The organism is Paraburkholderia sp. BR10923 (assembly GCF_040948765.1).
GTDB lineage: Bacteria > Pseudomonadota > Gammaproteobacteria > Burkholderiales > Burkholderiaceae > Paraburkholderia > Paraburkholderia youngii.
This window is the reverse complement of record NZ_JBFPKO010000025.1, coordinates 57,457-115,127: the sequence shown is the minus strand read 5'-3', so window position 1 is coordinate 115,127 and position 57,671 is coordinate 57,457. Positions and strand designations below refer to the sequence as shown.

At 63.2% G+C, this 57,671-nt stretch carries 48 protein-coding genes and 2 pseudogenes (2 of these 50 only partly in view); 37 read left to right on the top strand and 13 right to left on the bottom strand.

Annotation, left to right across the window (positions count from 1 at the left end; genetic code table 11):
• The 5 genes in view from AB3X94_RS33400 to AB3X94_RS33380 are tightly spaced (at most 38 nt apart) and all read left to right on the top strand, a layout consistent with a single transcriptional unit that may run on beyond the window.
• A protein-coding gene (locus AB3X94_RS33400; RefSeq protein WP_368613743.1) for an Ig-like domain-containing protein crosses the window boundary here: on the top strand, positions 1 to 7,729 show its 3' portion. The gene continues 416 nt to the left of window position 1, outside the view; only the last 7,729 of its 8,145 coding nucleotides appear in the window; its start codon lies beyond the left edge, outside the window; its stop codon occupies positions 7,727 to 7,729.
• Entirely contained in the window at positions 7,726 to 8,229 is a 504-nt protein-coding gene (locus AB3X94_RS33395) for a hypothetical protein (RefSeq protein WP_176119755.1), read from the top strand. The genes AB3X94_RS33400 and AB3X94_RS33395 overlap by 4 nt, the downstream gene beginning before the upstream one ends.
• 38 nt (positions 8,230 to 8,267) lie before the next feature.
• Positions 8,268 to 9,050, top strand: coding sequence for an outer membrane lipoprotein-sorting protein (locus tag AB3X94_RS33390; protein WP_368613742.1), 783 nt, complete (start codon positions 8,268 to 8,270; stop codon positions 9,048 to 9,050).
• A gap of 26 nt (positions 9,051 to 9,076) precedes the next feature.
• On the top strand, positions 9,077 to 9,919 hold the full coding sequence (locus AB3X94_RS33385; protein WP_368613741.1) for a hypothetical protein: 843 nt from the start codon (positions 9,077 to 9,079) through the stop codon (positions 9,917 to 9,919).
• A 2-nt stretch (positions 9,920 to 9,921) separates the two neighbouring features.
• A complete protein-coding gene (locus AB3X94_RS33380; protein WP_368613740.1) occupies positions 9,922 to 11,556 on the top strand; it encodes a cytochrome c in 1,635 nt (544 codons plus the stop codon).
• A gap of 39 nt (positions 11,557 to 11,595) precedes the next feature.
• Here AB3X94_RS33380 and AB3X94_RS33375 read toward each other — a convergent pair whose 3' ends face one another.
• A complete protein-coding gene (locus AB3X94_RS33375) occupies positions 11,596 to 12,141 on the bottom strand; it encodes a lytic transglycosylase domain-containing protein (RefSeq protein ID WP_312883582.1) in 546 nt (181 codons plus the stop codon).
• A gap of 651 nt (positions 12,142 to 12,792) precedes the next feature.
• Between AB3X94_RS33375 and AB3X94_RS33370 the strand changes: the two genes are divergently transcribed.
• The gene (locus AB3X94_RS33370; RefSeq protein WP_176108491.1) at positions 12,793 to 13,581 is read left to right on the top strand and encodes a response regulator transcription factor; all 789 of its coding nucleotides are present in this window, start codon (positions 12,793 to 12,795) and stop codon (positions 13,579 to 13,581) included.
• Between the two features lie 33 nt (positions 13,582 to 13,614).
• On the opposite strand, the gene AB3X94_RS33365 is transcribed toward AB3X94_RS33370, so the two are convergent.
• Positions 13,615 to 14,766 (bottom strand): histidine kinase, encoded by a 1,152-nt coding sequence (locus AB3X94_RS33365; protein ID WP_368613739.1) that lies wholly within the window; start codon positions 14,764 to 14,766, stop codon positions 13,615 to 13,617.
• A 284-nt stretch (positions 14,767 to 15,050) separates the two neighbouring features.
• Here AB3X94_RS33365 and AB3X94_RS33360 point away from each other — a divergent pair, with 284 nt between their 5' ends.
• From AB3X94_RS33360 to AB3X94_RS33290, 15 genes are all read left to right on the top strand, one after another.
• Positions 15,051 to 15,773 carry an SCO family protein gene (locus tag AB3X94_RS33360; protein ID WP_176108493.1) on the top strand — a complete coding sequence of 241 codons (723 nt, stop codon included), beginning with the start codon at positions 15,051 to 15,053 and terminating at the stop codon, positions 15,771 to 15,773.
• Positions 15,774 to 15,801: 28 nt separating this feature from the next.
• Complete coding sequence (locus AB3X94_RS33355; RefSeq protein ID WP_368613738.1) at positions 15,802 to 16,491, top strand: response regulator; 690 nt, start codon at positions 15,802 to 15,804, stop codon at positions 16,489 to 16,491.
• A 169-nt stretch (positions 16,492 to 16,660) separates the two neighbouring features.
• Positions 16,661 to 17,110 carry a type II secretion system major pseudopilin GspG gene (gene gspG, locus AB3X94_RS33350; protein WP_176110581.1) on the top strand — a complete coding sequence of 150 codons (450 nt, stop codon included), beginning with the start codon at positions 16,661 to 16,663 and terminating at the stop codon, positions 17,108 to 17,110.
• Between the two features lie 26 nt (positions 17,111 to 17,136).
• Complete coding sequence (locus tag AB3X94_RS33345; RefSeq protein WP_368613737.1) at positions 17,137 to 18,336, top strand: type II secretion system F family protein; 1,200 nt, start codon at positions 17,137 to 17,139, stop codon at positions 18,334 to 18,336.
• Positions 18,337 to 18,356: 20 nt separating this feature from the next.
• The gene (locus tag AB3X94_RS33340) at positions 18,357 to 20,069 is read left to right on the top strand and encodes a GspE/PulE family protein (RefSeq protein WP_368613736.1); all 1,713 of its coding nucleotides are present in this window, start codon (positions 18,357 to 18,359) and stop codon (positions 20,067 to 20,069) included.
• A gap of 37 nt (positions 20,070 to 20,106) precedes the next feature.
• Positions 20,107 to 20,922, top strand: a complete 816-nt coding sequence (locus AB3X94_RS33335; RefSeq protein WP_217709928.1) for a hypothetical protein — start codon at positions 20,107 to 20,109, stop codon at positions 20,920 to 20,922.
• Positions 20,919 to 21,449 (top strand): PilN domain-containing protein, encoded by a 531-nt coding sequence (locus AB3X94_RS33330; protein ID WP_176108498.1) that lies wholly within the window; start codon positions 20,919 to 20,921, stop codon positions 21,447 to 21,449. Before AB3X94_RS33335 ends, AB3X94_RS33330 begins: the two co-directional genes overlap by 4 nt.
• Positions 21,446 to 22,018 carry a hypothetical protein gene (locus AB3X94_RS33325; protein WP_176108499.1) on the top strand — a complete coding sequence of 191 codons (573 nt, stop codon included), beginning with the start codon at positions 21,446 to 21,448 and terminating at the stop codon, positions 22,016 to 22,018. The genes AB3X94_RS33330 and AB3X94_RS33325 overlap by 4 nt, the downstream gene beginning before the upstream one ends.
• Complete coding sequence (locus tag AB3X94_RS33320) at positions 22,015 to 22,749, top strand: hypothetical protein (RefSeq protein WP_368613735.1); 735 nt, start codon at positions 22,015 to 22,017, stop codon at positions 22,747 to 22,749. The genes AB3X94_RS33325 and AB3X94_RS33320 overlap by 4 nt, the downstream gene beginning before the upstream one ends.
• Positions 22,746 to 25,022, top strand: coding sequence for a secretin N-terminal domain-containing protein (locus AB3X94_RS33315; RefSeq protein WP_368613734.1), 2,277 nt, complete (start codon positions 22,746 to 22,748; stop codon positions 25,020 to 25,022). The genes AB3X94_RS33320 and AB3X94_RS33315 overlap by 4 nt, the downstream gene beginning before the upstream one ends.
• 3 nt (positions 25,023 to 25,025) lie before the next feature.
• Positions 25,026 to 25,583 carry a type II secretion system protein gene (locus AB3X94_RS33310; RefSeq protein WP_176108502.1) on the top strand — a complete coding sequence of 186 codons (558 nt, stop codon included), beginning with the start codon at positions 25,026 to 25,028 and terminating at the stop codon, positions 25,581 to 25,583.
• A gap of 8 nt (positions 25,584 to 25,591) precedes the next feature.
• Complete coding sequence (locus tag AB3X94_RS33305; protein ID WP_368613733.1) at positions 25,592 to 25,981, top strand: type IV pilin protein; 390 nt, start codon at positions 25,592 to 25,594, stop codon at positions 25,979 to 25,981.
• A 53-nt stretch (positions 25,982 to 26,034) separates the two neighbouring features.
• The gene (locus AB3X94_RS33300) at positions 26,035 to 26,571 is read left to right on the top strand and encodes a type II secretion system protein (protein WP_246392041.1); all 537 of its coding nucleotides are present in this window, start codon (positions 26,035 to 26,037) and stop codon (positions 26,569 to 26,571) included.
• Between the two features lie 371 nt (positions 26,572 to 26,942).
• Positions 26,943 to 28,820, top strand: coding sequence for a sulfatase-like hydrolase/transferase (locus AB3X94_RS33295; RefSeq protein WP_368613732.1), 1,878 nt, complete (start codon positions 26,943 to 26,945; stop codon positions 28,818 to 28,820).
• A gap of 287 nt (positions 28,821 to 29,107) precedes the next feature.
• Positions 29,108 to 30,400, top strand: coding sequence for an acyl-CoA dehydrogenase family protein (locus AB3X94_RS33290; RefSeq protein WP_368613731.1), 1,293 nt, complete (start codon positions 29,108 to 29,110; stop codon positions 30,398 to 30,400).
• Between the two features lie 63 nt (positions 30,401 to 30,463).
• Here AB3X94_RS33290 and AB3X94_RS33285 read toward each other — a convergent pair whose 3' ends face one another.
• Positions 30,464 to 31,591, bottom strand: a complete 1,128-nt coding sequence (locus AB3X94_RS33285) for a sigma-54 interaction domain-containing protein (protein ID WP_368613730.1) — start codon at positions 31,589 to 31,591, stop codon at positions 30,464 to 30,466.
• Positions 31,588 to 32,829 carry an acyl-CoA dehydrogenase family protein gene (locus AB3X94_RS33280; RefSeq protein WP_368613729.1) on the bottom strand — a complete coding sequence of 414 codons (1,242 nt, stop codon included), beginning with the start codon at positions 32,827 to 32,829 and terminating at the stop codon, positions 31,588 to 31,590. Before AB3X94_RS33280 ends, AB3X94_RS33285 begins: the two co-directional genes overlap by 4 nt.
• Before the next feature lie 280 nt (positions 32,830 to 33,109).
• On the opposite strand from AB3X94_RS33280, the pseudogene AB3X94_RS33275 reads away from it, so the two are divergent.
• The 12 genes and pseudogenes from AB3X94_RS33275 to AB3X94_RS33220 all read left to right on the top strand — a co-directional run.
• A pseudogene (locus AB3X94_RS33275) lies at positions 33,110 to 33,238 on the top strand (monooxygenase); the annotation flags it as partial.
• A gap of 268 nt (positions 33,239 to 33,506) precedes the next feature.
• Positions 33,507 to 34,091 carry an FMN reductase gene (gene msuE, locus AB3X94_RS33270; RefSeq protein ID WP_368613747.1) on the top strand — a complete coding sequence of 195 codons (585 nt, stop codon included), beginning with the start codon at positions 33,507 to 33,509 and terminating at the stop codon, positions 34,089 to 34,091.
• A 45-nt stretch (positions 34,092 to 34,136) separates the two neighbouring features.
• On the top strand, positions 34,137 to 35,243 hold the full coding sequence (sfnG, locus tag AB3X94_RS33265; protein WP_368613728.1) for a dimethylsulfone monooxygenase SfnG: 1,107 nt from the start codon (positions 34,137 to 34,139) through the stop codon (positions 35,241 to 35,243).
• A complete protein-coding gene (locus AB3X94_RS33260) occupies positions 35,240 to 36,052 on the top strand; it encodes an ABC transporter ATP-binding protein (RefSeq protein WP_176108510.1) in 813 nt (270 codons plus the stop codon). Before sfnG ends, AB3X94_RS33260 begins: the two co-directional genes overlap by 4 nt.
• A gap of 11 nt (positions 36,053 to 36,063) precedes the next feature.
• Positions 36,064 to 36,945: a branched-chain amino acid ABC transporter permease gene (locus tag AB3X94_RS33255; protein WP_176108511.1), complete on the top strand. Its 882-nt coding sequence runs from the start codon at positions 36,064 to 36,066 to the stop codon at positions 36,943 to 36,945.
• Between the two features lie 10 nt (positions 36,946 to 36,955).
• Complete coding sequence (locus tag AB3X94_RS33250) at positions 36,956 to 37,999, top strand: branched-chain amino acid ABC transporter permease (RefSeq protein WP_176108512.1); 1,044 nt, start codon at positions 36,956 to 36,958, stop codon at positions 37,997 to 37,999.
• Between the two features lie 59 nt (positions 38,000 to 38,058).
• On the top strand, positions 38,059 to 39,423 hold the full coding sequence (locus AB3X94_RS33245; protein WP_176108513.1) for an ABC transporter substrate-binding protein: 1,365 nt from the start codon (positions 38,059 to 38,061) through the stop codon (positions 39,421 to 39,423).
• Between the two features lie 3 nt (positions 39,424 to 39,426).
• Positions 39,427 to 40,215, top strand: coding sequence for an ABC transporter ATP-binding protein (locus tag AB3X94_RS33240; RefSeq protein WP_368613727.1), 789 nt, complete (start codon positions 39,427 to 39,429; stop codon positions 40,213 to 40,215).
• 23 nt (positions 40,216 to 40,238) lie between these two features.
• Positions 40,239 to 40,629: pseudogene (locus AB3X94_RS33235) on the top strand (LLM class flavin-dependent oxidoreductase); the annotation flags it as partial.
• Between the two features lie 196 nt (positions 40,630 to 40,825).
• On the top strand, positions 40,826 to 41,896 hold the full coding sequence (locus tag AB3X94_RS33230; RefSeq protein ID WP_368613726.1) for a DNA-binding protein: 1,071 nt from the start codon (positions 40,826 to 40,828) through the stop codon (positions 41,894 to 41,896).
• 116 nt (positions 41,897 to 42,012) lie between these two features.
• The gene (locus AB3X94_RS33225) at positions 42,013 to 42,696 is read left to right on the top strand and encodes an FMN-dependent NADH-azoreductase (RefSeq protein ID WP_176108516.1); all 684 of its coding nucleotides are present in this window, start codon (positions 42,013 to 42,015) and stop codon (positions 42,694 to 42,696) included.
• Positions 42,697 to 42,700: 4 nt separating this feature from the next.
• The gene (locus AB3X94_RS33220; RefSeq protein WP_176108517.1) at positions 42,701 to 43,147 is read left to right on the top strand and encodes a cupin domain-containing protein; all 447 of its coding nucleotides are present in this window, start codon (positions 42,701 to 42,703) and stop codon (positions 43,145 to 43,147) included.
• Positions 43,148 to 43,219: 72 nt separating this feature from the next.
• Here the strand turns inward: AB3X94_RS33220 and AB3X94_RS33215 are convergent, their stop codons facing one another.
• Positions 43,220 to 43,627, bottom strand: a complete 408-nt coding sequence (locus AB3X94_RS33215) for a hypothetical protein (RefSeq protein ID WP_176108518.1) — start codon at positions 43,625 to 43,627, stop codon at positions 43,220 to 43,222.
• 295 nt (positions 43,628 to 43,922) lie between these two features.
• Between AB3X94_RS33215 and AB3X94_RS33210 the strand changes: the two genes are divergently transcribed.
• Positions 43,923 to 45,275, top strand: coding sequence for an MFS transporter (locus tag AB3X94_RS33210; protein ID WP_176108519.1), 1,353 nt, complete (start codon positions 43,923 to 43,925; stop codon positions 45,273 to 45,275).
• A 53-nt stretch (positions 45,276 to 45,328) separates the two neighbouring features.
• On the opposite strand, the gene AB3X94_RS33205 is transcribed toward AB3X94_RS33210, so the two are convergent.
• Positions 45,329 to 47,848 carry a penicillin-binding protein 1A gene (locus tag AB3X94_RS33205; RefSeq protein WP_368613725.1) on the bottom strand — a complete coding sequence of 840 codons (2,520 nt, stop codon included), beginning with the start codon at positions 47,846 to 47,848 and terminating at the stop codon, positions 45,329 to 45,331.
• A 134-nt stretch (positions 47,849 to 47,982) separates the two neighbouring features.
• On the opposite strand from AB3X94_RS33205, the gene fabV reads away from it, so the two are divergent.
• Positions 47,983 to 49,179 carry an enoyl-ACP reductase FabV gene (gene fabV / locus AB3X94_RS33200; protein ID WP_368613724.1) on the top strand — a complete coding sequence of 399 codons (1,197 nt, stop codon included), beginning with the start codon at positions 47,983 to 47,985 and terminating at the stop codon, positions 49,177 to 49,179.
• 86 nt (positions 49,180 to 49,265) lie between these two features.
• Here fabV and AB3X94_RS33195 read toward each other — a convergent pair whose 3' ends face one another.
• The 3 genes from AB3X94_RS33195 to AB3X94_RS33185 form a co-directional block, all read right to left on the bottom strand.
• Positions 49,266 to 49,544: a hypothetical protein gene (locus tag AB3X94_RS33195; RefSeq protein ID WP_368613723.1), complete on the bottom strand. Its 279-nt coding sequence runs from the start codon at positions 49,542 to 49,544 to the stop codon at positions 49,266 to 49,268.
• A 225-nt stretch (positions 49,545 to 49,769) separates the two neighbouring features.
• On the bottom strand, positions 49,770 to 50,393 hold the full coding sequence (locus tag AB3X94_RS33190) for a glutathione S-transferase family protein (protein ID WP_368613722.1): 624 nt from the start codon (positions 50,391 to 50,393) through the stop codon (positions 49,770 to 49,772).
• A gap of 84 nt (positions 50,394 to 50,477) precedes the next feature.
• The gene (locus AB3X94_RS33185; protein ID WP_368613721.1) at positions 50,478 to 51,377 is read right to left on the bottom strand and encodes a LysR substrate-binding domain-containing protein; all 900 of its coding nucleotides are present in this window, start codon (positions 51,375 to 51,377) and stop codon (positions 50,478 to 50,480) included.
• A gap of 93 nt (positions 51,378 to 51,470) precedes the next feature.
• Between AB3X94_RS33185 and tam the strand changes: the two genes are divergently transcribed.
• Together tam and AB3X94_RS33175 are read left to right on the top strand one after the other, a co-directional pair.
• Positions 51,471 to 52,268, top strand: a complete 798-nt coding sequence (tam, locus tag AB3X94_RS33180; RefSeq protein WP_368613720.1) for a trans-aconitate 2-methyltransferase — start codon at positions 51,471 to 51,473, stop codon at positions 52,266 to 52,268.
• A gap of 250 nt (positions 52,269 to 52,518) precedes the next feature.
• A complete protein-coding gene (locus AB3X94_RS33175) occupies positions 52,519 to 52,884 on the top strand; it encodes a hypothetical protein (RefSeq protein WP_368613719.1) in 366 nt (121 codons plus the stop codon).
• Positions 52,885 to 53,062: 178 nt separating this feature from the next.
• Here the strand turns inward: AB3X94_RS33175 and AB3X94_RS33170 are convergent, their stop codons facing one another.
• The 4 genes from AB3X94_RS33170 to AB3X94_RS33155 all read right to left on the bottom strand — a co-directional run.
• On the bottom strand, positions 53,063 to 53,428 hold the full coding sequence (locus AB3X94_RS33170) for a helix-turn-helix transcriptional regulator (RefSeq protein WP_176367277.1): 366 nt from the start codon (positions 53,426 to 53,428) through the stop codon (positions 53,063 to 53,065).
• Positions 53,412 to 53,873 (bottom strand): SRPBCC family protein, encoded by a 462-nt coding sequence (locus AB3X94_RS33165; RefSeq protein WP_368613718.1) that lies wholly within the window; start codon positions 53,871 to 53,873, stop codon positions 53,412 to 53,414. Before AB3X94_RS33165 ends, AB3X94_RS33170 begins: the two co-directional genes overlap by 17 nt.
• Before the next feature lie 79 nt (positions 53,874 to 53,952).
• Positions 53,953 to 55,320, bottom strand: a complete 1,368-nt coding sequence (locus tag AB3X94_RS33160) for an MFS transporter (RefSeq protein WP_368597470.1) — start codon at positions 55,318 to 55,320, stop codon at positions 53,953 to 53,955.
• Between the two features lie 170 nt (positions 55,321 to 55,490).
• Positions 55,491 to 57,671: the 3' portion of a molybdopterin-dependent oxidoreductase gene (locus tag AB3X94_RS33155; protein WP_368613717.1), read on the bottom strand. It continues 2,001 nt past the right edge of the window; the window shows 2,181 of its 4,182 coding nt (coding positions 2,002-4,182); its start codon lies beyond the right edge, outside the window; its stop codon occupies positions 55,491 to 55,493.

Below are 57,671 nucleotides of genomic sequence, written 5' to 3'. Positions count from 1 at the left end.
GATCGCCAGCAGTGCGAGCGGCGCGAGTTTCACGCCGCCCGCCCAGCCGCCGCGTGTGCAGTCGTTCGCGAACGAAGTGACGAATGGCCAGACGACCACCCTTGCCTGGAACAATCTCAACCCCGGCACTTACCTGATCGAGTCGGGCACGCATCCGTCCATTCAGGGGCCCATGGGCCTGTATGGCGTGCTGGTGGTCACAACGCCGGCCAACGGCACCACGCGCGCGCTGGCCTATCCGGGCGTCAGCTATGACGCGGACGTACCGCTCGTGCTGAGCGAAATCGACCCGGTGCAGAATGCCGCAGTGGCCTCGGCGGTGACGACATCCGGCTTCAGCGAAACCAGAGTCTGGTCCGGTCAGCCGGGCGGTTGCGGCAATCCGTCGTCGTCTACGTACGGCACCTGCTATCCGCCGGCGGTGAACTACGACCCGCGCTATTACCTGATCAACGGCATCGCGTTCGACCGCAACAACGCGGCCGGTTCGACCTTTGCGGCTGCCGCGCCGGCCTCGACGGGGCTCGTGCTGCTGCGCTTCGTCAATGCCGGGCTGCGCATGCACGTACCGTCCGTCGTGGGCGCGCAAACCGGCAATCCGCCGGTGTCCGGATTCTCGCTGCTGGCGGAAGACGGCAACGTTTTGCCGGGCAATCAGCGGGTTCAGTCGGAGGTGTTCCTCGCTGCCGGCAAAACCTATGACGTGCTGATGAATGCGCCTGCAACGGGCGCACTCGCGTTGCCTGTGTTCGATCGCGAGCTGAGCCTGTCCACCAATAATCAACGCGATGGCGGCATGCAGGGGTATATCAGCGTGAACGGTGGCGCAACGCCGGTGTCGACGGCTGCCAACACCGGCGCCGTAGCCAACCCGGACAAGTATTTCCTCGTGCCCGGCAACACGTTGAGCGTGATGGATCCCGCCCGCGGCGTGATCGCCAACGATGTGGGCGTCTCCGGCGTGCAGGTCAAGACCCCGCCGAAAGGCGGCGTGCTCACGCTGAATCAGAACGGCACCTTCACGTATGTGCCGAACAGCGGCACGACGTCGGACAGCTTCGTCTATCAGGCGAACGGCAATCCCGCGCTGACGGCCACTGTGACGCTGGCGCCATGCACGGCGAGTGCTCATTGCCTGTCCGGCGCACCCACCGCCCTAAACGACACGTACACCAGCAATGTCGCTTCGCTCCTGCACATCGGCGCTCCGGGCGTGCTCGCCAACGACACGGACCCGTCTGGCCTGCCGCTCACCGCGGTCCTGACGAGCACAGACCCGGGCGGCACCGTCACGCTGAACGCCGATGGTTCGTTCAACGCCGTCCCGTCGACGCCGCCGGTGGGCAACGCGACGGCCAAGGTCACGTTCCACTACAAGGCGGTCAATTCACAGAACACGGCTAGCGCAGCCGCAACGGTCACCGTGACGTTCAACGGCGGCAGCGGCCTCGCCGTGGCGGTGAAGGACGCGCCGACCGGCACTGCGATCAAGGACTATCGCTGGATTATCGAGGAGGACCGCACGTTCCAGATCGACCCCGCCTGTCAGGTGAACGGCGCCGGGCGCCCGAGTACCTGCCCGCCGCTGCCTGTGCCGAGTCTCGGCACCAGTTTCCATACCAGCTATATGCCGGTCATCGCGTCGGGCTGCATGGGAACCATATCGTGCGAGTCGGGGCAGACGGTGTTCGATCCGGCCACCAACTCGCACGTGCCGGCCGTGTGCGACGTCGGCGACGGAGCATGCCGCACGACCGCCGCGCAACAGACTCCGGTCGATCCGTCGCAAGTGGCGCTTGATCCAACGAAGCACTATTACATTTCGATCCTGCCGGGCGACGCGGGCAACACGTTCGCGCAAGGCTCCGGCGCGCCGGTAACTGGATCGAACGGCAAGCAACGGCAATTCGACATCTCGAAGGACTGCCCGTCCGGCCCGAGCGGCGCGGACTTCACGCCCGGTACCGGCAAGTGTGGTCACGCGATGGGCGGCGCGCCGATCGCACCGGCGCAAACGGCGGTGAACGTGCTGTTGCAACAGACCCCGTTGCAGACCGCGAAAATTTCCGTGTTCGTGTTTGAAGACGACGCGCCGGTCAACGGTGAAGTAGACGTGAGCGGCGGTACGGACGCTTTCGGCACGGCGCGCGAACCGGGCCTCGGCGGCTTCGAAATCAAGCTCTTCGACGACGCGGGCGGCACGGGCGACGCGACCGGGCAGATGAGCTACGACATGTTCAACATGCCGCTGTCCAACTCGCTGGCGGGAATGAAGGACCCGGCCACCGGTCTCGACGCTTGCCCGATCTCGAAGACGACCCATGACGGCATCGTCGGCATGATCCCGACTTGCCCGAAATTCGAGTCCGACGGCAAGACGCTGTCGCCGCTGGTGGGCCAGGCGATCATCGCCAATCTGATGCCGGGGCGCTACGGTGTGGCCGCGTACCCCGCGGCCGACCGCATCGGACGCGGCGAAGAGTGGCTGCAGACCAACACGCTCGACGGCCAGAAAGCGCACGATGCGTTCATCAAGGTCGGCGGTCCGGCGTACTTCCAGGAATTCGGGCCGGCGGGTTTTCACGTGACGATCGGCTTTGCAAATCCGAAGATCATCAATGCGCGACTGCCTGCTCTTTGCAAAGGCGTGACCTGCAACAACGGCATCAAAGGCAAGATTACCAACCTGCACTACAGCCGGCCGCCTAACGAAAACCTCTATGGCGCCGGCTCGCGCGACTCGCTCAGTTTCACGCAGTGTTATGTGAGCGTCGGCGATCCGGACGGCGAGGATGTTGCGTTCACCAAGTGCGCGGCCGATGGCACGTTCAGCATAAGCGGCTTGCCCGACGGCACGTACAGAATCACGGTGTTCGATCAGTGGAACGATCAGATCGTCGACGGACTGGCGACGGCCGCAGCGGTGAAGGGCGGACAGACGGCGAACGTCGGCGAGCTGTCGGTGCTTCAATGGCACACCAATCTGTACACGCGAACCTACCTCGATACCACTGGCAATGGCGTGTCGGATGCCAGCAAGCCCGGTATCGCGCTCGTGCCAACCACGATCCGGTTCCGTGACGGCAGCTATTCGAACTTCAATACCACCGACCTGAACGGCTATGCGTCGTTCAACGAAGTATTCCCGCTGTTCAACTGGTACATCGCGGAGACCGATACGACGCGCTACAAGCAGACCGGCGTCCATGCGGTCTACGATGCGGGCGGTCCGCCGGATGGCACGCCCGGCGGCGGGACCTCGACCATTGCGGCTCACTACGCCAACACGAAGGAATCCGCGACGGCGCACCTGCCAACCAACCTGCGCTTTCCGGGATCGGTGTATTGCAACGACGCGGACTGCAGCGATCGCTCAGGCACCAATCCATCGACGGGACGGATCGATCCGCCGTGGGTGACGACCATGGGCTGGCAAGGCTTCTCCGGTCAGAGCTCGTTTCTCGAATTCGGCAAGACGCCGTTCGGCGCGACCGAAAACGGCGGCATTCGTGGCGAGGTGGTCTATGCGTCGACACGACCGTTCGACGACCCGGCCCAGCTCGTTCACACGAGCTGGACGCCGAACGTGCCGAACGTCACGGTGAACCTCTATCAGGAGACCATTGCCGCGGACGGCACCCAGAGCCTCGCGCTCGTGGATACGACGAAGACCAGCAGTTGGGACGACTGGGCGCAGGGCTTCCGCTCGGACGGCGTGCCGAACATGAACTGTCCGGGCCAGGAAACCACGGACCCGTTCTTCTTCACGCTGCAAAACTCGAAGCAATGGCTCGATCCCCAGCAGCGCGCGTTGCCGGCGAGTTCGCAATTCAAGTGCTATGACGGCATGCACGCGTTCAACCAGTTGCAGCCCGCGCCGTATGACGGGATGTACCAGTTCCCGAGCGTGAAGGGCCGCCACCCGACCACCGGCAAGCCGACCGGCACGAACTGCACGATCTGCGTGGCGAATCCGTCCGGCGACGGCACGACGATGCTGCCCGCGGGCAAGTACGTGGTCGAAGTCATCGTGCCGCCGGGTTATGAACTCGTGAAGGAGGAGGACAAGAACATCCTGATCGGCGATAACTACATCGCGCCGGTGACGCAACAGTTCGGCAGTCTCGGCAACATCTTCATCCTGCCCGACCAGGCGGCGGTGAATTCGAGCTACAACGCGAACAATGCGCAGAACCCGACCACGGATCTCGGTATGACGACTCGCAACGAAGAGGTCACGGGCATCATTCAACCGTCCTGGCCGTGCGTCGGTGCGCTGCGGATCGTGCCGGACTTCATCAGCCTGTTCCCCGGTTCGCAGGAAGTCGCACCGTTCGCGGGCGCGTCGCGGCACCTGTGCGACCGCAAGGAAGTCACGCTGACCAACCAGATGTCGGCGGTCGCGAAGTTCTGGATATTCAGCTCCACGCACGTCGCCGCTCACTTCACGGGCTTCATGCTGGATGACTTCTCGTCGGAGTTCGACCCGTACTCGCCGCAGTTCGGTGAAAAGTTCGCGGTGCCGAACGTACCGGTTTCGCTGAAGGACTTCGCTGGCAATGAAGTGTCCCGTGTGTATGCGGATCAGTGGGGCATCTTCAACGGGCTGCAATATTCGACGTGGGAAGTGAATCCGCCGAACCCGACGGGTTACGCGCCGAACATGATGGTGGCCTGCATGAACGATCCCGACAAGCCCGATCCGGCGCACCCCGGCCAGACGATCCACGACTCGCTCTATAACCCGGCGTACAGCCAGTTCTGCTACGAGATTCCGTTCATGCCCGGCCAGACGCAGTACATGGATACCCCGGTCGTGCCGGTCCAGGCCTTCGCGGACGGCTACAACCAGCCTGACTGCGCGTATCCCGACGGAACTCCGGCCGTCTCGACGGTGACCGGCGACACGATCGGCGGCAGTGGGGCAGGTCCGTGGGTCAGTGCGGCCGGCCATACGCTGACGATAAAAGCGCTCGGCGATCAGACCGTAGTCAACCATGCCTATAGCGGGCCGGCTCAGACCAAGGCGCCGTTCAACCAGAAGTTCGTCACGCGTCACTATGGCTTCGGGGCCGCGCAGGGCACTGGCACGGTCACGATCGGCGGTGCCGCCGCGACGGTGACCTCGTGGAGCGACATGCAGATCACAGTGACGGTGCCTACGCTGAGCAAGACGCAGTCGAGCTGCACGATCCAGCAGATGGGCGTAACCACGGCGACGAGCTGCGGTGAACTGGTGATCACGGCCGGCAACGGCAAGAAGTCGATCGATACCGTCACTGTCACGATCGGCGGCAAGGCACCTACCTATGTGGCTGGCGAGAACGGCACGAGCAACGCCATCCAGACCGCCATCGACAAAGCAACCCCGGGCGACATGATCATCGTCGGCCCCGGCGTCTACAAGGAGATGCTGTTGATGTGGAAGCCGGTTCGTTTGCAAGGCGTCGGCGCGAGCTCCGTGACGGTCAACGCGAATCCCCACCCGTCCGGCAAGATGGACCCGTGGCGCAGGCAGGTCGACTGCCTGTTCGGCGTGGCGCTCAACGGTGGCCTGATCAGCTCCACTAACTCGTACGACCCGACCGGCACGTACTCGTGCAGCAGCGCGATGCAACGGCAAGTGGATGCGATTCCGCTGGAACCGACGATAGGCTGGGACAACACACTCAACGGCAATCTCGGTGAACTGCTGATCGAACCCACGCTGATGGGTGCCTACGAAGGCGCCGCCATCACGGTGCTCGCCAAGGGCGTGGCCGACGTGAACGGGCAGGCAGACGCGAACTGCACGGCGAACGGCATCTGCACCCCGCTGACCAGCAGTAAAAAGGATTGCGCCCAGTACCCCAGCAACTTCCTGTGCAATCCGTCGCGGGTGGACGGCATGACCTTCACGAATAGTTCGCAAGGCGGCGGCGGGATCTTCCTGCACGGCTGGAACCACTACACGGAGGTGTCGAACAACCGCGTGTCGAGCAACGCCGGTACGCTCACGGGCGGCATCACGGTCGGCCAGGTCGAAGTGCCGGACGGCACGATCTCGGCGAACGGCGTCACGGAGCTGCCGTTCGGGTACAACACATTCGTGAACGTGCACCACAACGCGGTGACCTCGAACGCGTCGTATGGCGATGAAATCAACTCGACGACGCCTTCGTCCGCGGCCGGCGTGACGTTCTGCTCGGGCGCCGACAACTATCACTTCAACTACAACTTTGTGTGCGGCAATATCAGCAGCGGCGACGGCGGCGGCATCGCTCACTTCGGGTTCAGCTACAACGGCGACATCTCGCACAACTGGGTGATCTTCAACCAGAGCAACAACCCGACGTTGCCGACGTACGGCGGCGGCATCATCGCCCAGGGCGTGCCGCCGGACGGCACCTTCTGTGAAAACTCGGCGGTCGACATCGACTGTGCGCCGCAGCTTTCCGACGGCGTCGGCCCGGGTCTCGTGATCGACGGCAACCTGATTGTCGGCAATACCGCGGAAAGCGGTAAAGGCGGCGGTCTGCGCTTGCAGAACATCAACGGCACGGACGTGCAGCGCGATCCGAAACACTCCGACACGTGGTACGCCGTTAGCGTGATCAACAACATCATCGCGAACAACGTGGCGGGCTGGGCGGGTGGCGGCGTGTCGCTGCAGGACGCGGTGCGGGTGAGCTTCGTCAATAACACGGTGATCTCGAACGATTCGACCTCGTCGGCCGGCGTGCTGTTCAACACGGCGCTGGCTGCGCAGGCGAACGTCGGGCCGCCGAACTGCACGACGGTGGGCGCCGAAACGACCTGCAGCCCGATCACGACGTCCGTATTCCAACCGTCTGGTCTCGAGGTCGCGCGGCATACGTCGAACTTCATCACTGCGTTCACGAGCCCGAACGTGAAGTGTCCTGCGAACCTGCCGAACTGCACGACGTTCTCCAACCCGGTGTTGACGAACAACGTGTTCTGGCAAAACCGCTCGTTCTATATCACCGTGTCTGGACTCAATCCGAACATTCCGGGCCTGCAGAACACGGTCACACTGAACCCAACGCTGAACCAGAAGGGCCAGAAGACCGGATATTGCGATCCGCATGCGATGTATTGGGACATCGGCGCGTATGGCGATGTGAAGCCGTCGAGTCATGAATCGGGGGTGACGCTGGCCCCGCAGTATTCGATCCTGACCGATGCGGTCGATTACCCGAATGCGCACAACAGCGGCGCGAACCCAGCCGTGGTCAGCCAATACTGCAACGGCTCGCGTGTGCCGCCTGAAGGTGGCGGGAACGGCTTTGCGGTGCCGCCGGGGATTGCCGACACGGTGCTGCCGAATCCGCTCTTCAGCCTGCTGCCCTCGGCCACGCCGGATGAAGGCAACAACTGGATCAACATGTCGTACGGGCCGCTGTCGCTGTTCAACGCGACGATCCCGTCGGGCACCGCCGGCTACGGCGTGCCGCTCGGCAACTATGCGATCCAGTCGAATTCGCCGGCGGTCAACGCAGCCACGGCGATTGGTGCGCCGAACCACGACTTCTTCGGCACGGCGCGCCCGCAAAACGGGGGGGTCGATATCGGCGCGGTCGAGTTGCCGCGCACGGGTGGACTTGCCGGTCTCGCCGGGCTGGTGACAGGAAGCAATCTGTCGTTCGGCCCCGCAGGGCTCGACCAGTTGCTGAACGTCATCAGCGACGCGCTTCAGGTGCAAAGTACCCTGACGGGAGCCTTGCCATGAAACACGCATTGTCGTCGGCGTGGCGCGGAGCATCGCTGCTATCGGGTGTCTGTCTGGCCGCGGCCATGCTGGATGCAGCCGCGGCGCAGCAGAACCCGGCGGCGGCAGCGACTTCGCCAAAGGCGTCGCCGTATATGCCGGTGAAAGTGCCGCAGCACGCGCAGCAGCTGTATCAAATGATGCATGGCGTCGACAACCTGAGCGTGCGGCGCACCGCCTCCGGCAATCTGCTGCGCTTCAGCTATCGCGTCACCGACCCGGCGGTCGCGCAGTTGCTTGGCGACAAGAACTCGACGCCGTATCTGTATGGCGAGAGAAGTCATGCATTGCTCGAAGTGCCGGTGATGGACACGATCGGCCAGCTTCGGCAGACCGGTCCGCAGGAGGTCGGCCAGCAATACTGGGTGGTGTTCTCCAACAAAGGCAATCTGATCAGGGCAGGCGATCGCGTCAACGTGCTGATCGGCACGTTTCATATCGATGGACTGGTGGTCGAATGATCGCGCCAGCGATCCGCGAACAAAGGGAGGGGTGAGCCATGAAGCGGTTGTTTTCGACGACGGTTCCGATGGCGGCCTTACTGGCCGCGGCCCTGATGCCGGCCGCGGCGTCGGCGGCCGACCTGAGCGCGGCGCAGATCGTGGAGCGCAACGTCGCTGCGCGCGGCGGTCTGAAGGCGTGGCACGCCGTCAACACGATAACGATGACAGGACAGATCGACGTGGGCGGCACCAAACCAGTCAAGCTGCCGTTCACGATGACGATGAAGCGGCCGCACAAGAGCCGCTTTGAACTTCGTTTCGACAATCAGACCGCGTATCAGGTCTACGACGGTTCGCAAGGCTGGAAAGTCCAGCCGTTCCTCGGACGCAATGACGCCGAGCCTTATACCTCTGCCGAGGCGAAATCGGCCGCGAACACCGCCGATCTCGACGGCCCGCTGATCGACTACGCGAGCAAGGGCAGCCAGGTCGCAGTGCAGGGCATGGATACCGTGGAGGGCCACCGCGCCTACAGGCTCTTGCTGACGACGAAAGATCACACCGAGCGTCATGTGTGGATCGACGCGACGAACTTTCTCGAGCTGAAAATGGATGGCGACCCGCGCAAGCTCGACGGGCGCATGCACAACGTCGCCGTCTACTTCCGCGATTACCACGCGGAAAACGGCCTGGTCGTGCCGCATACGCTCGAGACAATAGTCGCGGGCGTGAAGCAGACCCATCAGATGACGATTCAGCACGTGACGGTGAATCAAGCCGCCGACGATTCGCTGTTCGCCAAGCCGCAACTCGCCATGGTCAAGGTGCCGGCTCGCTAGCGACGGCAGCACACCTGGAGAAGGTCATGAAACGGATTGCCTGGTGGTGGGTGCTTGTGGCGATCGCCGCCGCGTTCGTGCTGGCGCAAATGCCGGCCGCGAGGTCGGACGACCGCCTTGGCACGGAGGAAATCGTCGCGAGGAACGCCGAGGCTCGCGGCGGCGCGGATGCCTGGCGCAAGATCATGTCGATGGAGTGGGTCGGGCACGTGGACAGTCCGAATGCACCCGCGTCGAATCTGCCGTTCATGCTCACGTTGAAACGTCCCGACCTTACTCGCTTCGAGGTCACGGCGGCCAATCAGATGATCGTGCACGTATTCGACGGCAAGGAAGGCTGGAAAGTGCGCCCGTCGGGAAGCGCCGGTCCGGATGTGCGCCCCTATACGAGCGATGAAGTGAAGTTCGCGCGCGACGCGCAGGTCATCGACGGCCCGTTGCTCGATCACGCCGCGAAGGGCATCGACGTCGCACTCGAAGGCACCGACAAGATCGAAGGACGCGATACCTATCGTCTGTCGCTGCGCTTGCCCTCCGGTGCGACGCGCCACGTGTGGGTCGACGCGCAGAATTTCCTCGATGTGAAGTCCGACCGCGAGGCGCGCGGTCCTTCGGGCCAGCCCGCGATCGTCGAGGTGATGTATCGCGACTTCAGGGACGTGGATGGCGTGCGGATTCCGTTCGTCATCGAAAGCGGCCCGGTCGGGACGGATAGGAAAGACCGGCTGGTGATCGAGAAGGTCACGCTCAATCCGCCCCTCGACAGATTGACGTTCGCCAAACCTGTTTGGCAGGGGCGGCACGCTTCCGTCACCATCGGCGCCGATACCTCGCCGGCGAGCGGCTCGCCGGTCCGGCCGGTTCCTTAGTCATGCGCCGCGCCGGGTTCTTTGGGGTAGCGGCCGCGCTTGCCGCGCTGCTGCTGGCCGGCGTGCAACAAGCGCGCGGCGCGCCTCCCATCGATGCCGGCGAGTCGATCTACCAGCGCGGCATTGCCGGCTCCGGTGAAGCGGTTCAAGCGAGCCACGATGGCGGCGTGCGCATGCAAGGCGCCGCCGTCGCATGCATGAATTGCCACCGGCGCAGCGGGCTCGGCGCGCGCGAAGGCAACAGCACCATTCCACCGATCAGCGGGCAGTATCTGTTCCACCCGCGGGTTCAGAATCCCGAGGAGCTGGAGATACCCTACGTCGACGGCATGCGGGCCAATCGCGAGCCGTACACGGACGCGACGATCGCCCGTGCGATCCGCGAAGGCGTCGACTCCGAGGGCAAGCCACTCAGCAATCTGATGCCGCAGTTCGCGCTGAACGACGCGGACATGGCGGCGTTGATCGGCTATCTGAAGCGGCTCGACCGGCGCAGGGCGCCGGGCGTCACGGATACCGTGCTGCACTTCGCGACGATCATCACACCGGACGCGGATCCGGTGAAACGGCGCGGCATGCTCGACGTGCTGGAACACTATTTCGCCGACAAGAACGCTTCGCCGCTCGGCGCAACGCCGCCGCTGCGCACCTCGCGCAAGATGATGTTCATGGTCAACCGACGCTGGGAGTTGCATGTGTGGGAACTGCACGGCCCACCCGAGACCTGGCACGAGCAGTTGAAGGCGTATCTGACGCAGCAACCCGTACTTGCGGTGTTGTCGGGAATCGGCGGCAAGAACTGGGCGCCCGTTCACGACTTCTGCGAGCAGGAAGCGGTGCCGTGCCTCTTTCCCAACGTCGACGTGCCAGTCGAGACCGACCAGGACTTTTACTCGATGTATTTCTCGAAGGGCGTTCTGCTCGAGGCCGGGCTGATCGCGAAGCGTATTCTCGACGCGAATAGCGGCTCACCGGCTGGCATGGTGAAGACCGTACGCCAGGTTTATCGCGCGGGCGACAGTGGCGAGGCGGCGGCGCTTGCGCTCGCGAGCGCACTGAAGGACCACGGCGTGAGCGTATCGAGCCACAGGCTCGCGCCGGGCGATAGCGTTGCCGAAGCGCTTCGCGGTGCGCGTGGAACAGATGCGCTGGTGCTGTGGCTGCGGCCACCTGATATCGCGGCGGTCGCGGGCAAGCCGCCCGCTTCGACTCAGGTCTTCGTGTCGGGACTGATGGGTGGCCTGGACCGCATACCCTTGCCGCAAAGGTGGCGTGACGCCGCGCGTATCGCCTATCCGGTCGACCTGCCCGAGGGACGACGTGTGCGTGTCGATTACGCGTTCGGCTGGTTCGCGATCAGGCATATTCAGGTCGTCGACGAGCGCGTTCAGGCGGATACCTATCTCGCGTGCGGGCTGCTCGCCGAGACCCTCAGTCACATGGTCGATGCGTTCGTCAGAGACTACCTGGTAGAACGCGTCGATGACATGCTCGACCATCGGATCCTGACGGGCTACTATCCGCGCCTGACGCTCGCGCCGGGTCAGCGCTTTGCCTCGAAGGGCGGTTATCTCGTTCGCTTTGCGCAACCCGAGGACACGCGTGTCGTTGCCGATAGCGCGTGGATCGTGCCGTAGCAGCCGGGCAGGGCGGCATGACAGCGCCGCCGGCGCGCATCAGCCGCTGACCGTCAGCAGACGCCGGTAGCGGTCCAGCACGCGCGGCACGTACTGACGCGTCTCGGGGATCGAAGGGATGCGATAGCCGGCCCGAATCACGGCGTTCTCGCCCGCGTTGTACGCGGCCAGCGCAAGTTCCATGTCGTCCTGGAAGAGATCGAGCAGGAAGCGTAGATAGCGCGCGCCTGCCAGCACGTTGTCGCGCGGATTGAACATGTTGCCGCCCGAAAAGCGCCGCGCGGTGTCGGGCATCAACTGCATGAGACCTTGTGCACCTTTGTCCGATACGGCATTCGGGTTGTAGCGCGACTCAACGTCGATCACCGCGCGCAGCAGTTCGGGCGCCACGCGAAAGGTGCGGCTTGCTTCTTCGATCACGGCGCTGAATGTGCTGTTTGTACGTTTCGCACTTCGCTCGGGCGGCGGGTCTCCCGCGACGATCACGCGCAGTCCCGCCGTGCCCGGTGTGTTGGTCAGGACGATCGCACCTTGGCTGTCGACCGCGCCAAAGATGTCCGCATGCGCGAGCCCAGTTGATGTCATGCCGAGGGTCATCATGACCGCCCGAAGCGTACTCGCCGACAGCAAAGAAGAGCGCTTGCGCATGTTCGACATCCCTCCGCGTCGTCATTGTGAGTCGCGCAAAAGGACCTGAGCAATGGGGCACCCTCCTACTTTTGGAGGTGCGCCGAGTAGGGTATTTTCTGATTTGCAGAAATGTTACGTTTGTAACGAATCGTGAGATCCGCCTGGTTTGGCTACTGTTCGTCATTCGCTTCAAGGAAGGAAAATAGTTCCGATAGGGGCGGATGACGTAGTTTGTACTGCCTCGCATTCGCGAAACACAGGAAGGACGCACTTTATTCCCATTTTTACCAAAATCAGTTTTTCCGTCGAACGTATCAGTTTTGAAACGTTTTTCGCCGATTTAATTAATCAAACTAAAAGTCACGTCGTGCTTCCCGAATCTGGAAAAGGTCCTGGACCAGATGGCGCGAACCTTGCACAGCAAGGCCGAGCGGGCAATCGGATGTGGTCAAAAAAATATGTTAAGTCAAAGTAAGGATAGGTTAATTTATTAGAAAGAAATATCCAATCAATTAGAAAGAAATATTTGAAAGAAGAAAATCGTCCTGCCACAGGCGCTTACGGTTGATCAATCAACCGTCCATGCTCTAACGAGGAGTGGGGATCGTGAATACCAAATATCGCGTCCTGGTCAGCGAGGATCATGATCTGCTGCGAAAAGGATTGTGCTCGATGCTGTCAGCACAAGGCGAATTTCCTGTTGTCGGAGAGGCGACGGACGGCAAGCAAGCCTGCCAGTTCGCCATGGCGCTCAATCCTGATCTGATCCTGATGGATCTGTCGATGCGCGGCATGAACGGCATCGACGCGAGCGCGGCGATCAAGCGCCGTTCGCCTCACGTGCGTATCCTGGCGCTCACCGTGCATCAAAACGAAGAGTACGTGCGTGAAGCGCTGCGTGCGGGCGTCGACGGTTATGTGCTGAAAGATGTTTCGTTCGACGAACTGATTGTTGCGATGCGCGCGGTGATGCAGGGAAAAAAGCATCTGAGCGCCGATGTGTACGGCTACATGGTCGACTCTTTCATTACCGGCCGCGAAGCAGTGGCGCCGAAGAACGCGTGGGACATTCTCACGGCGCGCGAGCGCAGTGTGCTGAAGCTGATTGCTGAAGGGCGTACCAACCGGCAGGTCGGAGAATATCTAAACCTCAGCCCGAAGACGATCGAGAAGTATCGGGCGAGCGTGATGCACAAGCTCGCCATCGAGAATCTGACGGAACTCGTGCTGGTCGCGATCAGCATGGGGCTGTTGACCTCGCTCGCGACCAAATGCGCGGAACGCGATTCCGACAAGCCAGTCCAGCCGCCGGTTGCGCATCCGGAGCCGCCAGCGGCCCCCGGCGATGTCGAGGAACTGCCAGCGTCGAGGCTCAGTGGACCAGCAGCCGGATGAGGGCAGCGCGCGTGGGCGAGCCGGCGGTGTCCGTCAAAGCGTCCAACTCGCCGATACGAGTGTGCCGATGGCGTCGGAAGAGTGGATCGAGAGAAAGCCCCCCTGCGATTCGACACGGTGTTGCATGCCGGCGAGGCCGAGGCCCATCGAACCGATGTCTTCAGGTGACAGGGGGCGCGTATCGTAGCCGGTGCCGTTGTCCTGAACGGTGAGCAGCAGACCGGTGTCGATCCGTTGCAGGGTGAGCCGGATCTCGGTTGCCGCTGCGTGCTTGACGATGTTATTGAGCGCTTCCTGAGCGAGGCGGAAAATGTCCGCCTTCAGGTAGTCGGGCACATCGCGGTCGTCGACGTCGCAGCGGAAGTTCACCGCCAGGCCTTCGGCACTGCGCTCGACGCGCCGGCACAGCGTGCTCAACGCGACGGCGAGACCCAGCCGGTCGAGTGCTAGCGGACGAAGTTCGCCGCAAATCTGTCGCATCTCGCCGATCGCCTCGCGCACTTGCAGGACGGTGGCGTCGAGCTTTTGCGCGGCGTCTTCGGCTTGTCCGCGACGCAGGCGCATGCGCGAGTCCTCGACCATCAGCTTGATCAGCGTGAGCGCCTGGCCTAGACCGTCGTGCAGTTCGGCGGCGAGGCGTTGACGCTCGCGTTGCTGACCGATCATCAGATACTTCAGCCGATCGCGGGCCGCCGCTTTGGGGAGATGGACGCCAGGCGCAAGCGAGGCATCGGCTGCAAGGGGTTCCTCGAAGAGCATCAGTTGCGCGGCTTGCCCATCGGGCGGTTTCTGCTGCGCCTCGTCGGACGCGATCGGTTGGCGGTGCAGTAACAGCAAGGTGGGACGGCCATTGCGCAAGGTCAGCATCGTGGTGATCGGAGCAAACTCGTGAGCGGGATCGACCGATAGCTGGGCGGCGAGCGATGCGCGTTCGCCCTCGGGCGCCATGTCCAGCAGCGAGCGGCCGACGAGTTCGCCGTTCGCGTATCCGAGCAACGCTGCGGCGCTGCGGTTCACCGACAGGAACGCGCCATGCGCCGACAGGATCGCAAGCGCGGCGCCGCGCGCGTCAGTGACGTTGTCCAGTCGCGTTTCGTCGAGTCGCGCCGCGATCCCAAGCTTGCGCATCGCATCGACAAGGTCGCGCAACCTCAGTTGCCGTGCAGCGGGCGGAGGTGCCTGCATGGGATCTCCCCAGCGAGTTTGCTTAAGGAAACCTTAAGCATTGGTTATGAATTGTAGGTCCGCGCACGTCGCTCTGCCAACGGGACAACTACGCACGTCACGCGGGGGACACTCCGCTTTATGCGGGGTGGATGTTACCGCTGGTAGACGTACCCTACCGCGCTTTGGGGGACTTTATCCAATGACGTGCGCGGGCGATTTCATGAGACTGAATTGAACGGCCGGGTGCGTCGCTGTGCTTCTTGCATCGCGCCATTGCCGTCCCATTGTCTCAGGAGACCCCGATGAAGACGAACCGCACATGGATGATCGGCGCGCTCGTGCTGACCGGCGCAGGGCTGACAGGCGTCGGCGCCGTGGCCGCGACTGCCGAAGACGTCGCCGATGGCGCCGCGATCGAGGTGCAACATCATCAGGCGACGGACATGCAGCCGGCGCCTGCCGGGAAGATGGCCCATGAGATGGCCCACGACACCGCGATGCAAATGCATCATCACCATGACATGACCACGGGCACAGTGCGCTCGAGTGTGCAATACACACTGCCCGCGGTGACGCTGGTTCGCGACGACGGCAAAGCTGTTTCGCTCCTCGACGAGCTGAACGACGGCCGTCCGGTCATCCTGACGTTCATCTACACGAGTTGCACGACGATATGCCCAATGGTCAGTCAAACCTTCGAGGAATTGCAAGCGAGGCTCGGCGCCGACCGTGACAAGGTTCATCTCGTGTCGATCTCGATCGATCCCGAAGAGGACACGACAGCCCGCCTGAAGGCCTACGCCGCCCGCTTCGATGCCGGCCCCGAGTGGCAGCACTACACCGGCACCGTCGAGGCTAGTATCGCGGCTCAACGCGCGTTCAACGTCTATCGTGGCGACAAGATGAATCACACCGCCGTGGTCTTTTTCCGCGCGGCACCCGGCAAGCCGTGGCTGCGTCTGGACGGTCTCGCAACGCCGGCCGAACTGCTGAGTGCTTACCACGACGTCGTCGCCTCGAACTAGTCATGGGGGGCCGCCGGGAGCGAGCAAAGTGGCGACGACTTATCACGTACTGATCGCCGAGGATCAGCATCTGTTGCGCGGCGGTCTCCGTACGATGGTGTCCTCCCTGCCTGACTACACCGTCGCGGGCGAGGCGACCGACGGTATCAACGCGTGCAGTCTCGCCTGGGCCATCCGGCCCGATCTGATCCTGATGGATCTCTCGATGCCTGGCATGAGCGGCATCGAGGCCATTGCCGTGATCAAGTATCGGATACCGCAGGTGCGGATCATCGCGCTGACGATCCACAGCAGCGACGAGCACGTGCAGGAGGCGTTCGCGGCGGGCGCCGATGGCTACGTGATCAAGGACGCCTCGTTCGAAGAACTCGTCGGCGAAATGCGCCTCGTGATGGAGGGCAAACGCAACCCCGCGTTCGAACAGCATGCCGGGAACGGCGTATCGTGCGATCCGCTGCCAGGCGTTTCGCGCCATGCGCAGCTATGGCACACCTTGACCGCTCGCGAACGCGCGGTGCTGAGGCTTGTCGCGGAAGGCTGCACCAATCGGCAGGTCGGCGAGTATCTGCAACTCAGCCCGAAGACCATCGAAAAGCACCGCGCGAGCCTGATGCGCAAGCTCGACGTGACGAACGTCACCGGCCTCGTGCTGATCGCGCTCGACATGGGTGTGCTGCCGTTGTCGAAACCGGCACGCGCGCTCGATCGCTTCCTGTGAACGACGCGGGAACTGGAGGGTCTTTACCCATCCCTTTGGTCTGGTCTCCCTACTTCTTGCCGGTGTCCACCTGAACAAGAATGGGCAAAACGGCTCTGGTGTCATCGGGCCGGTGGGTCGACAGAAAGGGGGCACCGTGCGCAACGAATCTTTCCCGATCAGGGCCGCCATGCGCAGCAGCGTGACGCTCCCTCTACGCATTGGCGATGCACGCCGGCGCAACGGCGGTTTCACGCTGCTCGAACTGCTCGTGGTCATGGTCATCATCGGCTTGCTCGCGGGGCTGGTCGCGCCGCGCTATTTCGAACAGGTTGGCAAGTCGAACACCAAGATCGCGCGGGCCCAGATCGACTCGTTGAGCAAGGCGCTCGATCAATACAGGCTCGACATGGGCGTCTATCCGACGACCGAGGAAGGCCTTCAGGCGCTGATGACCAAACCTCAGGACGCAACGAACTGGAGTGGCCCGTATCTGCAGAAAGCGGTGCCGCCGGATCCGTGGGGTCGCCCCTACCATTACCGCTCGCCCGGCGAGCATGGCGACTACGACCTGTACTCGCTCGGTAAGGACGGCAAGGTGGGCGGCACCGGTGAGAACACGAACGTCACGTCCTGGTAGTGCGGCTCTCAGCGAGGAGAATCGACGTGAAGTACCTGCTGCGCGGCTTCGATACCAGCGGTTCAGTGCAGACGCTTCGCGTCGACTGCGATTCGTCCGCAGCCGCGATAGCGCTCGCGCGCGCAAGGGGATTGCGCGTGGTGTCGGTACGCGCGCAAGCGCGAGGTCAGCGCCGGTCTGGCTGGAGCGCGATGCCGGGCGCGAAATTCAACGTCGAGCTGTTCGCGCGCGAACTCGCGGCATTGCTCGATGCCGGCGTCGGCGTGATCGACGCATTGCGCACGCTACGCGGCAATGAGCGCCGCGAGGCGTCGGCGGAGGTCTATGGCGATCTGCTGCGGCAGCTCGAAGAAGGGCACTCGCTGTCCGCGGCGCTCGAGCATGCAAGCCGCGTGTTTCCCCCTATCCTCGTGGCGTGCGTGAAAGCGAGTGAACAGACCGGCGGTCTTGCCGACAGTCTGACGCGCTATTCACGCAACAGTGCGCTGCTTCACGAACTGCGCGGCCGCGTGGTGTCGGCCGCGATCTATCCATCCGTGCTACTGCTCGTAGGCGCGGCCGTCGTGCTGTTTCTGCTGGGTTTCGTCGTGCCGCGCTTTGCGACCCTGCTCGAGCATAGCGGACGCGAGCTGCCGCTGCTCTCACAATTACTGATGGCCTGGGGCGGCATCGTGCATGCCCACGGAATGGCCATCACTGTGGGCCTCGCCGTGGTGGCGGTGACGGTCGGCGTCGCGCTGCGCCGGGTCGCGGCGCGCAACTGGATCGCGGATCGCCTGCTCGCATTGCCGGGTATTGGTCTGCACTTCCGGGTGTTTCGGCAGTCGCAGTTTTTTCGCACTACAGCGATGCTGGTCGAAGGCGGCATTCCCGCCACGCGCGCCTTCACACTCGCCAGTGGACTGGTGAGCCGGGCCGATCAGACGGCCGTGGAAAGTGCCATGCAGCAGGTACGCAATGGCGCGAGGATCTCCGACGCGTTCCAGCAAGCGGGTCTCGCCAACGCGATTACCTATCGCTTGCTGACCGTCGCTGAGAAGACCGGTGGCTTGGGTCCTGTTCTCGACAGAATCGCCGCATTCCAGGAAGCGCAAGTGTCGCGCACGATCGATCTGATTTCGCGACTGATCGAGCCGGCGATGATGATTTTCATCGGCGTGGTGATCGGAGGGATTGTCGTGTTGATGTACATGCCGATCTTTGAGATTGCGTCGAGCATCCAGTAGGCCGTGTCGAGGGGAAACGCATGGATACGATCAGCGAGGCACCACAATCTCAGGGCGTTGAATTGCGTGACGCGCTGCGCGCGCTCAGCGACAGGCACGGCTCGGGCATTCGCGCACTGGAAGAGTTGATGGCGCAGGCGTCGCTAAGCGCCGACGAAATGGTGGTTCGGCTCGCCGGGCAGTTCCGCATGAAGTCGATCGGCATGCAGGAATTGAACCGGCTGGAAGCGGATTTCGAGGTACTGCCGTTCGTCGAAGCCACCACCCGGCTGTGCGTGTGCTTTCGCGAGCCGGATCAGAACGGCGCGCTGCTGTTCGTGATCGCCGATCCGCTCGACGCCCGCACGCGCGGCGTGATGGAGCACCGGATGCGTGCGCGGCCCACTTCGCGGTATAGCTGGGCGCTGGCGAGCGTCGGCGACCTCACCGCGTGGCTCGCCATGCGCGAAAAAGACGTGCGCGCCATGGATTCGCTCGCCCTCGACGATGAGGTGCAGCACACCGCCGATCCCGCTTCGCTCGCGCTGACGTTGCAGGGCATCAGCAGCGACGACAGCGCCGTGGTGCGTCTGCTCAACTCCACCATCTACGACGCGTTGAAGATGATGGCGAGCGACATCCATCTCGAATGCCGTGCAAACGGGCTGAAGATCAAGTGCCGGGTGGATGGCGTGCTGACCGTGGTCGGCCGTGTCGAGGGACGCGATGTCGCGGACCAGGTGCTGTCGCGCGTGAAGGTCATCTCCGAACTCGACATCGCGGAGCGCCGCGTGCCGCAGGACGGTCGCTTCAAGGCGGTGTACGCCGGCCGCGAAATCGACTTTCGCGTGTCGATCATGCCGAACCAGTTCGGCGAAGATGCGGTCCTGCGCATTCTCGACCGTTATCAGCTTTCGCAGGCGCCGGGCGGATTGACACTCGAAACACTGGGATTTCGTAGCGACGATACGCGGTTCATGCGCTCGGTGGCGTCCATGCCCTACGGAATGCTGCTGGTGACGGGGCCGACGGGCAGCGGCAAAACGACGACGTTGTACGCGATTCTCACCGAGATCAACGACGGCCTGGAGAAGATCGTCACGATCGAGGACCCAGTCGAATATCAACTGGGGGACATCCTGCAGATACCGGTGAATGAAGCGAAGGGACTGACGTTCGCCCGCGGACTGCGATCGATCCTGCGGCACGATCCGGACAAGATCATGGTCGGTGAAATCCGCGATCCTGAAACCGCGCAAATCGCCGTGCAGGCGGCGTTGACCGGACACCAGGTGTTCACGACGGTGCACGCGAACAACGTGTTCGACGTGATAGGCCGCTTCACGAACATGGACGTCGATCCGTACAGCTTCGTGTCGGCCCTGAATGGCGTGATTGCGCAGCGGCTGTTGCGCCAGTGCTGTGCCGACTGCGTGGTGGACGACACGGTCGATCGAGACACCTTGGCCCGTTCCGGCATCGATCCGGACAACGTGGGCAGCTACCGCTTTCGCCACGGCGCCGGTTGCGCGGCTTGCCGTGGCAGCGGCTATCGCGGGCGCCGCGCGGTCGCGGAAACGCTGCGCATGAACGACGAGTTGCGGCAATTGTTATCGGAGCGCGCGCCACTTGGGCACATCAAGGCAGCCGCACTGCGCTATGGGATGCAGACCATGCGCACGGCCGCGCTCTCGCTCGTGAAGCAGGGCGAAACCACACTCGAGGAGATCAACCGTGTCACCATGGTTGAATAGTCCGCTCGCCATCGGCGTCGGTACACGCGAACTGGTCATGGCGGCGACGGCGCCGCGCTGGAGGGTTGCGCGCCGTCATGCCGCAGCGCTTGCGGAACCCACGAGCGTTGCCATTCCCGATGAGCAGTGCTTCACCGAAAGAGGCGTGCTCGACGCGTTGAACATTGCATTAGCCGCCGACGCCGGGCAGACGGCGCGCACGGTATTGGTCAAACGCAAGGCGCACCTCATGCTGGACGATTTCTGGGCGAGCCACGCCATCTTGCGAGGCGATTTCCGCACACTGAGCGCAAGCGAAACCAACCAGATCGTGCTCGCTCACTTCTCTGATCTGTATGGCATCGAGGCCGAGTCCGTGCAGGTGCGCTTTTCGGTGCAGCGCGGGGGCCATGCGGTCTTCGCGAGTGCCATCGCTTGCACGCTGCACGACGGCATCCACGATGTGGGGATGGCGGCGGGCGTCGACGTCCGGTCTCTCAAGCTATGCCTGCCAGAATTGCTCAATCGCGTGCAGGACGCCGCCGCCGGTGCCGGCACGGCGCTGCTGTTGTTTGTCGCGGACACGCTGATGCAGGCTGTGCTGTTCGAGGAGAACCGTTGGGTCGCCTATGACTCGCAGCGTATTTTTCCCGGCGACGCCAGCGACGCCGAGCGGATCGCCGCACGCGCCGAACAGTCGTTCGAGCGTCTCGCCGGACGAACGAGCGGGAAACGCGAGGCATGCAGAATATGTCTGTGCGGCGCCGAATTGGATCCTGCGCCATTCGAGGGGCGCTTTTGCGCGACGCAGAGCGTCGCGCAACCGGCGATGGACAAGCCGGTCGCGTATCGTTTGATGGAGGCCGCGCGATGATGCCCCGCCTTCACATCGATTTTGGCCGTCGCCGCTTGCAGGGCGCTCCGGCGGGGATGGTGCTGCTGTGTGTCGCCAGCCTGTTGTTGCTGGTGAGTGGTCAACGGCTCTGGCACGCCTACGACGAAAGCGACCGCGTGCAGGCGCAACAGGACGCGCAGCGGCGCCGGCTGTTTGCGGAATCGCACTCCGCGAAGACGCCGCCGACGCCGGCCACGCGGCTCGCGGAGAACCAGAGCCTCGCGGTGTTGCGCGAGCTGACCGTGCCGTGGCAGGACCTGCTGTCGATCGTCGAGGACTATCCGGACCACGACGTCGCGCTGATAGGCATCGATCAGAGTCCTGCGCAAAGCCAGATCCGTATCACGGCGGAAGCGAAGAACTTCGACGCGATGATCGCGTACCTCCGGTATCTGCAGGACAGTGTGCTGCTGCGCGAAGCCGTACTCAACGATCACGTTATCGAAACCAATGTGCCTGGCACGCCGGTGCGCTTTCAGATCACCGCCGTCTGGAGAAAGTCATGAACGGCGCTCAGATGGAGGACAGGTTGCTCACGTGGCGTTTCGAGCTGCGGCGCACGCTCGGACTGCCGGGCTTGCTCGGCGCATTGCTGCTGGGGGCGGCGGCGGTGGTCGCCGTAGCGGCTATGCGAGTCGACGCAAACGTCGATTCGCACGAGCTGCGCGACTCTGAGCGTCTTGCGCAGCCCGCCAGGGCGCGTCATGCCGACGCCGAGCGTGCGGCGGTTGTCGACGCGGTTTCACTTCATGCGTTACCCGAACTGTTCCCGGGTTTCGCGCAGAGCGCCGACGACATTGCGACGATCCTCGCCCAGGCGCACGACAGCAACCTGACGCTCGGCTCGGCCGAGTATCTCGTGACCAACGATTCAAGCGCGCATTTTGTGCGCTATCAGATGCTGCTGCCGGTCAAGGATCAGTATGGTGCGATCCGGCGTTTTCTGGCGTCGGTGCTCAATAACGTACCGAACGCGGCGTTGCGCGAGATCCATGTCGAGCGCCCCGCGGTAGATGGCAACGTACTGGATGCGCGGGTGCGCTTCGAACTCGTCTATCGGGCAGCGCAGCCATGAAGCCCGATCTCGTCGCCCGCGTGTTGCTGATGGTCTGCGCGATCGCTGCGGTAGGGATGTCTTTGCGTGAGCTGAAAGCCGTGCTGCGCACGCCGACGGTCGTGACTGTGATGAAAGGCGCGCTTCGCGGCGGGGCTGCGCTGCGGATGGTTGCCTTGCATCGCGACGAGGCGGCGCGTGCGGCCGGTGCGGTGCCGGCTGCTGCACCGGCTGTGGCAAGTGCACCGAATGTCGCGAGTGTGGCGAGCACAGTGAACGCAGCGAATCCAGCAAGCATGGCGAATGCGACAAACGTCGCGAGCTCAGCAATTTCAGCAAGTTCGCCGACTCCTGTCAAAACGACCGGGTCAGCGAAATCAGCACCGACAGCGCGCGACAAACTCCGCGCGCTGCGTACGCCACTCTCGCTTGAATCGGCGAACAATCCGTTCGCCGCGTCGTCGTGGCTGCCGCCACCGCCGCCCGTGGTCGTGGCACCCGCGCCACCGGAGCCCGTTGCGCCGCCCACCGCGCCGCCCGTGCCGTTTACCTACCTCGGCGAACTCGACGCCAAAGCGGCAAAACCCCAGGTTTTCCTCAGCAACGGCGATCGCCTGCTGATCGTTTCGCCGGGTGAAGTCATCGACGAGCAGTATCGCATCGAGTCGATTTCGGAGAGTGGCGTCGTGCTGACTTATCTGCCTCTCAATGAGAGACAGATACTAACCACGCAAGCGAAGGACAATAAATGAAAACCGCACGCAACCGGGGTGAGAGCCGCCACGGTGACAGCGGCTCGTGCAAACATCTGTCGGCTGCCAGATCGCCTGGCGACCAGCGTCCCACCGTCAATTGGGCCGCGGGGCGGCTCGCGTTGCTGAGCATCGCAACCATGCTTGCTTTCAGCGGCTGCATTCATCCGCCGACCCGTGAGAGCGATCCGACCAACGCCGAGTTGCAGCTCAACTATCTGCGCGACCGCGATCATAAGGTCAATGCGCTGCTCGACGAAGCGGACCAGTTGCGTCAGAGCTATCAATTCGATGTGGCGATCCAGAAGCTCTACGCGGCCAGCCAGCTCGATCCGAACAGCGAACGCGGGCGCAATATCGGCGCAGCGATCGATCGGGATCGCCGCGATCTGGTCTCCCTGCAGGAGGCCGACCGGATGATGCGGCGCGGTTCATATACGTTGGCTTCCGAACGCATTCACCGCGTGCTGGCCCAGAATCCAACCAATGCGATGGCGCTGCAGATGGCGCAGGAGATCGACGAAAAACGGCAGCAGCAACGTGCGGCGAAAGATGAGGACATTGCCGCTTCGTCGATCATGCGCACACCGGTGACGCTGCAGTTCCGCGACGCGAATGTACGGATGGTGTTTGAAGCGTTGTCGAGGACCTCGGGCTTGAACGTGATCTTCGATCGGGACGTGCGTGCCGATCTGAAGACCACGATCTTCGTGACCAACGCGTCGCTGCAGGACACGGTCAACATGATCCTGATGCAGAACCAGCTCGACAAGAAACAGCTCAACGCGAACACGCTTTTCATCTACCCGGCTACCGCTGCGAAGCAGCTCGAATACCAGGAGCTGAAAGTGCGCACATTCCAGTTGTCGAACGTCGAAGCCAAGCAGGTCCAGTCGCTATTGAAAAGCCTGTTGAAGATCAAGGAGGTCGTCGTCGACGAGCGCGCCAATACCGTCACGATCCGGGGCACGCCGGACACGATTCGCGTCGCCGAGGATATGATCGCGGCGCAGGATCTGCCGGAGCCCGAGGTGATGCTGGAAGTGAAGGTTCTGGAGGTGTCCCACGACCGGCTGACCGACCTCGGTATCGAGTGGCCTAATACATTTACGATGTCGACGCCGTCTACCGTGGACACGTGGGGCGCGTTGCGTCATTTGCCGCTCAATGCATATAACGTCAGCGGTCTGTCGGCCACAGCGAACTTCAAGCTCAGCGACGTCGATGCCAACCTGCTGGCGAGCCCGCGCATTCGCGCGCGCAACAAGGAAAAGGCGCGGATCCTGATCGGCGACAAGGTACCGGTGATTTCGAGTTCGAGCACGCCGAGCACGAGCGGGCCGTCTTTCGCACAAACCATTCAGTACCTCGATGTCGGTATCAAGCTCGAGGTTGAGCCGCAGGTCTACCGTGACGGCGACGTGGGTATGAAGCTGAACCTCGAAGTCAGCAACATCACCAAGACGATTTCCAACAGTAACTCGTCAACGGGGCTCACTTCGCTCGCCTATCAGATCGGCACGCGCAGTGCGTCGACGAGTCTGCGGGTGCGCGATGGCGAGAGCCAGATTCTCGGCGGCCTGATTCAGGATGAGGACCGCGTGACCGCCGACAAAGTGCCGGGGCTTGGACAGTTGCCCGTGCTCGGGCGCCTGTTCTCGAATCACAACGGCGACCACTTGAAGACGGAAATCGTGCTGCAGATTACGCCGCATATCGTGCGTCCGCAGCAATCCGCCGACGCCGATACGCAAGAGCTGTGGTCGGGGACCGACGTGAATGTGCATGCGGAGCAGTTGCGGCTCGATCCGGTGGGCGCCGAGGCGACTCAACAGGTGCCGGTTCCCGCGGTGCGTGCGCCCGGCAGTGTCGGCGGCGGCACGACAGGGGCGTCACGCGATTCCCAAGCCGCTGCGCAGGGTTCCGGCACGGTGCCGCCGACCAGTTCGTTCGGCCAACTGCCGCCGGCGCCGCGCACCACGCCTCCGCCCGCGCCCTACGGTGGCCGTTTCTCGACACTGCCGAGCGTGCCAGCGGCGCCGCCGGGCCCTGTGGCGGTTCCGGGAGCGGAGCAGAGCGGGGCTGAGACCGCTGCGGCCCCAGACGCGAATGCGGCACAGCCAGGCACTCAGGCTCAGGCCCCCGCGGCCGCTCCTGCACCCGCTCAAGCGCCGCCTCCGCCGCCCGCGTTTCCGCCGGGGAACGTCGTGATGCCGCCAGGGGATATGCCGAGCGACAACCCGCTGCGTCCGATTCAGAACGGTGGTTACTGAGTCATGAAAGCGCAGGCTGACGCATTGGCTTCGCGTGGCCGGTCTGGCGCTCGCCAGCGCGGTTTCACGCTGATCGAGCTGGTGATTACGCTGGCGCTTGTCGGCATCCTGGCGCTCGCGATCATGCCGTTCTCGGAACTGATCGTGCAGCGTCAGAAGGAACAGCAACTGAGCGCGGCGCTGCGTGAGATTCGCACCGCACTGGACGCTTACAAGGAAGCGAGCGACACCGGCCTGATCGAGCGGGAGGCGGATGCATCCGGCTATCCGCCCTCGCTGACCGTGATGGTGACGGGCGTGAAGAATGCGAAAGATCCCAAAGGCGGCTTGTTGATGTTTCTTCGCCGCGTGCCCCGCGATCCGTTCTTTACGGGCGACGCGGATATTGCGGCCGAGGACACGTGGAACGTGCGCGCCTTTGGCGAGGCACCGAATCCAGGTGAGGGCGGTGACGCGGACAACGGCTCCGCCGGCAATTCGCGCGCCGGTAAGGACGTGTTCGACGTGACATCGAAATCCGATCGGGTCGGCATCAACGGCATTCCATACAAACAGTGGTGAGCCGCATCATGACAACCGTGCGCGCGCGTAAAGCCAGAGGCTTCACATTGATTGAACTGGTGGTCGTCATGGCGATCATCGGTCTGTTGCTGACGGTTGCATTGCCCCGTTACATGCACAGTATCGAGCGCGGCAAGGAGCAAGTGCGTCAACAGAACCTGGCGGTGATGCGTGACGCCATCGACAAATACTATGGCGACAACGGCCAATACCCGGACACGCTCGACGATCTGGTGACAAGGCACTATCTGCGCGCAATTCCGGTCGACCCTGTCAACGGTGACGATAAATGGGCGGCGGTGGCATCGCCTGACGAGAGCAAGACGGGTGTCTACGACGTCATTCCGGCGAGCAGTCCGCAGGGGATGCCGAAAGATCGGGCGGGAGCGGCGCAATGAGCGATGTGAGCCCGCGGGCAATCCGACGTCACCCTGTCGCTCGCGAAGATGGAATGGTTCTGCTGGCGCTCCTGATTGCGCTGATGCTGATGTCGATCGCATTGATGGGCGCGCTCGACGTGTGGTCGCTTGAGCGGCAGCGCGAACGGGAGCGGCAACTGCTGTTCGTAGGCAATCAGTACCGGCTCGCGATTCTTCGCTACTACCGCGCTGGAAGGGCGCTGCCGGCGTCGATCGACGAACTGCTCGACGACTCGCGTTTTCCGGTGCCGCTGCATCATTTGCGTCGCGCCTATCCGGATCCGGTGACGGGTAAGAACGATTGGGTTTTTATGCAACAGGGCGCGCGTATATACGGCGTGTATAGCAGTTCCACCGACTTGCCGATCAAACGCGCTGGTTTTCCGCTTCTCTATCAGGACTTCGAAAATCAGAAGACCTATGGCGGCTGGCAGTTTTTCTATTTGCCGCCGGTCGTGCGCAACTACACGAACACGCTGAGCGCGCCGCCGAAACCGCCGACCTCCTTCGATCCGCTGAACGGCTCGTTGCCCACTTTCAACGGGCGCAGCGTGGGCGGCTTGCGCTGAGCGGACAGCCGTCCGGTTGGAGCTTATGGCCGAATCCATTGCTTATGCCGGCGAAGCGATCATCACTGGCGGTGCAGGGACGGCAAGAGAATAATGTGCGCTACCGCACATATCTCGACGTTTCCTCTTCCGTCGCCTGCAGAAGAAACTAGCATCAAACGCACAGCCTTCCCCGCATCCTCTCTTTGCCGGCTCAGGTCTGAAAACATCAATTCAGAAAAGCGGACCGCGCGTCCCTTTAACCGGACAATTCAGAGGAGACCGAACAGAGGTCTCTTCATATAAATCAACGCTGATTGAATCGCCTCCACTGCGCTGCAACGCGACAGGGCAGCTGCCTTCGTCGTTCTATCTAACATGGAGAAACGATTATGGACCGTCGCGAATTTATCAAGAAGACATCGGCGATTGGCGCTGCACTGACTACGCCAAAGCTCGCGCTTGGCGCATCCGGGGCGGCCACGGGCGACGCCGCGCACAAGGGAACCCCCAACATTCTGTTCATTCTGCTTGACGAGATGCGCTACCCGCGTGTGTTCCCGGCGGGAATCAACAGTCCGGGCGACTTTCTCAGGCATTTCATGCCTCAAACGCATTCCCTGTGGAGAAGGGGCGTTAAGTTCTCCGGACACTACACGGCCGCCTCCGCATGTACGCCAGCACGTGGCACTTTGGTCACTGGTCTTTACTCGCAGCAAACCTGGGTGCTGACGACTATCTTCGATAATCCGTCAAGTAAAGGTTCGCTTCAACCAACGCTCAGCCGGGTGTTTCCGACCTATGGCAAGCTGCTGCGCAACCTCGGTTATTCGACGCCCTACATCGGCAAATGGCATCTGTCGGTCACCGTCCAGGGGCAGCGCGAGCTTCAGGAGTACGGATTTCAGGCGATGACTTTCCCTGATCCAACTGGCAGCAACCTGCAGGGCACCGTCGGCGATATTCCCAACCTGTACTACAGCGACGAGTACATCGCCAATCAGGCGGTAGCGTGGCTCAACCAGCGCAAGCCGAACGAAGCACCCTGGTGTTTGACCGTAGGCCTCGTGAACCCTCACGACAAAGAGTTCTTCCCGGCGGGAACGGAATTCCAGACTTACCATGATTATTTCGCGAACTCGAACTACAACCCCAACGGTTATCAGCAATGGCGGGACTACACGGTAGGGCCGCCGAACTACGATTGGAACACCAATCCACTCAAGAATCCACCGACGCTGGCGTACGCGGCGGTCCCGCCGAACTGGGAGTCGGCGGATCGCATCCAGCGCACCAAGCCGGCAGCGCAGGCGTTCAACAGAATGATCCAGGAGGCTATATGGGGTGGTGTTCAGGATGATCCGGATAGCGCTGACTTCGTCATCACTGAATATCCTGTGCCGATCCAAGGCGTGACGAAAGGGATCGGCAAATCGCCATTCAGTTACTGGAAGCGTAGCCTCGAGTCGTACACGCAGATACTGACAGACGTCGACGAACGAATTGGCGAGATCGTCCACTCGCTGCCTCACGATGTCGCGCGCAACACGATCATTATCCTGACGTCCGACCACGGCGAATACGCTGGCGCGCACGGTATGGTGTCCGGCAAGACCTCGACATGCTACGAAGAGGCGTACAACATCCCGTTGATCGTGGTTGATCCTACGGGGCGGTATGCGGGCGACGTCGACAAGATCCGCGACGGCCTGACTTCTTCAGTCGACATTCTTCCGATGCTGGTGACGATAGGCAACGGCGGTAACCGCAATTGGCTAACGGGCGACTACGCGCAGTTGTACGGCGGCAGGCATGATCTTCTTCCGATGCTGAAAAGCGATTCGGCAGCCGGCCGGCCCTATGTCACCTTCACGACCGACGAAACACTGCCTGAGTCGTACATACCAAACGCGTCCAGTACGCCGACGCATATCATTGGTGTACGCACTCAGGTGAACAAGCTTGGCACCTATTCGTTCTGGGCACCGGAGTCGACGACCATCTCGGGCCGAAGCCAACTCGAGTACTACGACTATGCGACGACGGCAGGACAACTGGAACTCGACAACCGTTACCGCGATCCGGCGGCCCGAGTGCTCTATCAACAGCTGCTGACGGATATTTTGCCTAACGAGTTGAGGGCGCCGCTGCCCGGGAGTTTGGTGGCTGCCCAGACGCTCGCCGAGGCGAGATATGTGAGCTACGTCAGGCTGATTAATTCCGGGGGCGTGAGCGAACCGCAATTGCCACTGTCGATCGGCGATATCTGACGTCGGGGCGAGGCTTGCGCCGGAGGATCGGCGGCTATTTGTGAAAAGGGGGCCTGCTGACGAATTCGAAGATCCTTTGAGCGCGCATTGACGGTCTTGAGCATCCAATTTGTTGACTGCGGCTCTATCAGCTTACACGCAGCACTTTGCTGTCTGAACAGCACGGTGCTTGCGGGAAAAACTGGGCCGTCGCCGATGTGCCTGGGTCTGGCGAACTGGTACGCAATGTGCGGGTGTTTATGGCATGGCGAGGCTTCATGGAGGCGCGCCTTCACTCCGGAGAACACATGGCTACTTTGCATCGATCTGATATAACCGAACCCGTCCTCGCCTTCGCTTCCTTGTCCCGCGGTGCGGACTACGAGCAACTATCCGCGCGTTTCCGGCCGATCTTTCAGAAGATCGCGGATGGCACGCTCGATCGCGAGCAACGACGCGCTTTGCCTTATGACCCAATCAAGTGGCTCAAGGAGGCAGGCTTCGGCGCCGTTCGCATACCGGTCGAACACGGTGGCGCAGGCGCATCTTTGCCCGACCTGATCCGTTTGCTGATCGAACTGGGCGAGGCGGATTCGAACCTGCCACAGGCGCTTCGCGGGCATTTTGCGTTCGTGGAGGATCGGCTGAATGCTCCAGCTGACGCAAACCGCGAGCGCTGGTTTGCTCGTTTCGTAGCGGGGGAGATCATCGGTAACGCCTGGACGGAAGTTGGGAATGTCTCGATCGGCGAGGTGCAAACCCGCGTCAAACGCGACGGCGAGCGCTGGCTCGTCACAGGAGAGAAGTATTACTCCACAGGGACCATTTTCGCGGATTGGATCGACGTATTCGCTCAGCTCGACGACGATGGGCGCAACGTCATCGCGGCGGTCCGCACCGACCAGCCCGGTGTCACTCGCAGCGACGATTGGGACGGCTTTGGTCAGCGCTCGACAGGCAGCGGCACCACCCGTTTCGACTCGGCACTCGTCGAGGCGGAGAACATCATCGATTTCTCCACCCGCTTCAAGTATCAGACTGCCTTCTATCAGCTCGTGCTGCTGGCGGTGCTGACCGGCGTGGGCCGAGCCGCGCTGCGCGACGTCTCGCACGAGGTCCGCTCACGCCGCCGCATTTTCAGTCACGGCAACGCGCCGTCGGTCGCCCGCGATGCACAGGTGCAGCAGGTCGTCGGCGAGATAGGCGCGCGCGTTTTCGCGGCCGAGGCGGCTACTTTTAAGGCGGCGGAGGCGGCTCAGCGCGCTTACGAAGCACGTTTCGGCGGGAATGCGGAGGCTGAGCACGAAGCTAACATCGCAGCGGAACTCGACTCCGCGCGCGCACAAGTCGTTGTCAGTGAGCTGATTCTCAAAGCTACGACCGATCTGTTCAACGCGCTCAGCGCATCGGGCACCAGCGAGGCCCGCCGTCTCGATCGCCACTGGCGTAATGCCCGAACCGCGGCATCGCACAACCCGCTAATCTACAAAGCGAGGATCGTTGGCGATTGGGAAATCAACCGCACGGAGCCACCCTATGTATGGCAGATCGGGGCGGGGCCGACTACGACGGAATCAGCCGCGAACGAGTCAGTTGCCTAGCGAAGACCGCGACAAACGCGAGGGGAAGCAAGCCGCGCGATGCGCGGCTATGCAGGCTGCCCGTTATTTGAGCGCGGCAATCTCCTTCGCCCGAATCAACCTTGCTCGCAGCACGTTGCGACTGATCCCCAGCAGCCTTGCAGCCTGAATCTGGTTGCGGTGGCTGTACTCATATGCAACCCTGATGACGGTATTCTCGATGTCTTCAAACAGATTTTCGCGTTCGGTCTCGAGAAGGTCTCGCAAAGCGGCTTCGAGGGCCTGCTGTGCGTCCTGTGTCAGTGCGTCGGGACGTGGCAGGCGATCGATTGCGGGTGGGGCGCACGCCGCAAGCTGTACGTCGCTTTCCTGCAAAGTATCGTGGCGGCCCACCAGCAGTGCGTGATGAATGACGTTTTCGAGTTCCCGGATATTGCCGGGCCAGCGATGCGCTAGCAGTCTGCGCTCCGCTTGTGGCGCGATCTCGCGCGGCCCGTAACCGAGACGACCGCGGTAATCGTCGATGAAATAGCGCGCCAGCGGCAGGATATCGCCGGGTCGCTCACAGAGCTTCGGGACGTCCAGCTGGACGACGTTAAGCCGATAGTAAAGGTCGCCCCGAAAATGGCCGGCGGCCACCGCCTGCGGCAGATGGACGTTGGTCGCCGCCACCACGCGCACGTCGATTGGCAGGCTCTGTCTCGAGCCAAGCCGCACGACCTCCCGCTCCTGCAGCACGCGCAACAGTTTGACCTGCATCGACAACGGCAGGTCGCCGATCTCGTCCAGAAACAGCGTGCCGCCATTCGCTGCTTCAAACCAGCCTGGCTTCGCGCTGAACGCCCCGGTGAACGCGCCTTTCTCGTGCCCGAACAGCTCGCTCTCGACCAGCGTCTCGGAGAACGCGCCGCAATTGACGGCGACAAACGGCTTGTCCTTACGTCGACTGAGACCATGCACGTGACGGGCAATCAGTTCCTTGCCGGTACCCGTTTCGCCGGAGATCAGAATGTTTGCGTCACTCGGCGCGACCCTTTGCACCCGTTCAAGCAGAGCCAGCGAGCGCGGATCGACAAACACTTGTGCGCGCCCCCGAATCGACTTGCTCAGCCCGCGCGGATTCGGCAGGCTGTACACAGGGGGTAGTGCGCCAGCGGGAGAGACCGGCTCAACGAGGCCGTTGTCCCATACATCGGTAAGAGAGGCGTTCATGAGTAGAAGCTCGGCGTCGGATAGGTTCGTTTGAGGGCCCACTCGCCAATTTCCCGCATCTTGTAGGCAAGAGGATCATGCAACGTATGAGTGCGCAGATTGCGCCAGTAGCGGTCTAGCCTAAGCGAGCCGTGCGTCGCTCGTGCGCCGGCGACATCGAACATCCGCGTACAGATGACGAGTCCTGTCTGCGCGGCAGCGACTTTCGCGGTCGCTATTGCCAGCGCGACTTCGCCGCGTTCAGCCTCGCTCAGCGCGCTGCCCCGGGCCCATGCGCTGTCGAGCCGGTCAGCGGCCCGTGCGGCCAGCGTCCGCACGGCTTCGAGTCCGACCCAGAACTCGCCGTACTGGCCGAGTATGTAGGGATCGTCGCCGACGCTTGCGAGCTTCGACGCCGGCCACGGACGCGCTTCATTCAACGTGTAATGACGTGCGTCTTCGAAGGCGGCTTCGCTAATGCCGAGATAAACGTGCGCAAGGCTCAACTGCGCGATAAGCGGCCGCAAGCATGCGAACGGCGTTGACAGTGGGCCGGGTTCGATGAGCACTTCATGATGATCGACCCGGACTCTTTCGAAGGTCACGGTTCCGCTGTCAGTCTGACGCTGCCCGATGTTGTCCCAGTCGTCCGCGACCGCGATGCCGCTGCGTTGCGTTGGCACGGCGGCTACCAGAAACGCGTTCGTCAGCGCGTCGCGCGCGGACGCGATCAGCATTTCCGAGTCGAGCGCCCCCGAACAGAAACTCTTCTGGCCGGAGAATTCGAGCCAGTCCTCGCGGCTGCGGCTGATTGTCCGGTCGTCGAGCGGATTGAGTGCATTGCCCCAGAACCAGTCGTGGCGGGCCGTTTTTTCGAACCATGATCCCCACTGCTGCTCGGTTCCGAACAGCCGTACCGTCGCGAGCATCAGATGATGAAACGCGAATACGTGCGCGAGCGAGCCGTCGGCCGCAGCAATGATGCGGACAACGTCGAGGGTCGTCTGCCAGGTAGCGCCTCGTCCGCCATATTCAGATGGAATGCTGAGAGCCAGCAGGCCACTGGCGCGCAGCGCGTCGCGCTCCGGTTTTGGCGTCCCGCCGCGCTGATCCCGTTCGACCGCGGTCAACGAAAAGCGGGCGGCGAGATCCGCGGCGATCTGCTGCGGCGTCGAGTGCGATCGAGCGTTCTCATTCAGGTGCTGCACCGATGGGTGCGGCTGTTCGTGCGTTGCTGGACTGGAGACGAGTTGGGCCATCTGTATGGACTGGACCACCCGCTTTACGACAGAGCCCGTTTGAGGCCCGATCGTGCAACGACGCTGGTCCAGATTGCTGATCGAGCAGCAAGTGTTCCACCTCCGCTGCGGCGCTGGAAACATTGATTTCTCATATTCAAAGTCCAAATGCTGCTTGCGCAGCGGCGCGGTGTTAAGGAGCTCCCATATCCGTCACGGCGTTGCTGACCCAGGAGCAGTTCGCTCACATTCTGCTAGTCCAGCAGTTGACGGTGGGGGAACCCGGACTCCATGCTTGCGCGCGGCAGTTGGCTTGGACGCCGCATGGCGTGCGCGCGTGCACACGTTGCATGATCCGATCGACTACAAGGTCCGGGACCTGGGCAATTGGGCGCTCAACGAAAGCATTCTCAAACCGTCTTTCTATTCATATCTGAATTGCTGCTGTTCGCCTGGCAGCACACCGAAAGCAGATTGCTCCACAGCGTTCATACGCTCGATGAATATGCTTTGCGTTACTAAGCGAATGACCTGTCGTATTGGATTTTCAAAGGCCGTCCAAGCCTGATCGCCGGGGTTTGCAGCGGTAGTCCAGAAACACATCGCAATTGGCATATTGCTTGCGTTATATCAACCCACACCGTCGCCGGATCGAATTCCTGGGAGTACGGTGCGTTTCGAGGATGAGAGGAATTGTTATGACCACACCATTACGTATCGTCGCGGTTTCGGGAAGCTTGCAACAACCTTCGAGAACGCGTGCGCTTACCGTTAGTTTGCTCACGGGGCTCGAGCGTGCGCTCGTAGCCGATAAGCACAACGTGCATTCTCACCTCGTGGATCTCGGTGAAATCTCCGAACCGCTAGCGCGTACGTTTTCGCGCGTGAGTGCCGCCCGCGACCTGGAAGCCCATTTGCGCGCGATCGAGACAGCCGACGCGCTGATCGTTGCAAGCCCGGTGTACCGCGCATCCTATACAGGCCTCTTCAAGCATCTTTTCGATCTGGTTCATCACGAAACCTTGTTCGACGTGCCAGTACTGCTTGCCGCCACCGGCGGCAGCGAGCGGCATGCGCTGGTGATCGACCACCAGTTGCGACCACTGCTGAGCTTTTTCCAGGCCCATACGCTTCCTGTCGGCGTGTATGGATCCGAGGCGGATTTCAATGACCACCGCGTCAGCAGTCCGCTGCTGAGCGCGCGCATCGCGCTCGCGATCGAGCGTGCCGCGCCACTCATCGCGCAACGGCCGCGCCGTGCCGACGTCCAGATCGCAGCATGACATCTGCCCTGTAACACCATTCCTATTTCGAAGAGATCTGCCTCCATGACACATAACCTCTCCACCTCGCAAGACGCCGTCAAATTTGCGTACTGGGTACCGAATGTAAGCGGCGGCCTGGTAGTCAGCACGATCGAACAACGCACCGATTGGAGCCTTGAATACAACCAGCGTCTCGCCCAGGCCGCCGAACGGGCAGGCTTCGAGTACGCGCTGAGCCAGATCCGCTTTACGGCCGGCTATGGCGCCGAGCATCAGCACGAGTCGGTCTCGTTCAGCCAGGCGTTGCTGCACGCCACGACCCGTCTCAAGGTACTTGCAGCGATTTTGCCCGGACCGTGGCATCCCGCGGTGGTCGCCAAGCAGCTCGCGACGATCGATCACATCTCGAATGGCCGGATCGCGATCAACGTCGTTAGCGGCTGGTTCAAGGGCGAATTCACCGCGATCGGCGAACCCTGGCTCGAGCACGATGAACGGTATCGCCGTTCCAAGGAATTCATTCAGGCGCTCAAGGGGATCTGGACGCAGGACAACTTCACGTTCAAGGGCGACTTCTACCGCTTCAACGACTACACGCTGAGTCCGAAGCCGGTGCAAAAGCCGCACCCCGAAATCTTTCAGGGTGGCAGCTCGCGCGCTGCCCGCGACAACGCAGCGAGTGTGTCCGACTGGTATTTCACGAACGGCAATACGCCCGAAAACCTCAAGGCGCAGATCGATGATATTCGCGCCAAGGCCGCAGCGAACGGCCATCAAGTGCGGATTGGCGTGAACGCGTTCGTGATCGCCCGTGACACGGAAGCCGAAGCGCGTGCCGTGCTCGACGACATCATTGCCAACGCGCATGTGGAAGCGGTCCATGCGTTCGGCGACGCGGTCAAGCAGGCCGGTAGCGCATCGCCTGAAGGCGAGGGCAACTGGGCGAAATCCACATTTGAAGATCTGGTCCAGTACAACGACGGCTTCCGCACCAATCTGATCGGTACGCCGCAGCAGATCGCCGAGCGCATCGTCGAACTTAAGGCGATCGGCGTCGATCTGGTACTGACCGGCTTCTTGCATTTCATCGAAGAAGTCGAATACTTCGGCGCCAAAGTGCTTCCGCTGGTTCGCGAACTGGAGAGCCGTCGTCAGCCGGCCCTGGCATGACGCAGGCGACTACCTCGGCAGCGCCGTTGCTTGCCCTTGAACACATCTCGCTATCGTTCAAGGGCGTCAAGGCGATAACCGACATAGGCTTCTCGGTGGCGCGCGGAGAAATCTGCGCGCTCATCGGTCCGAATGGCGCAGGCAAGAGTTCGCTTCTCAACGTGATCAATGGCGTGTATCGGGCACAACAGGGAGTCGTTCGGTTCGACGGCCTCGCGTATCGACGCATCGATCCCTACCGTGCCGCTCACCTCGGTATCGCGCGAACGTTCCAGAATCTCGCGCTGTTCCGCCGCATGAGCGTGCTCGACAACGTGCTGACGGGCCGCAGTTTGCATCGGCGCAGCAGCTGGATCGAGCAGGTTTTGCGCGTTGGGCGCGCGCGCCGGGACGACGCAGAGCAACGCAGGTATGCGAGTGAGGTGATCGATGCACTGAAGCTGGAGCGCTACCGCGACGCCGCCGTGGGCACGCTGCCTTACGGGCTGCAAAAGCGCGTCGAACTGGCGCGTGCAGTCGCCGCCAAGCCGCGCCTTCTGCTGCTCGACGAGCCAATGGCGGGCATGAATGCGGCCGAGAAACAGGAGATGGCTCGCACGATACGCGATGTGAACTCGCAGTTCGGTGTCACGGTGGTACTGATCGAGCACGACATCGGCGTCGTGATGGGACTGTCCGATCATGTCGTGGTGCTCGACTACGGGAAAAAGATCGCGGACGGCACGCCCGACCAGGTCCGCACGAATGATGACGTGCTAGCGGCCTATCTCGGTACGCGTCACGACGCGAGCACGTCAGTCCACGCCTGAGGGACCAGTCGATGGAATTCTTTGTCGAAGTGTTGGTGGGCGGCCTGCTTGCCGGTGCGATGTATTCGGTCGTTGCGATCGGCTTCGTGCTGATCTACAAGGCATCCGGGATCTTTAATTTCGCTCAGGGAGCGCTGGTGCTGTTCGGCGCGCTGACCTATGTGTGCATGGTCGAACGCGGGATCGCCCCGTGGCTCGCGATCCTGATCACGCTGGCGGCGCTGGTCGTCATTGCGGTGCTCACCGGACGGCTGGTGCTGCGGCCGCTCGTCAATCGCCCACCGATCACGCTGTTCATGGCGACGCTCGGCCTGAGTCTGATCCTGGAAGGGGCCGCGCAACTGTTATGGGGAGCACAGGTGCACGGGCTCGAGCTGGGTATCGATGACAAGCCGTTGCGCCTGGGCGGCGTCATGATCAGTAAGTTCGACCTCTTCGCGGCGGCTGTCGCGGGCGCACTGGTGATCGGGCTAAGCGCGTTGACCCGCTATTCGCGTCTCGGCCTGAAGCTGCGCGCGGTCGCCGACGATCCGCTGGCCGCGCTCGCGGTCGGGGTGCGGCTTCCACAGGTCTGGGCAATCGTCTGGGCACTGGCCGGCTTCGTGAGCCTCGTCGCGGGACTACTGTGGGGCGCGCGTCTGGGCGTGCAGTTCTCGCTATCGCTGGTGGTCCTGAAAGCGCTGCCGGTATTGATCATCGGTGGATTTTCGTCGATCACTGGCGCGATCGTCGGCGGACTGCTGGTGGGCGCTAGCGAAAAGCTCGCTGAGGTTTATCTCGGCGCAGTCATTGGCGATGGCATCGAGAACTGGTTCCCCTATGTCATCGCGATGCTATTCCTGCTGGCTCGCCCGGCTGGGCTGTTCGGCGAACCGGCGGTGGAACGCGTTTGATGGAGACAAGATGGAACTGACCCGCACAACCTTCGACGCGCGACGCGCGGATCTCAAGCGCTGGCTGACGCCGTTCTCGCTCGTACTGATAGCGTTCGTGGCCGTGCCGTTGGTCTCCAACGATTATTGGCTCAACGCGATCCTCGTCCCATTCCTGATTCTTTCACTCGCAGGGTTGGGATTGAACTTCCTGACCGGCTATGCCGGGCAGTTGTCGCTCGGTTCGGCCGCCTTTATGTCGGTGGGAGCGTACGCGGCTTATAACCTGTTGGTCCGGCTACCCGCGCTGCCGCTGCCTGTTGCACTGCTGCTCGGTGGCTTTATCAGCGCGGCAGTAGGGGTGCTGTTCGGTTTGCCGAGCCTGCGCATCCGCGGCTTCTATCTGATTGTTTCGACCCTGGCCGCGCAGTTCTTCGTGGTCTGGATCTTTACTCGCGTCAGCTGGTTCTCCAATAACGATACGTCTGGCGTGCTTAGCGCGCCGCGCCTTGCAATCGGCCACTGGCAAATCGATACACCGGCCGCACGCTATCTGTTCGTGCTCGGCGTCGTGGTGGTGCTGTTCCTGCTCGGCGCGAGTGTCGTGCGCAGCGATCTCGGCCGCCGCTGGATGGCGGTGCGCGACATGGATATCGCCGCACGCGTGATCGGCATTCCGGTCGGACGGAGCAAGCTGCTTGCGTTCGCGCTCAGTTCCTTCGTGCTCGGCATAGCGGGAGCGCTTTGGGCATTCGCCTACCTCGGTACGGTCGAGCCGGACGGCTTCAGTCTGAATCTGTCGTTTCAGGTTCTTTTCATCATCATTATCGGCGGCATGGGCAGTATCAGCGGCAACCTCTACGGCGCCGCATTCATCGTTTTGCTGCCGATCCTGCTGTCGAATGCCGCGACCGCGCTCGCACAGATCGGCATTGGGGCCGACCAGTTGCAGAACCTGCAAAAGATCATCTTTGGCACCTTGATCATTGTGTTTCTCATCAAGGAACCCGATGGTCTCGCCCGGCTCGTTCAGGTTGCGCGCCGCAGCCGAACGAGACGGCAGGAAGGGCGCTAACACAGTCTTTCCTGAATCTTCCCAGCTTTCGACTCATCAATCAGACGGAAAACATCAGCATGGCTAATTACATTACTCGACTCAACGCCGGTGGAGCTGGCAAACTTCTGCGCCTGTTCGCGGCGAGCGTGGCACTAGCCGGTGCGGCGATATCGCAGGCGCATGCCGGCGGAACCGAATATTTTCCGCTGCAAAGCTATCGGGTTGGACCGTATGCAGCCGGCGGCACGGGATTCTTCGGCGGCTTTATCGACTACATGAAGTTGATCAATGCTCGCGACGGCGGGGTCAACGGCGTCAAGCTGGTCTGGAAAGAGTGCGAAACGGAGTACGTGGTCGAGAAGGGCGTCGAGTGCTACGAACGTCTGAAGAACAGCGGTCCGGACGGCGCACCGACCGCGGCAACCAATCCGTTGTCTGTCGGCATTGCCTACGCAACACTCGATCGCTCGAGCGCAGACAAGCTGCCGCTGATTACGATCAATCACGGCCGGACCGATTCGACCGACGGCGCGGTCTTCCCATATGTGTTCCCGCTGCAGCTCAATCCGTACAGCGAAGTGTCGGCGATCGTGAACTACATCGGACAACGCTCTGGCGGCCTGGAGCACCTCAAAGGCAGGAAGATCGTCGTGCTTTACCACGGCTCGCCTTATGGACGTGAAACGATTCCAGTGGTCGACCTGCTCGCGAAGAAGTATGGTTTCGAGGTCACGCAGATCGAGGTACCGCATCCGGGCAACGAGCAGGGCTCGCAGTGGCTGAAGATCCGCCAGATCGCACCGGACTGGGTGATCTTGCGGGGTTGGGGTGTGATGAATCCTGTGGCGCTGAAAAGCGCCCAGAAAGTCGGTTATCCGACCGATCACATCATCGGCAATATCTGGAGCAATTCGGAAGAAGACGTTCGACCCGCGGGTGAGGCGGCCAAGGGCTTCATCTCGATCACGACACACCCGTCCGGCACTGAATATCCGGTGCTTCAGGCGATCGACCAGTACGTGATCAAGGCCGGCAACGGTGATCTGAAGGATCCGGCACGCTTCGGCACGGTCTATTACAACCTTGGCGTCGTGAACGGGATCCTGAATGTCGAAGCGCTGCGCACCGCGCAGAAGAAGTTCGGCAACAAACCGTTGAGCGGCGAGCAGGTCCGCTGGGGCTTCGAACATCTGAACCTCGACGACGCACGACTCAAACAGCTGGGCGCGCTTGGTCTCGTCCAGCCTTTGAAGCTGACCTGCGAGGACCACGAAGGCGGCGGGGCGGTGCGCTTCCAGCAATGGGACGGACAACACTGGAAGGTCATCAGCGACTGGGTCCAGGCCGACCGCGCGCTGTTGCGGCCGATCATCGAAAAATCGGCGAACGCTTACGCGAAGGAAAAAGGCATCACGCCTCGCGACTGCCAGAAGGAGCTCTAAGCGATGGCCGCTGCCCGATTGCTCGAAGCGACCTCACTCGCCGTGTCATGGCAGCAGATCATTGTCGCTTTACATGACGTGTCGCTGCACGTCGACGCCGGCGAGATCGTCGCGCTGCTCGGCGGCAACGGTGCCGGCAAGACGACCACGCTGAAAGCAATTTCGCGCCTGCTGCACGCGGAACGCGGCGAGATGACGTCGGGGCGCATTGCGTTCAATGGCGTCGACATCGCCCGCGATGAGCCGTGGCGACTCGTCGAGCGCGGTCTGGTACAGGTCCTCGAAGGGCGCCGCTGCTTCGGCCATCTCAGCGTCGAGGAAAATCTGCGTCTTGGCGGATTCGTGCGGCGTGGCCGGCGCGCGGAGCTCGAAGCGGATCTCGAGCGGATCTATGCGACGTTCCCGCGGCTGAAGCTGCGCAAAAGGCTGCCGGCCGGCTACGCGTCGGGCGGCGAGCAGCAGATGCTCGCGATCGGTCGCGCGCTGATGGCCAGACCGACGCTCGTTCTGCTTGACGAACCGTCGATGGGCCTGGCTCCGCAGATCGTCGAGGAGATCTTCGAGATCGTGGCCTCGCTCAATCGCGAAGGCGTCAGCTTCCTGCTTGCCGAGCAGAACGCAACGGTGGCGCTGCGCTATGCCCATCGCGGTTACGTGCTTGAGAACGGCGCAGTGGTCGCGCAGGGCAGCGCGGCGCAACTGCTGGACCTTGATACATTGCGCGATGCTTACCTGGGCGGGTCCGGGCGGCGCCCCGAGCAGTGCTCTTCCACTTCCGCATTGACACTTTGATGAATCCCGAGATCTTCTGATTTTTGCCGACATCGGGCGACACGCGCTATATCGGCGAGTCGTCGAGCGCACGAGCACCGACCTTGGCCTACCTCGGCGAAATCGCTGTCGCTGCCGACCTGCGTGGCTACGACGGCGTGCCGATTCCCACGGGCAGCGGCCGCTCGATCCTTGGGTGGTCGCGGCGAGCGTCGCGCCGCTGACGCGACGTTTGTTCCGGTCGCGTTACGGACTTCGCTCGGCGGGCCGAGCGTTGCCGCGCGCGCGGCGGCAACGCTCGATGCGGCGACCGGCGGACGCCTGCTGCTCAACCTGGTGACGGGCGGCGACGCGGGAGAACTCGCCGCCGACGGCGTGTTCATGTCGCACGATGAGAGCTACGAAGCGGCGAGCGAATATCTGACGATATGGCGCGCTTGCTGCCAGACGACGCGGTGATTTCGAAGGCCGTTATCACCGGTAGACATCATCACAAATTTCGACAAAGTTCAAATAGACGGTATACACGACATTATAGTACTAATGTCGTGTTTAAGGCACGAATGCGTAGGCTTTCTAACGTTTTACGTTGTATTATCAACGCAATCCCTATTTCCAGGCCGGTACCACCATGACCCTCGAAGCCGACATCGAAGTCGCCCGCCAAAACGCGTCCGACACGCAGACGCTTTATCGCGAAGTCTGCGCGTTGCTGTTTTTCCGCTACGGCGAAACGCCGACCGCAAACCGCCTGTATCAATTGGTGCGTAAAGGCAGCATGAGCGCGCCGGCCAAGGCGTTGCGCGATTTCTGGACCGACGTGCGTGACAAAACGCGTGTCGATGTCGCCCGGCCGGATCTGCCGGCCGAGGTCGCAACAGCCGCCGGCGAGTTCGCGGCGCAGATGTGGCGTCTGTCGAGCGACGCCGCGAACGCTGCGCTAGACGTGTTCAGGCAGGACGCCGACGCCCAAATCTCCGCGGCGCAAAAACAGGCCGAGCAACGGGACAGGCAGCGTCAGGAAGCCGTCGAGCAGGCCGAAAAGTCGGCCAACGACGCCGCGACCCTGCGCGCGCGGCTCGCCGGGCTCGAGGCGCGCATCGTCGAACTGCAGACCGCCAACGACATGCTGACGGCGCAACTGACGGCATCGAAGGAAGAAATCGCGGCAGGCGCCGCCGCGCTCGCCGATGCCCGCCGGGATTTCGCCGACGAACTCGCGAAGCTGCGCCGCTCGCACGAGCAGAACGAGCAGCGGCTCGCCGCTGCGGAAAAGCGCGCATTGCTCGAAATCGACGGTGAACGGGCCGCGGCGCAACGTCTGCGCAAGGAGCTTCAGGCGAGTCAGGAGCGGGCGGCGACGCTCGAAGCCGAATCGCGAACCGAGCGCGACGCGCTGCGCAACGAGTTGGCCGCAATAAAGGCGGAACTGGCTGCCTCGGCTGCGCGGCATGCCGAGACCCGCGGACAGCTTGCGGAAAAGGACGCGTTGCTGGCTGAACGCGTGGCTGCGACCGACCTGTTACGCCAGCGTATCGACACGCTGTCGCGGCAGATCGAGACGGCGCGAACAGAAAAAACGTCCGCGCGCCCTGCCCGCCGCGCCCGCGGAAAATCATCCGCGCAAGGCCGCGCAACGGCGGGTTTCTCAGGCGGACCGTTCGTCAAACGCTCGACCAACGCCAAATCACGCGAGTCGTAACAACGCGCATAAGCGGCATAAGTGGCTACCTCGAATTCCACAAAACCGGTTATTCCACCAAGCCAGTCGACCGTCTAACCTGAGCTCACGTTAAACCCACCGCAAGGACGGCCCCCATGAAGATCATGCACGTCGACGCCAGCGCGAAGCGCGAGCGATCCAATTCCCGCGCGCTCGCCCGCTATTTTCTCGAGCGTCTGCGCGAAGAGCGCGTCGAGTTCGACGTCGACTATCTGGACGTGACATTCGACACACCACCGCACGTCTCCGAAGCGTTCGCGATCGCCACCTACACGGCCGCGCAAGAGCGCACAGCGGCGATGAAAGCGACGCTCGCGTCATCGGATGCGCTATGCGCGCGCCTGCTCGCCGCCGACGCGCTGGTGTTCGCCATGCCGATGTACAACTGGTCGATGCCGTCGGCGTTCAAGGCGTTCATCGATAGCGTCACGCGGACCGGCGTGACCTACCTGCACGCGGAAGACGGTCGCATCGTCGGGCAGCTCGGCCGGCACAAGGTGTTGTTCATCACGAGCCGCGGCGCGGATCTGCGCGCGGGCTCGCCGTATGAATCGATGGATGCGCTGACGCCGGCGCTGAAGGCTGCATTCGGTTTTCTTGGCGTCGCCGCGCCGACTTTCGTCGATGCGCAGCCGCTGCAGTTCGCCAATCCCGAAGCGCGGGCCGCGGCGCTCGAACGCGCGCGTGGAGAATTGGCCACGGTTGCGGTGCAGTGGGCACAAGGCGAACGCGTGGCAAACCGGCAAGCCGAGGCGTTGTGCCAGGCTGACGCGGAGTGAAGCTATGAATACGATCCGCACTTTGTTCGCGTCGGCGCTGTTCGCCGGCGCCGCGATCACGGGCACGTGGCAGTCCGCCTATGCCGCCGACACCGCCGAGGCGAGCGCAGCCCCTCACGAAACCATCGCCCCCGCCTTCGCCGTCCCGATCGCGAACGTGCCGGGCAAGACGATGACCGCGCTCGTCGTCGACTATGCGCCGGGCGGCAAGTCGGCGCCGCATCGGCACGGCCAGGCGTTCGTGGTGGGCTATGTGCTGTCGGGCGCGATCCGCAGCCGTGTCGATAACGGCGGGGAGCGCGTCTACCATGCGGGCGAATCGTGGACCGAGAAGCCCGGCGCGCATCACATGGTCAGCGAGAACGCGAGCACGAGCGAGCCGGCAAAACTGCTCGCGATTTTCGTCGCGGATACGAACGACCAGCACCTGGTGACGTTCGATAAAAAGTAATCGCCATCGGGCGGCGGCACTCGCCGCCCGCGCGCATCGATGCAGGTGCAACGAGCTGCGCGCAACGCGGCATCAGAAGCGCGGATGACACTCGAAGCTGACCGACGACGCGTGCTCGGTCATCGCGCTGACACCGCTGACCGTCTCCCTATTCACGCTGCTTTGCATGCCGCGACGATCGCAGTAGTCGCGCGCCTCGTTCATCGCGAGTTCGTGCGCGCGCGCCCAGGCCATGCGTCCTCCGGTCGCGCTCGCGGCGACCGTGTAGCTGCCGGGCTTGTCGCTCGCGACCACATCCGTGCTCGACGCGCAGCCGACGAGACTCGCGCACGCGAGCGCCACCGCGACCGCTCCGCGCACACGCAGGAGCAGCGCCGCACTCTTCCTTTCTGCGCTCGCCACTCGCGCAACGCCATCGGCTTCGCATACCCGCACCGTTGCGCACGCTTCGGCAAGACTGTCCGAACCCTGATTCGACATCGTGGACCACCTGCATTTTTAACTGATTAGTCAGGCAGTCATTATCCGGAATCGTTCGCGCAAGATCAGCCGATACAACCGAAAACACTGTTGCGCGGCTCTTAACAATGGACGCGGGCAGCATGCCGCGAAGACCTCGGCAGTGAGCGGACCATGTGGTTCACAAAAGACTTCCGGAATCCCTTGTGAGCGTTTAGTCTGTAGCGATGCCTGTTCGACAGACAGGCATATCGAACCGCGGACGGACCCCACCACATAGCGGCATACACCGGTCGCCGAACCGGAGGAGACATATATGGATCTCGAATCACGTACCCTTCATCGCGTCACGATGCGGCTCATACCGTTTCTGATGCTGTGCTACTTCATCGCTTATCTGGATCGCGTGAACGTCGGCTTCGCGGCCTTGCAGATGAACAAGGCGCTCGATCTTTCCGCGAGCGCGTTCGGCTTCGGCGCGGGCGTGTTCTTTCTCGCGTACTTCTTTTTCGAAGTGCCGTCGAACCTGCTGCTCGAACGATTCGGCGCACGCCGCTGGATCGCGCGGATCATGTTCTCGTGGGGCATACTCGCAGGCGCGATGGCCTTCATCCCGGACATCTCGCGCTTCACCGGACTCTCGCCCGCCCACGTGTTCTTCGGCCTGCGCATTCTGCTTGGTATTGCCGAGGCCGGTTTTTTCCCGGGCATCATTTTTCTGCTGACCTTGTGGTTTCCGGCCGCGTATCGCGGGCGCGTGGTCGGCTATTTCATGGCGGCGATTCCGCTGTCGACTGTAATCGGCGGCCCGATCTCCGGCGCACTGCTGTCGCTCGACGGCATCGGTGGACTCGGCGGCTGGCAGTGGCTCTATCTGATCGAGGCGGCGCCCGCGGTATTGCTGTCGGTCGCAGTGCTGCTCTATTTGACCGACAAACCCGCCGACGCCACCTGGCTCAGCACCGAGGAGCGCGAATGGCTGATCGCACGCCAGAAGCAGGAGCGCGAGCATCGCGAGGCGGTGCGCCACTTCAGCGTGAAGGAGGCGCTGATCAATCCGCGCGTGCTCGCCATCGCGCTGATCTATTTTGGCGCGAATGCGACCAACTACGGCCTGAGCTTCTTCCTGCCGCAGATCGTGAAGGCCTTCGGTCTGACCAATCTGCAGACGGGTTTCGTCACGTCGCTGCCGTACGTGGTCGGGCTCATCGGCATGATCGTGTGGGGGCGGCATTCGGATCGCCACCTCGAGCGCCGCTGGCACGTCGCGATTGCGCTGTTCATTGCGGCGGGCGGCATCGCGGTCTCGGCCGGACTCGACAATCCGGTGCTTAAGATGATTGCGCTATCGATTGCCGGCTTCGGCATCTTCGGTTGCCTGCCGGTGATCTGGACCTTGCCGGCCGCGTTCCTGTCGGGCGCCGCGGCCGCGGGCGGCATCGCCGCGATCAATTCGCTCGGCAATCTGGCGGGTTTCTTCGGCCCGTTCGCGATGGGCTGGATCAAGGACAGCACCGGCGGCTTCGGCGCCGGGCTGCTATGCCTCGCGGGCGCGGGGCTGATCGGTGTGGCGGCGGTGTTGCTGCTGCATCACGACACGTCGCTCGAGACGGCGCATGGCAATCCGCATGCGCGGCCGCCGGGTGAAACGGGCGTCGCGAGGCCTTAGCCTTCTGGCTCCCCCGCTTCGATTCGCACCCGGGCAGTGCGCCCGGGTCGCATTCAGTTCGCCCCGCTGCTGTTGTTCGACCCTGCGCCGCCCTGACCGCCCGCGTCGGGCGGTACGACGTCGTCTGGCGTCGGGGTCGGCGCGAGCGCGGCCGCACCCCCGCCATGCGTTTCACCGTCGACGGCATTACCGGGCGGCGTCGTGGGAGCCCCTTCCGACCCCGACCCAGGCGCCGGCAGCAACGGCGGCAACTCGCGCACCGCGGACGCGCCCGCTGCCTCTGACGCCGCCGGAGCAGCCACGGCGGACGCCGATGGCTGCACCGGCGCCACCGGCGCGCGCCGCGCCGGAGCACGCGCCATGACCGGCTTGTCCGGCTGCGCCGGCGTGCGCGTGAACAGGCTCTCGATCCAGTTGCGCAAGCGTTCGGCGCGCTCCGCGAACCAGCCGGGCTGCTGCGCGGTATCGAACTTCATGTGGCTGTCGACGAGCCGCGAGCGCTGCGCGCGCTGGAAGAAATCGCCGACGATCGGCAGCGCGCTATGCGCACCCTGCCCCCAGTAATCGCTGCGCAGCGTCACGCGGCTGTCGTTGAAGCCGACCCACGCCCCCGCCACCAGTTGCGGCTGCATCAGGATGAACCAGCCATCCGCGTTGCCCTGGGTCGTGCCGGTCTTGCCCGCGACGTCGCCGCGCACGCCAAAGCGCGTGCGGATGCTCGCGCCGGTGCCGCGGCCGACCACGTCGCGCATCACGTCGACGAGCGTGCGCGCCGCGTCGGCGGGCAACTCGCGCTTCGGGGTGGCCGGGCTGAATTCGGCCAGCAGGTTGCCGTTGCGGTCCTCGATGCGCGTGACCATCAGCGGCTCGACGTAGCCGCCGAGGTTCGCGATCGTGCCGTACGCCGACACCATTTCCTTCAGCGTGACCGGGCTCGTGCCGAGCGCGAGCGACGGCACCGGGTCGAGCTGGCTGTCGCGCACGCCCATCGCGCGCGCGAGCTTCGCGACCCGGTTCGGACCGACCGACTCCATCACCTGCGCGGTGATGCGGTTGCGCGAATACGCGAGCGCATCGCGCAGGCTGATCATGCGGCCGCTCGGCTCGTCCTCGTCGTTCGGCTTCCAGAGTTCCCCGCCGGCGAGTTCGATCTGGACCGGATTGTCCGGCAGTTTGTCGTCGGGCCTCGCGCCGGCCTCGAAGGCCGCCGCGTAGACGAACGGCTTGAACGTCGAGCCCGGCTGACGGCGCGCCTGCTGCACGTGATCGAACGGATCAACCCCAAAGTCGCGGCTGCCGACCCACGCCTTGATCTCGCCGGTGCGCGGGTCCATCGCGAGGAAGTCGGCCTGCACGCGCGTCTTCGTATCGCACACGCTTTGCACGAGCTTGCGATCGGCGAGCAGGTGTTTGAGCGCGTCGTCGTCGGACAGGCCCGTGTCTTTGGCCGCGCGGAAGTCGGGCGTCTCGCGCAGGAACGTGCGCAGCAGGTCTTTGTCGGCCGAGCAGCCGGCGCGGGTGCCCCACGCCGAGTTCGCGATGTTCTGCAACTGATTGCCCTGCAGCGTGACCGCCTGGGTCGCCATCGCCTGGAGGCGCGAGTCGATCGTCGTGCGCACGACGAGCCCATCTGAATAGATGTTGTAGTCGTTGCGATCGGCCCACGCGACCAGCCATTTGCGCAGTTGCTGCGTGAAGTGCGGCGCGGGTCCGGGCGGCTCGATCTGGCGCTCGAAGTCCAGACGCAGCGGCTTGCGGGCGAGCCCGTCGTACTGCGCGGGCGTGAGCTTGCCGTACTTGACCAGCTGCGCGAGCACCGTATTGCGCCGCTGCAACGCGCGCTCGGGGTTCAGCACCGGGTTGTAGTACGCGTTGCCCTTCAGCATGCCGGTCAGCGTCGCCGCTTCGAGCACGTTCAGCTCGGACGCGGACTTGTCGAAATAGGTGCGCGCGGCCATTTCGATGCCGTACGCGTTGTACAGGAAGGGCACCGTGTTCAGGTAGGTTTCGAGGATCTCGTCCTTCGTGTAGAACGCCTCGATCTTCAGTGCGGTGATCGCTTCCTTCAGCTTGCGCGTCAGAGTCGGCGCGCGGCCGATTTCGTCGGGATACAGATTGCGCGCGAGCTGCTGCGTGATCGTCGAGCCGCCCTGGCGGTCGCCGGAGAACGTGTGCAGCGCAGCCGAAGCGGTGCGCCGCCAGTCGAGCCCGAAATGCTGATAGAAGCGGTGATCCTCGGTCGCGATCAGCGCGTTGACGACGTTCGGCGAGATGTCCGTCAGCTTGACCCACTCGCGGTTCGACGGCTTGAACTCGGCGAGCAGCTTGCCGTCCGCCGACAGGATCTGCGCGGGCTGCTCGATCTTCGCCTTGCGGATGTCGCCGATGCTCGGCGTGAACGGAATCAGCAGCAGCAAGTACAGCACGAACAGCAGCGGCAGCGCGGCGACCCCCCATGCGAACGTGCGGCGGGTCGGGTGGCGCAGATGCCACGCGGCCTTCGCGAACAGCGGGTTCGCGAGGGTCAGCCCTTTGTCGAGGGTCGCCAGAAAGGAGGAAAAGAGGCGCTTCACGTGCTGTCGTCGGCTGGGAAAGGCGCAATCGTACCAAGATGTGGGGAGTGCGCTGATTTTTGCCCCATTCGCGAGATGGCGTGCGGCTCCGGCGGGGCCACTATAATGTCGCCAATTCCGACAAGAGGTGCTTCATGATCATCAAACCGCGTGTGCGTGGCTTCATCTGTGTATCGACCCATCCGACCGGCTGCGAAGCCAACGTCAAGGAACAGATCGAGTATGTGAAGGCACGCGGCCCCATCGCCAACGGGCCGAAGAAGGTGCTCGTGATCGGCGCGTCTACCGGCTATGGCCTCGCCGCGCGCATCAGCGCCGCGTTCGGCTCGGGCGCGGCGACCCTCGGCGTGTTCTTCGAGCGCGCCGGCAGCGAAACCAAGGCGGGCACGGCCGGCTGGTACAACACCGCGGCGTTCGAGAAGTTCGCCAACGCCGAAGGCCTGTACGCGACCAGCATCAACGGCGACGCGTTCTCGGACGAAGTGAAGGCGCGCACCATCGAAGTGATCAAGCGCGATCTCGGCCAGGTCGATCTGGTCGTCTACAGCCTCGCGGCGCCGAAGCGCCAGCATCCGAAAACCGGTGAGGTGTTCAGCTCGGTGCTGAAGCCGATTGGCCAGGCGGTCAACCTGCGCGGCATCGACACCGACAAGGAAGTGATCAAGGAAACCGTGCTCGAACCGGCGACGCCGGAAGAAATCGCGCAGACGGTCGCGGTGATGGGCGGCGAGGACTGGCAGATGTGGATGGACGCGCTGGGCGAAGCTGACGTGCTCGCCGACGGCGTGAAGACCACCGCGTTCACCTACCTCGGCGAAAAGATCACGCACGACATCTATTGGAACGGCTCGATCGGCGCGGCCAAGAAGGATCTCGACCAGAAGGTGCTCGGCATCCGCGCAAAGCTCGCGGCCAACGGCGGCGACGCGCGCGTCGCGGTGCTGAAGGCGGTCGTCACACAGGCAAGCTCGGCGATTCCGATGATGCCGCTGTATCTGTCGCTGCTCTTCAAGGTGATGAAGGAAAAAGGTACGCACGAAGGCTGCATCGAACAGGTCTACGGCCTGTACAAGGACAGCCTCTACGGCAGCCAGCCGCATCTGGACGACGAAGGCCGTCTGCGCGCGGACTACAAGGAACTCGATCCGCAGGTGCAAGGCCGCGTGCAGGAGCTGTGGAACCAGGTGAGCAACGACAACATCTACGAACTCACCGATTTCGCCGGCTACAAGACCGATTTCCTGCGTCTGTTCGGCTTTGAAATGAAGGGCGTCGATTACGACGCGGACGTCAATCCGGACGTGCAGATTCCGAATCTCGTTCAGGTTTGATCCCCCGAGGGGCGGCCCCGCTTCGCGAGTTCGCCCCTGCTGTTACCCCCGCTCGACTCCCTCCCCTCACTTCTTCCACCCACACGTCAGCACGGATACGCGCCCTGCAACGAGCGCAGAATCGCGAGCCCGATCGGAAAATCGTCGGAAATGCCCGGGTGGTTCGCGAAGAACGCATCGAGCAGCGGATAAACCGTCTGGTTGCCGATCGCGAGCGTTTCTGGCGGACAGAACAGCTGCCGCTGTTTGCGCGAGACCTGGTCGCCGTTCGCCCAGCCGAACGCGTTGATCGTGCCGGTGATGTACGCCGCATAGATCGAGTTGTTGTCGGCGTGCGCCCATTTCTTGTACTGGGCGGCAGTCATCTCGGCACTCGCATTCAGAGTGAAACACGCCGTCAGCGCAGCCAGCGCGAATTTAGTTACCCGCATCGTTGGACCTTCAATGTCGCTAAATGGGCGCCATTGTAGGCGACGCGGGGTGCACCGCGCAGAAGCCGTCGAGCACGGCAATCCGAAAGCAATACGTAAGCATTCAAGGCGGCATCTGCCAGCATCGGCGGGTTTGCCGACGCGCGCGTGAATCAACGATTACGGCGTGCCGTTACGGCAATACCTGCGATACCCGTCGCGCTGGGCGAGGCGCGCCATATACGCGGCCAGCGCCGGCAAATCGTCGTGCTGCTGCGGCGTTTCGAGCCAGCGGTTCGCGGACAGCGCGATCGGAATATCGGCGAGCGAGAACGCGTCGCCCGCGATATACGCGCCGGTGCGCGCGAGTTGCTGCTCGACGATCGCCATATGCTTCGACCAGTTCGCACACGACGCGGCGATCTGCCGCGGGTCCTGATGCTCGGGCGAGTGCCGCACGAGTGCGAGAAACGCGTAGCTCCACGAGCGGTTCAATTCGCTCGCCTGCCAGTCGATCCATTGATCGCAGCGCGCGCGCTCGACCGGGTCGGCCGGATACAGGGCGTCACCGCGATAACGGTTCGCGAGATAACGGATGATCGCGTTCGATTCCCACAGCACGAAGTCGCCGTCGCGAATCACGGGGACCATCGCGTTCGGATTGAGCGCGCGGAATTCGGCGACATCGGTCGAGCGAAAGCCCGAGCCCCAGTCTTGCTGGTCGAACGCAAGCCCGAGTTCCGCGCAGGTCCACAGCACCTTGCGCACGTTGATCGAGGTGGTCTTGCCGAGTATCTGCAGCATCAGTGGTTGTATGTCGCGTCGGTAGAACAGGTTGAAGGAATCAAACTCAGCAGCCCATGAGTTTGCCTTGCGCGCGGCGCGGCGTCATCCGGTTTTCAGAGTTGCCTGTTCGCGGATCATGTCGTACAGCGCCTGCGCCGCCGGCGACAACTGCGCGGTCTTGCGCGCGACCAGCACCAGCGTGCGCGACACGGTCGGCTGCGTGAGCTCGACGGTGCGCACGCTCGGATACGCACCCTTCTGCAGCGCGAGCGCGGGCACCACGGCCGCGCCGACACGCTGCGCGACGAGCCCGAGCGCGGTCGAACTGCGCTGCACCTCGTAGAACGACCGCAGCGCGAGTTCGCTCGACGCCAACGCGACGTCGAGCAGCGCGCGATTGCCGCTGACCTCGCCGGCGAAAATCAGCGGGAACGCCTGCAACTGCCGCCATGCGATGCGCCGCCGCTTCGCGAGCGGATGGTCTTCGTGGCAGATCAGCACATAGCGGTCTTCGGTGAGCGGCACGGTGGCGAGATCCGGATGATGCTCGCGCGCGATGTTGATGCCGAACTCGACCTCCCTGCGCAACACGGCCTCCTCGACCGCCGACGACGCATGATCGAGAATCTTGATGCGATTGTGCGGATAGCGCGCCGAATACGCCTGCAAGATGCGCGGCAGATACTGCACGCCGACGGTCGGCACGCACGCGATCGACACGTCGCCGCGTCGCGCGATCCCCGTTTCGCGGATTTCGACGAGCGCGTCGGCCAGTTCGCCGAGCAGCCGGCGCGCCTGCGGCAGAAAACTGCGGCCGATTTCGGTGAGCGCCATCGACCGCGTGGTGCGCTCGATCAGCGTGACGCCGAGATAGGTTTCGAGCTTGCGCAGCCGCTGGGTGATCGCGGTTTGCGTCACGTGCAGCGAATCCGCCGCACTCTGGAAGCTGCCGCGATCGGCAATCGCGACGAATGCCTGCACGCCGAGCGTGTCGATTTTCATTAGAAAAATGAAGTAATCGGAATCATAAATTCATTTTACTCGGGGCTGATCGCGGTCGAGAATGGCCGCAACGAACCCGCGAAGGAGCAGAAGATGACCGACAAAACCACGAACGAGCACAGCGATTGGCACGCGAAGCAGTACACGCTGTTCGAGAACGAGCGCACGCGGCCGGTGCGCGATCTGCTTGCGGCGGTGCCGTTGGACGGTGCGCGGCTCGCGGTCGATATCGGCTGCGGACCGGGCAACTCGACCGAGGTGCTGGCCGAGCGGGTGCCGGGCGCGTCGGTCAGCGGCATCGACAGCTCGGCCGACATGATCGCGGCGGCCCGTCGGCGGCTGCCGCAATTGCGCTTCGACGTCGGCGACGTGTCGACGTGGGACGCGCGCGGCCCCTTCGATGTGATCCTCGCGAACGCGGTGCTCCAATGGGTGCCCGACCACGAGCGGCTGTTCCCCGCGCTGGTGGCAAAACTCGCCACGGGCGGCAGCCTCGCCGTGCAGATGCCCGTCAATCTCGACGAACCGGCGCACCGGCTGCTGCGCGAAATTGCCGCCGACGGGCCTTGGGCGCCCAGGCTGATGGGTGTCGAGCGCACCGTGCGCCACGACGCGAACTGGTACTACGCGCTGCTCAAGCCGCTGTGCGCGCGCGTCGACGTGTGGCGCACGGTCTATCACCACCCGCTCGCGGGCCCCGACGCAGTGGTCGAATGGTTCAAGGGCAGCGCGCTGCGGCCGTTTCTGGCCGCGCTCGACGACGCCGAACGCAGCGCGTTTCTGCAACGCTATCGCGACGAAATCGCCAAAGCCTACCCTGCGCTCGCCGATGGCACGGTGCTGCTGCCGTTTCCGCGGCTTTTCATCGTCGCGACGCGCGGCCAACGCTGAGGCCGCGCCCCGGAACCGCCGCAAGCCGCTGAACGCTGCGCGGCGGGGCTCCGGCGGATGCTCCGAGCTCGATCGGGGCGGCCGGCGCACGTCGCGGATGCATCGCCCGAAAGCCCGCCTGTTGCGGTGCCGCACGCTAGGGTTGGTCAGGAATTGCCGCCCGGGAATTCCGCATGCTAATGTTTATAAAAAGCGGAGGACGGCGCCCGCCGGCCTCACCGGGAAGCCATTTACTGCAGCGAGCGTCGCCATGAGTGATGTACGCCAACATCTGAGTCCCCGTGACCGCCTGGAGCTGTTGTGCTGGCTCACATGCGGAAGCCTCGGCGCTTATTATCTGAACGAAGACTGGCCCGACGCGGCGTTTCACGTGCAGTCCGCGCACAAGTGGCTCGACCGCCGCGCGCGCGAAGCCGACTGGCTGTGCATTGCGAAGCTGTCCGCCACCGCCGTCGAAATCGCGCGGCGCCACGCGCGCTTCGTCGATGCCGATTGGGCGCGCGACGCGGTCGAGGAAATTCTCGATACCGACGAACTCGACCCACAAGCCCGGCTCGTCCGGCAGGTGATAGCCGACTGCCAGAGCGCGCTAGCCCACAAGCGGATCGCCGATTAGCCGCGGGCCGGTTTTTCTTCCTTTTTTGCGGTGGTTTGGGGGCCAATGGTTGGCCCCTTTTGCGTTGTTCCGCCCTTGCCGGGCAGGATGCGCCGCTTGCAGTCGGTAAAAAATGCGGTATGCGCCGTCGCGCGTCATCTTGGTTCGGTTCGCGCAATCGCCGCGACCGCCCCGCCCTTTATTCCTCGACCATCGTCTTCAACTTCAGCAGCGCCTGATCCCATTGCCGCGAAATCGCGTCGAGCGCGCGGCGCGCCGCGTCGAGATGCGCGGGCTCGAACGCCCACAGGCGCTCGCGTCCGACCTTTACATCGTGTACTAGCCCCGCGTCGGCCAGCACCTGCAGATGCTGCGTGACCGACTGCCGCGTGATGTCGGTGCCGGCCGTCAGCTGCGCGATCGACATCGCGCTGCCCGCACACAATGCCGCGACGAGACGCAGGCGCGTCTCGTCACCGAGCGCGGCGAACACCGCCGCCGAACTGCGCAGCGTCGCCGCCTTGAGACCCGCCTTCGCGGAGCCCGCTTTAACCCGCGCCGACATATCGTTCGATATTGACCATCTGCTGTCCCCAGCCGCCGTCGTTCAGCCTGAACGCTTCCGCGCGGCGCCCGACCGGCAACTGGTCGAAGCCCGATTCGACGACGCGCAGCAGCGTGCCGGACTCGACCTCGCTCAGATCGAATTCGACGAGCGTGGTCGGCTCCGGCGTGTAGTCGATCGTGATGTCGATCGCGGCCGGATGCCAGCGCCACGACAGATGATGCTCGGGCTCGACACGCTCGACCAGCACGTCCATCACCAGGTGTTCGTAGCCCGGATAGGTGATGTGCCCCTGCGTGGATTGCCCGGCGACGAACTGCTTGCCGGCGAGGTTCACGCCGAACCATTTGCCGAATTCCTCGGCGTTGGCCAGCGCGTGCCAGACACGCGTGCGCGGCGCCTTCAACAGAATCTGCTTTTCGATGCGATCGGTCGATGAGTTCATATGCAGCCTCCTGGCTGCATATTAGAAACGCCGCGACCGATATGCAAGCATTCGACTGCGCTTTTGTCAGCGCCGTGCCTCACTCCGTCGCATGCGCATGCATGACGCCGGTCTGCATCGACCACGCCATCCACGGCCGGCGCAGTGCGACGATCGCAAGGAACGCGCACGCCGACAGCGTGCCGAACGTCGCGAAGCCCATCTGATAGCTGCCGGTGCTCTCCTTCGCGATGCCCATCACGACCGGCAGATAAAAGCCGCCGATGCCGCCCGCCGCGCCGACGATGCCCGACATCAAGCCGGTGCGGCCGGCCCAGCGATGCGGCACGAGCTGGAACGTCGCGCCATTGCCGAGGCCGAACGCGACGTACATGCACAGCAGTAATGCGATGCCGCCCGCGAACGACGGCATCGCCGTCGCGAACAAAAAGTCGCAAATCGCGATGATCGCGAGCAGCACGGTCAGCGCGCGCACGCCCGACACGCGGTCGGCAATCAGGCCGCCGAGCGGACGCACCATCGCGCCGGTCGCGGCGAGCAGCGCCATGAACAGACCTGCGTCGATCTTCGACAGTTGATACAGGTTGGTCAGCAGCAGCGACACATACGAGGACATGCCGACGAAACCGCCGAACGTGATGCTATAGACGAGCATGATGACCCACGTATCGCGCTCGGCGAGCACCGAGCGGTAGCGTTGCGGCAGCACCGCGATCGCGAGCAGCGCGCCGACCACCGGCAACAGCAGCACGCCGGTCTTGCCCGCGCCGAACAGCCCCGCTTCGACGAGCAGCACGAGCACGATCAGGCCGACCAGCGTCGTCGCGAAGCTGCCGAACGCGCGCAGCACGCTGCCGGTTTTGACGCCCGCGTCGTTGGCCCAGAAGTACAGCGTGATCGCGGCGATCGCGAGCAGCGGCAAGGCGCCGCCCGCGGCGAGTTGCCAACCATAGCGCGTCGCCAGTTGCGGGAACAGGAAGCCGTCGAGCACCGCGCCGATGTTGCCGGCCGCGGCCAGGCCCAACACGAGGCCCTGCACCTTCGGCGGATAGTTGCTGCCGGCCATCGGCAGCGCGACCGCGAAGCTGGCGCCGCCGACGCCGAGGAACACGCCGAGCACCAGCAGCATTTCGTACGACGGCACCGATTGCAGCAACGGCAGCACGATCGTCGGTACCGCCGATAGCAACACGCCCATCAACGCAATGCGTTTGCCATGCGCGGACTGATACAGATTGCCGAGCGTCACGCGCAGAATCGCCGCGGACAACACCGGCACCGCGACCAGCAGACCCTGCTGCGCGGGCGTCATCGCGATGCTCTTGCTGATGAACGGCGCGAGCGGCCCATACAGCACCCAGACGGTGAAGCCCGTGTCGAAATACAGAAAGCAGGCGACCAGTGCGCGCCAATCGCCGCTTCGCAGGGAGTGCATCACGTTTTTCATTAGAGATCCTCGGTAAATAAAATGCCTGGTAGTCCGGTTGCTGCGTTACTTGTGTTTTGCACCGGCATATCGCCCGGAGTTTTAACCGGGACTCAATATGCAAGCGTCATGCCATCATGCTGTGTGTTTTGTGGCCTTTTTTAAGGCCTTTTTCGAAACGCGTCGGCGGCTCAATACACGTCGCGTGCATAGCGCTTTTCGCGCGTCAGACGGCTCACGTATTCGAGTGCTTTCTCTTCGCTCATGCCACCGTGCGTCGCGATGATGTCCTTCAGCGCCGCATCGACATCGCGTGCCATCCGGTTCGCGTCGCCGCATACATAGAAATGCGCACCGTCCTCGAGCCATGCCCACAGTTGCGCACCGTGCTCGCGCATGCGGTCCTGCACATAGATCTTGTCGGCCTGGTCGCGCGAGAACGCGACGTCGAGTCGGGTCAAGAGACCGCTCGCGCGCATCGCTTCGAGCTCGTCGCGATAGTAGAAATCGGTCGCGGCATGTTGTTCGCCGAAGAACAGCCAGTTGCGTCCGCGTTCGCCGCGTGCCTGCCGTTCGTGCAGAAAGCCGCGAAACGGTGCGATGCCGGTGCCGGGACCGACCATGATCATCGGCGTGTCCGACTGATGAGGAGGACGAAAGTGCGCGGACTTCTGCACGAACACGGGGACGTCGGTGTCGCTTGCGCGATCCGCGAGAAACGTCGACGACACACCCTTGCGGTGCCGCCGCCCGTTGCTGTAACGCACCGCCGATACCGTCAGATGCACCTCGCCCGGATGCGCCTTCGGGCTCGATGCGATCGAATACAGGCGCGGCTGCAGGCGCTTCAGCATGCCGGTGAGTTCGGCGGCCGAGAGGCTCACCGGAAACTCGTGCAATACGTCGGCGAGCTGCTGCCCCCATAGCCATTGCTTCAGATCCGCCTTGCGTTCGGGCGCGAGCAGATCGCCCAGCGCGCCGTTGCGGCTGCGCGCGGCGACCAGCGCAAGCGCTTCGGCGCTCGGGCGCGCGATCTCGTAGTGTTTGGTGAGCGCATCGGCGAGGCGCATGTCGCCGATACCCGCGACGTGCACCGATGCTTCAGCGTGCAGACCGCTCAGCGTGATCAGTTCGTCGACGAGTTCGGGGCAGTTGCTCGGCCACACGCCGAGCGCATCACCCGCTTCGTATTCGAGGTTGGAATCGCCCGTTTGCAGCGACACGTAGCGCGTATCCTTCACGGCGCCCTGCCGGTTCAGTCGCAAATTGCCGACGATGCGCGACGCGGCCGGCCGCGCCTTGGTCGGCACCGCGCCCACCACCGCGTTGATCATGCCGCCCGGCGGCACCGCATGCAGCGCGGCATCCGCCTGCTTGATACAGACGATCACGCGTTCGAGCCATGCATCTGCGCTCGACTGATATTCGATGTCGCAATCGACGCGCTCGGTGAGACGCAGCGCGCCCTGCGAGGCGAGCCGTTCATCGAGCCGACGGCCGTGACCGCAAAACTGATCGTAGTTGCGATCGCCGAGCGCGAGCACCGCGAAGCGCACGCCGTCGAGGCGCGGCGCCGTGGCGGCGTTCAGATGCGTCCAGAAGTCCTGCGCGTTGTCGGGCGCATCGCCGTCGCCGAACGTGCTGGTCATCAGCAACACGTACTGCGCCTTCGCGAGCGCCGCGAACGGATAGTCGGCCATGCACGCGGTGCGAATCTCGAAGCCCGATTCCATCAGACGCGTCGCGTAACGCTCGGTCAGCGATTCGGTGTTGCCGGTTTGCGAGGCCCACAACAGTGTGACCTTCGGCCGGTTGCGCACGATACGCACGCCCGATTCGCGGGCCTCTTCCTGCGCGGCATTCGGCGGCGATGCAGCGCCTGAAGCCCGGGCCGTCGTCGCGCTGCGGCTATACAGTCCGGCAAGCAGACCATCGACATAGAGCCGCTTCACCGCATCGAACGGTGCGCTGTGCGGCAGCACCGGCACGTTGTCGAGGCCTTGCGCTTCGGACGAACGCAGGCCGCTGACGAACCCGGCCAGATACGCGCGCTCCGGATCGCTGAGCGCGGGCATCGGTACGGGCTCGGGCGGCAATTGCAGCAAAGTCGTGAGGGCTTCGATACGAGGCATGGGTTGATCCTTGGCGCTGGGCGCAAAAGCCGCTGCGTCGGCGGGAGTAGAGAGCGCGTCGTCGTTGCGTGTGTCCGCGATGCGGTCGGCCGTTACCGGACTCAGCGCCACCGCGCAGACTTTCAGTTCGGGCTGCAATGAAACCGGATCGACCGCGTCGTTGGTCACCGCGTTGATGCAAAGCTCGTCGCCGAACACGTCGTTCCAGTGCATCGGCGCGAAGCACTGCCCCGCGCTCAC

Excerpts from the sequence above, each read along its gene's own strand:
- AB3X94_RS33175 (WP_368613719.1), top strand. The coding sequence starts at position 52,519 with ATGAGTGATGTACGCCAACATCTGAGTCCCCGTGACCGCCTGGAGCTG.
- AB3X94_RS33280 (WP_368613729.1), bottom strand. The coding sequence starts at position 32,829 with ATGGCCCAACTCGTCTCCAGTCCAGCAACGCACGAACAGCCGCACCCA.
- AB3X94_RS33285 (WP_368613730.1), bottom strand. The coding sequence starts at position 31,591 with ATGAACGCCTCTCTTACCGATGTATGGGACAACGGCCTCGTTGAGCCG.
- AB3X94_RS33240 (WP_368613727.1), top strand. The coding sequence starts at position 39,427 with ATGGCCGCTGCCCGATTGCTCGAAGCGACCTCACTCGCCGTGTCATGG.
- AB3X94_RS33320 (WP_368613735.1), top strand. The coding sequence starts at position 22,015 with ATGAAGCCCGATCTCGTCGCCCGCGTGTTGCTGATGGTCTGCGCGATC.
- AB3X94_RS33395 (WP_176119755.1), top strand. The coding sequence starts at position 7,726 with ATGAAACACGCATTGTCGTCGGCGTGGCGCGGAGCATCGCTGCTATCG.
- AB3X94_RS33230 (WP_368613726.1), top strand. The coding sequence starts at position 40,826 with ATGACCCTCGAAGCCGACATCGAAGTCGCCCGCCAAAACGCGTCCGAC.
- AB3X94_RS33340 (WP_368613736.1), top strand. The coding sequence starts at position 18,357 with ATGGATACGATCAGCGAGGCACCACAATCTCAGGGCGTTGAATTGCGT.
- AB3X94_RS33165 (WP_368613718.1), bottom strand. The coding sequence starts at position 53,873 with ATGAACTCATCGACCGATCGCATCGAAAAGCAGATTCTGTTGAAGGCG.
- AB3X94_RS33310 (WP_176108502.1), top strand. The coding sequence starts at position 25,026 with ATGAAAGCGCAGGCTGACGCATTGGCTTCGCGTGGCCGGTCTGGCGCT.
- AB3X94_RS33185 (WP_368613721.1), bottom strand. The coding sequence starts at position 51,377 with ATGAAAATCGACACGCTCGGCGTGCAGGCATTCGTCGCGATTGCCGAT.
- msuE (WP_368613747.1), top strand. The coding sequence starts at position 33,507 with ATGACCACACCATTACGTATCGTCGCGGTTTCGGGAAGCTTGCAACAA.
- AB3X94_RS33250 (WP_176108512.1), top strand. The coding sequence starts at position 36,956 with ATGGAACTGACCCGCACAACCTTCGACGCGCGACGCGCGGATCTCAAG.
- AB3X94_RS33295 (WP_368613732.1), top strand. The coding sequence starts at position 26,943 with ATGGACCGTCGCGAATTTATCAAGAAGACATCGGCGATTGGCGCTGCA.
- AB3X94_RS33245 (WP_176108513.1), top strand. The coding sequence starts at position 38,059 with ATGGCTAATTACATTACTCGACTCAACGCCGGTGGAGCTGGCAAACTT.
- AB3X94_RS33195 (WP_368613723.1), bottom strand. The coding sequence starts at position 49,544 with ATGACTGCCGCCCAGTACAAGAAATGGGCGCACGCCGACAACAACTCG.
- AB3X94_RS33360 (WP_176108493.1), top strand. The coding sequence starts at position 15,051 with ATGAAGACGAACCGCACATGGATGATCGGCGCGCTCGTGCTGACCGGC.
- AB3X94_RS33260 (WP_176108510.1), top strand. The coding sequence starts at position 35,240 with ATGACGCAGGCGACTACCTCGGCAGCGCCGTTGCTTGCCCTTGAACAC.
- AB3X94_RS33315 (WP_368613734.1), top strand. The coding sequence starts at position 22,746 with ATGAAAACCGCACGCAACCGGGGTGAGAGCCGCCACGGTGACAGCGGC.
- AB3X94_RS33375 (WP_312883582.1), bottom strand. The coding sequence starts at position 12,141 with ATGACATCAACTGGGCTCGCGCATGCGGACATCTTTGGCGCGGTCGAC.
- AB3X94_RS33170 (WP_176367277.1), bottom strand. The coding sequence starts at position 53,428 with ATGTCGGCGCGGGTTAAAGCGGGCTCCGCGAAGGCGGGTCTCAAGGCG.
- AB3X94_RS33220 (WP_176108517.1), top strand. The coding sequence starts at position 42,701 with ATGAATACGATCCGCACTTTGTTCGCGTCGGCGCTGTTCGCCGGCGCC.
- sfnG (WP_368613728.1), top strand. The coding sequence starts at position 34,137 with ATGACACATAACCTCTCCACCTCGCAAGACGCCGTCAAATTTGCGTAC.
- AB3X94_RS33325 (WP_176108499.1), top strand. The coding sequence starts at position 21,446 with ATGAACGGCGCTCAGATGGAGGACAGGTTGCTCACGTGGCGTTTCGAG.
- fabV (WP_368613724.1), top strand. The coding sequence starts at position 47,983 with ATGATCATCAAACCGCGTGTGCGTGGCTTCATCTGTGTATCGACCCAT.
- AB3X94_RS33255 (WP_176108511.1), top strand. The coding sequence starts at position 36,064 with ATGGAATTCTTTGTCGAAGTGTTGGTGGGCGGCCTGCTTGCCGGTGCG.
- tam (WP_368613720.1), top strand. The coding sequence starts at position 51,471 with ATGACCGACAAAACCACGAACGAGCACAGCGATTGGCACGCGAAGCAG.
- AB3X94_RS33380 (WP_368613740.1), top strand. The coding sequence starts at position 9,922 with ATGCGCCGCGCCGGGTTCTTTGGGGTAGCGGCCGCGCTTGCCGCGCTG.
- AB3X94_RS33385 (WP_368613741.1), top strand. The coding sequence starts at position 9,077 with ATGAAACGGATTGCCTGGTGGTGGGTGCTTGTGGCGATCGCCGCCGCG.
- AB3X94_RS33210 (WP_176108519.1), top strand. The coding sequence starts at position 43,923 with ATGGATCTCGAATCACGTACCCTTCATCGCGTCACGATGCGGCTCATA.
- gspG (WP_176110581.1), top strand. The coding sequence starts at position 16,661 with ATGCGCAGCAGCGTGACGCTCCCTCTACGCATTGGCGATGCACGCCGG.
- AB3X94_RS33335 (WP_217709928.1), top strand. The coding sequence starts at position 20,107 with ATGGCGGCGACGGCGCCGCGCTGGAGGGTTGCGCGCCGTCATGCCGCA.
- AB3X94_RS33190 (WP_368613722.1), bottom strand. The coding sequence starts at position 50,393 with ATGCTGCAGATACTCGGCAAGACCACCTCGATCAACGTGCGCAAGGTG.
- AB3X94_RS33300 (WP_246392041.1), top strand. The coding sequence starts at position 26,035 with ATGGTTCTGCTGGCGCTCCTGATTGCGCTGATGCTGATGTCGATCGCA.
- AB3X94_RS33215 (WP_176108518.1), bottom strand. The coding sequence starts at position 43,627 with ATGTCGAATCAGGGTTCGGACAGTCTTGCCGAAGCGTGCGCAACGGTG.
- AB3X94_RS33305 (WP_368613733.1), top strand. The coding sequence starts at position 25,592 with ATGACAACCGTGCGCGCGCGTAAAGCCAGAGGCTTCACATTGATTGAA.
- AB3X94_RS33225 (WP_176108516.1), top strand. The coding sequence starts at position 42,013 with ATGAAGATCATGCACGTCGACGCCAGCGCGAAGCGCGAGCGATCCAAT.
- AB3X94_RS33330 (WP_176108498.1), top strand. The coding sequence starts at position 20,919 with ATGATGCCCCGCCTTCACATCGATTTTGGCCGTCGCCGCTTGCAGGGC.
- AB3X94_RS33390 (WP_368613742.1), top strand. The coding sequence starts at position 8,268 with ATGAAGCGGTTGTTTTCGACGACGGTTCCGATGGCGGCCTTACTGGCC.
- AB3X94_RS33290 (WP_368613731.1), top strand. The coding sequence starts at position 29,108 with ATGGCTACTTTGCATCGATCTGATATAACCGAACCCGTCCTCGCCTTC.
- AB3X94_RS33365 (WP_368613739.1), bottom strand. The coding sequence starts at position 14,766 with ATGCAGGCACCTCCGCCCGCTGCACGGCAACTGAGGTTGCGCGACCTT.
- AB3X94_RS33160 (WP_368597470.1), bottom strand. The coding sequence starts at position 55,320 with ATGAAAAACGTGATGCACTCCCTGCGAAGCGGCGATTGGCGCGCACTG.